The 55667-nt window shown below is 72.2% G+C and carries 56 protein-coding genes, 2 pseudogenes and 1 riboswitch (2 of these 59 running past the window's edge); of the genes and pseudogenes, 19 read left to right on the forward strand and 39 right to left on the reverse strand.

The window, feature by feature from the left end; all coding sequences use genetic code 11:
• Positions 1-254, reverse strand: the start of a protein-coding gene (locus AB0J10_RS26775; RefSeq protein ID WP_363065026.1) for a YigZ family protein. The gene continues 373 nt to the left of window position 1, outside the view; 254 of the gene's 627 nt are visible here — the first part of the coding sequence; its start codon is at positions 252-254; its stop codon lies off the left edge, out of view.
• A gap of 79 nt (positions 255-333) precedes the next feature.
• Here AB0J10_RS26775 and AB0J10_RS26780 point away from each other — a divergent pair, with 79 nt between their 5' ends.
• Positions 334-741 carry a CoA-binding protein gene (locus tag AB0J10_RS26780; RefSeq protein ID WP_363065027.1) on the forward strand — a complete coding sequence of 136 codons (408 nt, stop codon included), beginning with the start codon at positions 334-336 and terminating at the stop codon, positions 739-741.
• Positions 742-1036: 295 nt separating this feature from the next.
• Here AB0J10_RS26780 and AB0J10_RS26785 read toward each other — a convergent pair whose 3' ends face one another.
• Positions 1037-1609 (reverse strand): XRE family transcriptional regulator, encoded by a 573-nt coding sequence (locus AB0J10_RS26785; RefSeq protein ID WP_363065028.1) that lies wholly within the window; start codon positions 1607-1609, stop codon positions 1037-1039.
• A 92-nt stretch (positions 1610-1701) separates the two neighbouring features.
• On the opposite strand from AB0J10_RS26785, the gene AB0J10_RS26790 reads away from it, so the two are divergent.
• Entirely contained in the window at positions 1702-2568 is an 867-nt protein-coding gene (locus tag AB0J10_RS26790; RefSeq protein ID WP_363065029.1) for a DMT family transporter, read from the forward strand.
• A gap of 46 nt (positions 2569-2614) precedes the next feature.
• Here the strand turns inward: AB0J10_RS26790 and AB0J10_RS26795 are convergent, their stop codons facing one another.
• A complete protein-coding gene (locus AB0J10_RS26795; RefSeq protein ID WP_363065030.1) occupies positions 2615-3352 on the reverse strand; it encodes an acyltransferase in 738 nt (245 codons plus the stop codon).
• A 162-nt stretch (positions 3353-3514) separates the two neighbouring features.
• On the opposite strand from AB0J10_RS26795, the gene AB0J10_RS26800 reads away from it, so the two are divergent.
• Positions 3515-4732 carry an aromatic acid exporter family protein gene (locus tag AB0J10_RS26800; RefSeq protein WP_363065031.1) on the forward strand — a complete coding sequence of 406 codons (1218 nt, stop codon included), beginning with the start codon at positions 3515-3517 and terminating at the stop codon, positions 4730-4732.
• Positions 4733-4845: 113 nt separating this feature from the next.
• On the opposite strand, the gene AB0J10_RS26805 is transcribed toward AB0J10_RS26800, so the two are convergent.
• The 4 genes from AB0J10_RS26805 to AB0J10_RS26820 form a co-directional block, all read right to left on the reverse strand.
• Positions 4846-5019: a CsbD family protein gene (locus AB0J10_RS26805; protein ID WP_363065032.1), complete on the reverse strand. Its 174-nt coding sequence runs from the start codon at positions 5017-5019 to the stop codon at positions 4846-4848.
• Positions 5020-5566: 547 nt separating this feature from the next.
• Positions 5567-6103: a gamma carbonic anhydrase family protein gene (locus AB0J10_RS26810; RefSeq protein ID WP_363065033.1), complete on the reverse strand. Its 537-nt coding sequence runs from the start codon at positions 6101-6103 to the stop codon at positions 5567-5569.
• A 19-nt stretch (positions 6104-6122) separates the two neighbouring features.
• Positions 6123-6836 carry a DedA family protein gene (locus tag AB0J10_RS26815; RefSeq protein WP_363065034.1) on the reverse strand — a complete coding sequence of 238 codons (714 nt, stop codon included), beginning with the start codon at positions 6834-6836 and terminating at the stop codon, positions 6123-6125.
• Between the two features lie 252 nt (positions 6837-7088).
• The gene (locus AB0J10_RS26820; RefSeq protein WP_363065035.1) at positions 7089-7544 is read right to left on the reverse strand and encodes a DUF4442 domain-containing protein; all 456 of its coding nucleotides are present in this window, start codon (positions 7542-7544) and stop codon (positions 7089-7091) included.
• A gap of 94 nt (positions 7545-7638) precedes the next feature.
• Between AB0J10_RS26820 and AB0J10_RS26825 the strand changes: the two genes are divergently transcribed.
• Entirely contained in the window at positions 7639-8664 is a 1026-nt protein-coding gene (locus tag AB0J10_RS26825) for a hypothetical protein (RefSeq protein ID WP_363065036.1), read from the forward strand.
• A gap of 43 nt (positions 8665-8707) precedes the next feature.
• On the forward strand, positions 8708-10015 hold the full coding sequence (locus AB0J10_RS26830) for an MFS transporter (protein ID WP_363065037.1): 1308 nt from the start codon (positions 8708-8710) through the stop codon (positions 10013-10015).
• 91 nt (positions 10016-10106) lie between these two features.
• On the opposite strand, the gene AB0J10_RS26835 is transcribed toward AB0J10_RS26830, so the two are convergent.
• From AB0J10_RS26835 to AB0J10_RS26855, 5 genes are all read right to left on the reverse strand, one after another.
• Complete coding sequence (locus tag AB0J10_RS26835) at positions 10107-10952, reverse strand: fused MFS/spermidine synthase (protein ID WP_363065038.1); 846 nt, start codon at positions 10950-10952, stop codon at positions 10107-10109.
• Between the two features lie 88 nt (positions 10953-11040).
• Positions 11041-11946, reverse strand: coding sequence for a patatin-like phospholipase family protein (locus AB0J10_RS26840; protein WP_363065039.1), 906 nt, complete (start codon positions 11944-11946; stop codon positions 11041-11043).
• A gap of 66 nt (positions 11947-12012) precedes the next feature.
• Complete coding sequence (gene tuf / locus AB0J10_RS26845; RefSeq protein ID WP_363065040.1) at positions 12013-13182, reverse strand: elongation factor Tu; 1170 nt, start codon at positions 13180-13182, stop codon at positions 12013-12015.
• A 113-nt stretch (positions 13183-13295) separates the two neighbouring features.
• Positions 13296-13454 carry a hypothetical protein gene (locus AB0J10_RS26850; protein WP_363065041.1) on the reverse strand — a complete coding sequence of 53 codons (159 nt, stop codon included), beginning with the start codon at positions 13452-13454 and terminating at the stop codon, positions 13296-13298.
• Between the two features lie 85 nt (positions 13455-13539).
• Positions 13540-14238: a DNA alkylation repair protein gene (locus AB0J10_RS26855; protein WP_363065042.1), complete on the reverse strand. Its 699-nt coding sequence runs from the start codon at positions 14236-14238 to the stop codon at positions 13540-13542.
• A gap of 49 nt (positions 14239-14287) precedes the next feature.
• Here AB0J10_RS26855 and AB0J10_RS26860 point away from each other — a divergent pair, with 49 nt between their 5' ends.
• From AB0J10_RS26860 to lnt, 5 genes are all read left to right on the forward strand, one after another.
• Positions 14288-14995: a TVP38/TMEM64 family protein gene (locus AB0J10_RS26860; RefSeq protein ID WP_363065043.1), complete on the forward strand. Its 708-nt coding sequence runs from the start codon at positions 14288-14290 to the stop codon at positions 14993-14995.
• 600 nt (positions 14996-15595) lie between these two features.
• Positions 15596-16468: an undecaprenyl-diphosphate phosphatase gene (locus AB0J10_RS26865; protein ID WP_363065044.1), complete on the forward strand. Its 873-nt coding sequence runs from the start codon at positions 15596-15598 to the stop codon at positions 16466-16468.
• A gap of 164 nt (positions 16469-16632) precedes the next feature.
• Positions 16633-18645, forward strand: coding sequence for an APC family permease (locus AB0J10_RS26870; protein ID WP_363065045.1), 2013 nt, complete (start codon positions 16633-16635; stop codon positions 18643-18645).
• Positions 18646-18694: 49 nt separating this feature from the next.
• Positions 18695-19153 (forward strand): nuclear transport factor 2 family protein, encoded by a 459-nt coding sequence (locus tag AB0J10_RS26875; protein ID WP_363065046.1) that lies wholly within the window; start codon positions 18695-18697, stop codon positions 19151-19153.
• A 73-nt stretch (positions 19154-19226) separates the two neighbouring features.
• A complete protein-coding gene (gene lnt, locus AB0J10_RS26880; protein ID WP_363065047.1) occupies positions 19227-20834 on the forward strand; it encodes an apolipoprotein N-acyltransferase in 1608 nt (535 codons plus the stop codon).
• Here lnt and AB0J10_RS26885 read toward each other — a convergent pair.
• The 8 genes from AB0J10_RS26885 to AB0J10_RS26920 form a co-directional block, all read right to left on the reverse strand.
• On the reverse strand, positions 20758-21663 hold the full coding sequence (locus AB0J10_RS26885; protein ID WP_363065078.1) for a Gfo/Idh/MocA family oxidoreductase: 906 nt from the start codon (positions 21661-21663) through the stop codon (positions 20758-20760). The genes lnt and AB0J10_RS26885 overlap by 77 nt on opposite strands.
• A 308-nt stretch (positions 21664-21971) precedes the next feature.
• On the reverse strand, positions 21972-22448 hold the full coding sequence (locus tag AB0J10_RS26890) for a hypothetical protein (protein ID WP_363065048.1): 477 nt from the start codon (positions 22446-22448) through the stop codon (positions 21972-21974).
• A gap of 109 nt (positions 22449-22557) precedes the next feature.
• Entirely contained in the window at positions 22558-23241 is a 684-nt protein-coding gene (gene ung, locus AB0J10_RS26895; RefSeq protein WP_363065049.1) for a uracil-DNA glycosylase, read from the reverse strand.
• Between the two features lie 100 nt (positions 23242-23341).
• Positions 23342-24922, reverse strand: coding sequence for an ABC transporter substrate-binding protein (locus AB0J10_RS26900; RefSeq protein WP_363065050.1), 1581 nt, complete (start codon positions 24920-24922; stop codon positions 23342-23344).
• Between the two features lie 118 nt (positions 24923-25040).
• Positions 25041-25814, reverse strand: coding sequence for an SDR family oxidoreductase (locus tag AB0J10_RS26905; protein ID WP_363065051.1), 774 nt, complete (start codon positions 25812-25814; stop codon positions 25041-25043).
• Between the two features lie 16 nt (positions 25815-25830).
• Positions 25831-26592: a 3-oxoacyl-ACP reductase FabG gene (gene fabG / locus AB0J10_RS26910; protein WP_363065052.1), complete on the reverse strand. Its 762-nt coding sequence runs from the start codon at positions 26590-26592 to the stop codon at positions 25831-25833.
• Between the two features lie 181 nt (positions 26593-26773).
• Entirely contained in the window at positions 26774-27169 is a 396-nt protein-coding gene (locus tag AB0J10_RS26915) for a DUF3037 domain-containing protein (RefSeq protein ID WP_363065053.1), read from the reverse strand.
• The gene (locus AB0J10_RS26920; protein ID WP_363065054.1) at positions 27166-28020 is read right to left on the reverse strand and encodes a HipA family kinase; all 855 of its coding nucleotides are present in this window, start codon (positions 28018-28020) and stop codon (positions 27166-27168) included. Before AB0J10_RS26920 ends, AB0J10_RS26915 begins: the two co-directional genes overlap by 4 nt.
• Before the next feature lie 112 nt (positions 28021-28132).
• Here AB0J10_RS26920 and AB0J10_RS26925 point away from each other — a divergent pair, with 112 nt between their 5' ends.
• On the forward strand, positions 28133-28627 hold the full coding sequence (locus tag AB0J10_RS26925; protein WP_363065055.1) for a Rieske (2Fe-2S) protein: 495 nt from the start codon (positions 28133-28135) through the stop codon (positions 28625-28627).
• Between the two features lie 49 nt (positions 28628-28676).
• Here AB0J10_RS26925 and AB0J10_RS26930 read toward each other — a convergent pair whose 3' ends face one another.
• Positions 28677-29327 carry a cysteine hydrolase gene (locus tag AB0J10_RS26930; protein WP_363065056.1) on the reverse strand — a complete coding sequence of 217 codons (651 nt, stop codon included), beginning with the start codon at positions 29325-29327 and terminating at the stop codon, positions 28677-28679.
• Positions 29328-29535: 208 nt separating this feature from the next.
• On the opposite strand from AB0J10_RS26930, the gene AB0J10_RS26935 reads away from it, so the two are divergent.
• Complete coding sequence (locus AB0J10_RS26935; protein ID WP_363065057.1) at positions 29536-30003, forward strand: pyridoxamine 5'-phosphate oxidase family protein; 468 nt, start codon at positions 29536-29538, stop codon at positions 30001-30003.
• A 131-nt stretch (positions 30004-30134) separates the two neighbouring features.
• On the opposite strand, the gene AB0J10_RS26940 is transcribed toward AB0J10_RS26935, so the two are convergent.
• The gene (locus AB0J10_RS26940) at positions 30135-31034 is read right to left on the reverse strand and encodes a LysR family transcriptional regulator (protein WP_363065058.1); all 900 of its coding nucleotides are present in this window, start codon (positions 31032-31034) and stop codon (positions 30135-30137) included.
• Between the two features lie 74 nt (positions 31035-31108).
• Here AB0J10_RS26940 and AB0J10_RS26945 point away from each other — a divergent pair, with 74 nt between their 5' ends.
• On the forward strand, positions 31109-32146 hold the full coding sequence (locus AB0J10_RS26945) for a DMT family transporter (protein WP_363065059.1): 1038 nt from the start codon (positions 31109-31111) through the stop codon (positions 32144-32146).
• Positions 32147-32241: 95 nt separating this feature from the next.
• Here the strand turns inward: AB0J10_RS26945 and AB0J10_RS26950 are convergent, their stop codons facing one another.
• Positions 32242-33573, reverse strand: coding sequence for an aminotransferase class I/II-fold pyridoxal phosphate-dependent enzyme (locus tag AB0J10_RS26950; protein WP_363065060.1), 1332 nt, complete (start codon positions 33571-33573; stop codon positions 32242-32244).
• Between the two features lie 36 nt (positions 33574-33609).
• Between AB0J10_RS26950 and AB0J10_RS26955 the strand changes: the two genes are divergently transcribed.
• A complete protein-coding gene (locus tag AB0J10_RS26955; RefSeq protein ID WP_363065061.1) occupies positions 33610-34281 on the forward strand; it encodes a pyridoxamine 5'-phosphate oxidase family protein in 672 nt (223 codons plus the stop codon).
• 166 nt (positions 34282-34447) lie between these two features.
• On the opposite strand, the gene AB0J10_RS26960 is transcribed toward AB0J10_RS26955, so the two are convergent.
• The 3 genes from AB0J10_RS26960 to AB0J10_RS26970 form a co-directional block, all read right to left on the reverse strand.
• Positions 34448-35434: a DMT family transporter gene (locus tag AB0J10_RS26960; protein ID WP_363065062.1), complete on the reverse strand. Its 987-nt coding sequence runs from the start codon at positions 35432-35434 to the stop codon at positions 34448-34450.
• A 233-nt stretch (positions 35435-35667) separates the two neighbouring features.
• Positions 35668-36660, reverse strand: coding sequence for an EamA family transporter (locus AB0J10_RS26965; RefSeq protein WP_363065063.1), 993 nt, complete (start codon positions 36658-36660; stop codon positions 35668-35670).
• Between the two features lie 31 nt (positions 36661-36691).
• Positions 36692-37240 (reverse strand): Clp protease N-terminal domain-containing protein, encoded by a 549-nt coding sequence (locus AB0J10_RS26970; protein WP_363065064.1) that lies wholly within the window; start codon positions 37238-37240, stop codon positions 36692-36694.
• 308 nt (positions 37241-37548) lie between these two features.
• Here AB0J10_RS26970 and AB0J10_RS26975 point away from each other — a divergent pair, with 308 nt between their 5' ends.
• The gene (locus AB0J10_RS26975; protein WP_363065065.1) at positions 37549-37977 is read left to right on the forward strand and encodes an SRPBCC family protein; all 429 of its coding nucleotides are present in this window, start codon (positions 37549-37551) and stop codon (positions 37975-37977) included.
• A gap of 101 nt (positions 37978-38078) precedes the next feature.
• Here the strand turns inward: AB0J10_RS26975 and AB0J10_RS26980 are convergent, their stop codons facing one another.
• The gene (locus AB0J10_RS26980) at positions 38079-38684 is read right to left on the reverse strand and encodes a PadR family transcriptional regulator (RefSeq protein WP_363065066.1); all 606 of its coding nucleotides are present in this window, start codon (positions 38682-38684) and stop codon (positions 38079-38081) included.
• A gap of 139 nt (positions 38685-38823) precedes the next feature.
• Between AB0J10_RS26980 and AB0J10_RS26985 the strand changes: the two genes are divergently transcribed.
• Positions 38824-39645 carry a PhzF family phenazine biosynthesis isomerase gene (locus AB0J10_RS26985; RefSeq protein ID WP_363065067.1) on the forward strand — a complete coding sequence of 274 codons (822 nt, stop codon included), beginning with the start codon at positions 38824-38826 and terminating at the stop codon, positions 39643-39645.
• 122 nt (positions 39646-39767) lie between these two features.
• On the opposite strand, the gene AB0J10_RS26990 is transcribed toward AB0J10_RS26985, so the two are convergent.
• Both AB0J10_RS26990 and AB0J10_RS26995 read right to left on the reverse strand, forming a co-directional pair.
• A complete protein-coding gene (locus AB0J10_RS26990; protein ID WP_363065068.1) occupies positions 39768-40571 on the reverse strand; it encodes a type II CAAX endopeptidase family protein in 804 nt (267 codons plus the stop codon).
• An 85-nt stretch (positions 40572-40656) separates the two neighbouring features.
• Positions 40657-42159: a glutamate-cysteine ligase family protein gene (locus tag AB0J10_RS26995; protein WP_363065069.1), complete on the reverse strand. Its 1503-nt coding sequence runs from the start codon at positions 42157-42159 to the stop codon at positions 40657-40659.
• Positions 42160-42652: 493 nt separating this feature from the next.
• On the opposite strand from AB0J10_RS26995, the gene AB0J10_RS27000 reads away from it, so the two are divergent.
• Together AB0J10_RS27000 and AB0J10_RS27005 are read left to right on the forward strand one after the other, a co-directional pair.
• Entirely contained in the window at positions 42653-43243 is a 591-nt protein-coding gene (locus AB0J10_RS27000; protein ID WP_363065070.1) for a hypothetical protein, read from the forward strand.
• Positions 43244-43533: 290 nt separating this feature from the next.
• A complete protein-coding gene (locus AB0J10_RS27005; protein WP_093654310.1) occupies positions 43534-43731 on the forward strand; it encodes a DUF5999 family protein in 198 nt (65 codons plus the stop codon).
• Between the two features lie 140 nt (positions 43732-43871).
• On the opposite strand, the gene gcvP is transcribed toward AB0J10_RS27005, so the two are convergent.
• The gene (gene gcvP, locus AB0J10_RS27010; RefSeq protein WP_363065071.1) at positions 43872-46757 is read right to left on the reverse strand and encodes an aminomethyl-transferring glycine dehydrogenase; all 2886 of its coding nucleotides are present in this window, start codon (positions 46755-46757) and stop codon (positions 43872-43874) included.
• A gap of 177 nt (positions 46758-46934) precedes the next feature.
• A riboswitch (glycine riboswitch) is annotated at positions 46935-47030 on the reverse strand.
• Between the two features lie 114 nt (positions 47031-47144).
• Between gcvP and AB0J10_RS27015 the strand changes: the two are divergent.
• Positions 47145-47459 (forward strand): annotated as a pseudogene (locus tag AB0J10_RS27015) (PRC-barrel domain-containing protein); the annotation flags it as partial.
• On the opposite strand, the gene AB0J10_RS27020 reads toward AB0J10_RS27015, so the two are convergent.
• From AB0J10_RS27020 to AB0J10_RS27060, 9 genes and pseudogenes are all read right to left on the reverse strand, one after another.
• Positions 47438-48937, reverse strand: coding sequence for a DNA polymerase IV (locus tag AB0J10_RS27020; protein WP_363065072.1), 1500 nt, complete (start codon positions 48935-48937; stop codon positions 47438-47440). The pseudogene AB0J10_RS27015 and the gene AB0J10_RS27020 sit on opposite strands and share 22 nt — an antisense overlap.
• An 81-nt stretch (positions 48938-49018) precedes the next feature.
• Positions 49019-49558 (reverse strand): MerR family transcriptional regulator, encoded by a 540-nt coding sequence (locus tag AB0J10_RS27025; protein ID WP_363065079.1) that lies wholly within the window; start codon positions 49556-49558, stop codon positions 49019-49021.
• A 282-nt stretch (positions 49559-49840) separates the two neighbouring features.
• A complete protein-coding gene (locus tag AB0J10_RS27030) occupies positions 49841-50314 on the reverse strand; it encodes a bifunctional nuclease family protein (protein ID WP_026281837.1) in 474 nt (157 codons plus the stop codon).
• A 77-nt stretch (positions 50315-50391) separates the two neighbouring features.
• A complete protein-coding gene (locus tag AB0J10_RS27035) occupies positions 50392-51129 on the reverse strand; it encodes a MerR family transcriptional regulator (protein ID WP_363065073.1) in 738 nt (245 codons plus the stop codon).
• Positions 51130-51143: 14 nt separating this feature from the next.
• A pseudogene (locus AB0J10_RS27040) lies at positions 51144-52090 on the reverse strand (FHA domain-containing protein).
• Between the two features lie 70 nt (positions 52091-52160).
• Positions 52161-53102 (reverse strand): DUF881 domain-containing protein, encoded by a 942-nt coding sequence (locus tag AB0J10_RS27045; RefSeq protein ID WP_363065080.1) that lies wholly within the window; start codon positions 53100-53102, stop codon positions 52161-52163.
• Positions 53103-53236: 134 nt separating this feature from the next.
• Positions 53237-53569: a small basic family protein gene (locus AB0J10_RS27050; RefSeq protein WP_017948521.1), complete on the reverse strand. Its 333-nt coding sequence runs from the start codon at positions 53567-53569 to the stop codon at positions 53237-53239.
• Entirely contained in the window at positions 53566-54489 is a 924-nt protein-coding gene (locus AB0J10_RS27055) for a DUF881 domain-containing protein (protein ID WP_363065074.1), read from the reverse strand. Before AB0J10_RS27055 ends, AB0J10_RS27050 begins: the two co-directional genes overlap by 4 nt.
• Positions 54490-54598: 109 nt before the next feature.
• Positions 54599-55667, reverse strand: the 3' end of a protein-coding gene (locus AB0J10_RS27060; protein ID WP_363065075.1) for a mannose-1-phosphate guanyltransferase. 1439 nt of this gene lie beyond the right edge of the window; 1069 of the gene's 2508 nt are visible here — the last part of the coding sequence; its start codon lies off the right edge, out of view; its stop codon occupies positions 54599-54601.

Here is a 55667-nt window from a genome sequence, read left to right on the forward strand (position 1 = left end):
ATCTGCAGCATCGGGAGGCCGGCCGTCCCACCGGGCTCGCCGTCGTCGTTCGCCTTCTGGACGCCGGCGTCCGCGCCGATGACGTACGCGTAGCAGTTGTGGGTGGCGGTCGGGTGCTCCCGGCGGATGCGTGCGACGAAGTCCTGCGCCTCCCGCTCGGTCGCGGCCGGGGCGAGCGCGCAGATGAAGCGCGATCGGTTGATCTCGGTCTCGTGCGTGCCCTCACCGGCGACCGTCCGGTACTGCTCCTGCATCCCGCCACCCTATGCCGCTCTCCGACCCACCCGGCCGGCGGGCGGGAATGGCGGGCCCGGGGGGCCGGTTGTCCCCGGCATGTACGCAGACGCAGAGACGATCCGGAAGATCCTCACGCAGACGGGTGACACCTGGGCCGTGGTGGGGCTGTCGAACAACACGTCCCGGGCCGCGCACGGGGTGGCCGCGGTGCTCCAGCGCTACGGCAAGCGCGTCGTGCCCGTGCACCCGAAGGCCGAGACGGTGCACGGCGAGCAGGGGTACGCGTCGCTGGCCGACGTTCCGTTCGACGTCGACGTCGTGGACGTCTTCGTGAACAGCGGCCTCGCGGGCCAGGTGGCCGACGAGGCCGTGGCCAAGGGCGCGAGGGCCGTGTGGTTCCAGCTGGGCGTCATCGACGAGGCGGCGTACGAGCGGACCCGCGCCGCGGGCCTGGAGATGGTCATGGACCGCTGCCCGGCGATCGAGATCCCGCTGCTGGACTGAGGGTGGGGAGGCGTGTCGGCTTCGCCGCCGCGTCCGGCCGACGGACCGGCCGCCGTGGGCCGGGGCGCCGAGGAGGTCGGCGCGGTGGTGCTCGACGGACACCGCCACGGCTGTGCCGAGGTACGGCGGCCGATCGGCCGGGCCGCCCCCGCCGGCCCCGCACGGCGCAGGCGACCCGCGCGGTGAGGCGGTCGGGCGCGGGCCGGGCATGGTCGGCGTCTTCGACGGGGGACACACGCGGGGACACCGACAGCGGGCACGCCTACGGCGGACGGTGCTCCCGCCGCCGGGCGTCTCAGCGGACGGGCGGGATGGAGACCGCCATGGTCATTTCCACGGATTCGGTGCCCGCGTTGCGGTAGACGTGCGGCACGTTGGCCTCGTAGGTCGCCGAGGTTCCGGCGGGCACCGGGTACGGCTCTCCGTCGACCACCAGGGTGAGCTCCCCCGAGGTGACGTGCAGGAGTTCCACCGTGCCGTCGGGGTGGGGATCGGAGGCGCTCTCCTCGCCCGGCATCAGCGTCCAGGCCCACAGCTCCAGCGGGCCCCGCGCCTCGGTGCCGACGAGGAGCGTGGTCGAGCTGCCTCCGGGGGTCGACCACATCCGGACGGCCTGCTCGCGCGGTACGAGCTGGACCTGCGGGCCCCTCTCGTAGTCGAGGAGCGTGGTGATGCTGACCCCGAGGGCGTCGGCGAGCTTGACCGTCGTGCCCACGCTCGGGTTGGTGCGCGCCTGCTCGATCTGGATGATCATGCCGCGGCTGACCCCCGAGCGGGCGGCGAGGGCGTCGAGCGTGAAACCCCGCTCGCCGCGCCAGCGCTTGAGGTTGCGGGCGAGCGACTGCGTGAGCTGGTCGAGGTCCGACACGTTCCGTCCAATATATTAAATGGATAAGTTCAATGTGTTGCACTACGGTGTGGTGCACCCGATCGTTCACCGAACTGTACTGCGAGGCACCGATGACAGCACTGTTCGCCCTGGCCACCAGCCTCCTGTGGGGACTGGCCGACTTCGGCGGCGGACTGCTGACGCGGCGCACGCCCGCACTGACCGTCGTGGTGGTCTCGCAGACGATCGCCGTGGTCGTTCTCGGCGCGACCGTCGCGGCGACCGGCGGCTGGAGCGAGGCGGGACCCCAGCTCTGGTACGCGGTGGCGGCCGGCGTCGTCGGGCCGGTCGCGATGCTGAGCTTCTACAAGGCGCTGGCCCTCGGCCCCATGGGCGTGGTCTCCCCACTGGGGTCGCTCGGGGTGGTCGTGCCCGTCTCGGTGGGCCTGCTTCTCGGTGAGCGGCCGGGGCTGCTGCAGTTCGCCGGGATCGGCGTCGCCGTCGCGGGCGTCCTGCTCGCGGGGGGCCCGGAGCTGCGGGGCGCGCCCGTACAGCGCCAGGCGGTCCTGCTGACCCTGCTCGCCGCGTTCGGCTTCGGCTCCGTCATGGCGCTCATCGCCGAGGCGTCGACCACCATCACCGGCCTCTTCCTGGCGCTCTTCGTCCAGCGCGTCACGAACGTCCTGGTGGGTGGCGCGGCGCTGTACGCATCGGTGAGGCGAGGGGGCCGCGCACTGCCGGAGGACGGCGGGCGGGACCTGATCGTCCGCTCGCTGCCGGCCCTCGCCTTCGTCGGCCTGGCGGACGTCGCCGCGAACGGCACGTACTCGATCGCCGCGCAGCAGGGCCCCGTCGCGGTCGCGGCGGTACTCGCCTCGCTGTACCCCGTGGTCACGGCCCTGGCGGCGCGCGGCGTGCTCAAGGAGCGGCTGCGTGCGGTGCAGGCCGCCGGCGCCGGGCTCGCGCTCGTCGGCACGCTCCTCCTGGCGACGGGCTGAGCGCGGCGACGGGCTGAGCGCCCCCTCCCGCCGGACGGCGGACCGGTCAGCGCTCCTCGAGCTCGGCGAGGGCGACCAGCTGCTCCGGAGTGACGCCCTCCGGGATCGGCAGGGGCGCGGGGGTCCTCAACGGCGGCTGCCAGCCCTGCACCGGATCCCAGCTCCGGACCACCTTGGCCGGCGCCCCCGCGACCACCGCGTGGTCGGGCACCTCGCCGCGGACGACGGCCCCGGCCGCGACCACCACGTTACGGCCGAGCCGGGCCCCCGGAAGGATCACCGCGCCCGTACCGAGCCAGCAGCCGGGCCCGATCTCCACGGGCTCGGCGCGCGGCCACTGCTTGCCGACGGGCGTGTGGGGGTCGTCGTAGCTGTGATTGGTCGAGGTGATGTAGACGTACGGGCCGCAGTACGTGTCCGAGCCGATGGTCACCGTCGTGTCGGCGATGACGTGACTGCCGCGGCCGAGCACCACGCCGTTGCCGAGGGTGAGGATCGGGTCGGGCCCGAGATCGAGGCCGGGCATCATGCCCGCGGTCAGCGTCACCTGCTCCGCGATGATGCAGTGCTCGCCGAGCTCGATCCACGCCTCGCCGAACACCGTTCCCTGCGGGAACGCCAGTCGGGTGCCGGTGCCGATCATGCGGAAACGCAGTGGCCCGGGACGCTCCGCGGTCACCGCGCCCGCTTCCCGCGCCCAGGCCCAGCCGCCGTGCACGGCCCGCGACAGCAGCCGCCGCCACCAGGCCGTCAGCGAGGAGAACGTGTTTCGGTTTTTCGGCACCAGGACACGTTAGTGGGCGCGGGAGCGGGCGGCCCGGGACGCTCGCTGTGATCTTCGCCCCACGTCGCACGGCGCGCGGAATTGCGAGGGGCGGCCCAGACGGCAGTCTGGGGTGGGAGGACCTGCGTATCCGCGACGAGGCGACGAGGGGGAAGAAGCAGGGTGGCAGCAACCCGCGAACCGCTCCGTGATCTGGTGAGGCGTCATCGGGAGCCGGCGGTCGTCCAGACGGTGCGGTCCACCGCCGCCGCGGTCGTCTCCTACGTCATCGCCCTCCAACTGAGCGGCGAGGCACTGCCCCTGACCGCGCCGCTCACAGCACTCCTCGTCGTCCAGGTCACCCTCTACTCGACGCTCACGACCGGCATCCGGAGGGTGAACTCGGTCGTGGCGGGCGTGCTGATCGCGATCGGCTTCAGCGCTCTGGTGGGGCTGAGCTGGTGGAGTCTGGGGCTCGTCATCCTCGCCTCGCTGGTGATCGGGCGGTTCGTGAAGGTCGGCGAGTTCGTGCCCGAAGTGGCGATCAGCGCCATGCTCGTCCTCGGCGTGACGCAGGTGACCGAGACGGGCTGGGACCGGGTACTGGAGACCCTGATCGGCGCCGTGGTCGGGCTGCTCTTCAACGTGCTCTTCGTGCCGCCCGTCTGGGTGAGCGACGCCAGTGCCGCGATCAGCGACCTGTCGGAGCGGATGCGGGGACTGCTGGCTCACATCGCCGAGGAACTGGGCGAGCACACGCCGGTGGCGCAGGCGGCGGCCAGACTGCACGAGGCCCGCCGGCTGGACCACGACATCGTGCAGGTCGACGCCGCGCTGAGGCAGGCGGAGGACAGCCTGCGGTTCAACCCGCGGGTGAAGGAGCCGGTGCTCTCCAGGGTCGTCCTCAGGACCGGGCTGGACGCGCTGGAGATCTGCGCCGTGATCCTTCGGGTCTCCTGCCGGACGCTCACGGACCTGGCGAAGACCCAGCCCCAGGGGACGATCTTCCCGCCGGCCGCGACCAGGGGGCTGCAGGATCTGTTCGGGCATCTGTCCGACGCCATCGCGGCCTTCACGGCCCTGATCACCACCCAGATGTCGGTCACCGGGGCGGACGCCGAGACCCGGCTGTCGGCGGAACTCGCCGAGGGGCGCGCCTGCCGCGACCGCGTCGCCGCGATGCTGCTCGACGGCCTCCGCGAGGACCACACGAACTGGCAGCTGCACGGGGCCCTGCTCGCGGAGGCGGACCGGATCCTCGACGAGCTCGACGTGGAGAAGCGCTCCGAACGCCTCATCGAGGAACTGGACCGGCACGCCCGCGAGCGTCTGTCGAGCCGCAGGTGGCTGGACGACCTGAAGGTCCGGATCCGCCGAAGCGTGGGGCGGAACGGCGGATGAGGCCGGTGCCCGAGGCGCCCCGGTGCGTCGGCGGAACCGGGAACGCACCGGGGCGGCCGCACCGCCACGACATGCGGTGCGGCCGCCCCGGGCATGAGCGGCGCGGGCCCGGCTCAGCGGCCGGACTTCTTCATCCGCTCGCCGGCGTCGTGCGCGGCCTCATGGGCCTTGCCCGCCATCTGCTCGCCACGGCCCTCCGCCTGCATCTGGCGGTCGCCCATGGCCTTGCCGGCGGTTTCCTTCATCTTGCCCTTGGCCTGCTTCGCCTTGGCCTTTGCCTTGCCCATGTCGGTTGTCCCTTCAGCGTGGGGGGTGGACTGGCACGTCCACCCTGCGCCTGTCACCCAGGGTTCGCAATCGGTGACGAAGGGCACACGGGCCGTCGAGAGGCGGCCGTCAGTCCGGCGGCTCCGGCGTCGGACGGGTGCCCGGTTCGGGGTCGGCCGGCGGGGCCGGGTCCGGCGAGGGCTCGGGCGGCTGGGGATCACGAGGTACGGGACGGGGACCGCTCGGCACCGGTTCGGGCCCGTCCGGGGGCGGTTCCTGCGGGGTGGTCATGACTGCGCCTTCCGGGTGTTTCGGAGGTCGTTCGGACGCTGCGCGCGTGCGGGTACCCGCATGACGGCGGGGAATGCCCGAGCTGGTGCACCGTGAGGCGCGAGTCCGGCGCGGGGCCGACCGGCTCACCGGCCGAGGGATGAGCCCTTGCCGCTCGTCCCCCGGTTCCCTCGCCCCTTCCCCCGGTTGCGGCGGCCCGGGGACTCCTGCCCGGTCGGTCCGGAGGGATGCGCCGTCGGACGGGCCCGATGGCCGAGGTTCCGGCCGCCCTCGGCGTCAGCCGTCGGCCGCCTCGCGGTGCCCCTCCGCCAGCTCCAGGTACATCGCCGCGTTGAGCTTGATGCCCTCGCGTTCCTCGTCGGTGAGCTCGCGCTTGACCTTGGCTGGGACGCCGGCGACGAGGGAGCCCGGCGGCACGCGCATGCCCTGCGGCACCAGCGCCTGCGCCGCGACGAGGGACCCGGCGCCGATGTGGGCGCCGTTGAGGACGGTCGCGCCCATTCCCACGAGGACGTCGTCCTCGACGGTGCAGCCGTGGAGCACGGCGTTGTGGCCGACGGAGACGCGTGCGCCGACGGTCACCGGGAACCCGGGGTCGACGTGGACGGTGCAGTTGTCCTGGATGTTGCTGTCGGCCCCGAGGACGATCGGCCCGCAGTCCGCGCGCAGCACGGTGTGGTACCAGACGCTCGCGCCCGCAGCCATGGTGACGTCCCCGATCACCACGGACGTCGGCGCGGTGAACGCCTCCGGGGAGATCCTCGGTTCCTTGCCGCCGACCGCCGAGATCAGTGCCCGCTCGCGCTCAGCCATCGCCTTCTCCTCACCCCTGCTACTTCCGTGCCGCGCCCGCGTGCACCGTAGGCGATGCCGCGGCCGCGCCGTCCGCCGGGTCGGTCGCCGCTGCCGCTGGGTCGTCGGCCCGGGCCGCCCCGGCGCGTGCGGCCGCCTTCCTCGCCCGGCTCCTCAGCACCAGCATGGAGGTCAGGCCGAAGGCCACGGCCAGGACGAGTCCCAGCCAGGAGAAGCGCTTCAGCCACGCCTCGGCGACGATGCCGACCGAGTACACGACGGCGGTCGTGCCGCCCGCCCAGAGGATGCCGCCGAAGACGTTGGCGATGAGGAACTTCCAGTACGGCATGCGCAGCACGCCCGCGAGGGGGCCGGCGAAGATCCGCAGCAGGGCGACGAAACGACCGAAGAAGACGGCCCACATGCCCCATTTCTGGAAGGACCGCTCGGCCAGCGCGATGTTGGCCTCGCTGAAGTGCTTGGGGAACTTCCCACCGCACCAGGTCAGCAGGGGCCGTCCGCCTCTGCGGCCGATGGCGTAGCCGATCGAGTCGCCGACGATCGCGCCGGCGGTGGCGCAGGTGCCGAGGACCCAGGGGTTGATGTCGCCGTGCTGGGAGGCGAGGAGGGCCGAGCTGACGAGGACGATCTCGCCCGGCAGCGGGATCCCGAGGCTCTCGAGTCCGATGACCCCGCCCACCAGGACGTAGACGGCCACGGCCGGCACGGTCTCGAGCCACTCCTGGACGTGCAATGCAGGATCCTCCCGTCGTCCCGGGCGCCGGCCCGTGGTCGAGGAGCGGATGCCCGTGCCCGTGTGCGATCGGGCTCGGGCTGCCCGGAGCGCGCCCCCTGCGGCGCACGCCGGGCAGCCTACCCGGAGCGAAGGGCGCCCCCGAATCCGGCCACGGTCGCGGGACGCTCCGGAACCCGGCGTCCGAGGAGGGCGCGGCGACCCGCCGCCCTCGCCGTGGGCGGCTCGCCGACGACCGCACCCCGGGGCGTCTCAGCCGTTCGGGCGCAGCGTCCAGACGACCGTCATCTCACCGGTCACCGCGTCGTCCGAGTCACGGGTGATCGCGACGGTCACCGGGAACTCGGGGCGCCCCCCGGCGTCCAGTTCCGCGACGACCTCCGCCGCGGGGCGCCCGAGGGTCGCGGTGGCGGTGACGACGCCCTTGGCGAGCTTCCTGTAGGCGATCTCGGCCTTCACCGCGAGCGGCACGGCCCGGGTCAGCTGCTCCCCGAAGGCGGCGAGCACGATCGCACCGCTGGCGGACTCGGCGAGCGTGAACATCGCTCCGGCGTGCGGCCCGCCGACGTGGTTGTGGTAGTCGGCCTGGTCCGGCAACCGGACGACGGCACGCTGGGCGGAGGTCTCCAGGAACTCCAGGTTCAGGGTCCTGGCCATGGGAACCGTGGCGGCGAGCAGCTCACCGACGGACATCTGGTCTGCACTCATGCCCCGGATGTTACCCACGAGTAGCACAACTTCGCCATCCCCTCACGGGGGCGAACGTGCCACCGAACACACCGCACCTCTATGGTTACTCGCCATGTGGCCAGGACAGCAGCCGCCCGGGGGCGAGCAGAACCCGCAGGACCAGAACCCCTACACGCAGCCGGGGTACCAGCAGCCGAACCCGTACCAGCAACCGGGCTACCCGCAGCAGCCCGGGTACCCCCAGCAGGGTTACCAGCAGCCCGGTCCCTACCAGCAGCCGACCGCGCCGCAGTACACCGTCCCCGGACCGCCGCAGTCCGACGGCCCCTCCCCGGACAGGAAGAAGACGGTCGTCGTCGCGATCGCCGCCGCCACGGCCGTGGTCGCCGCTGCCGTGATCACCGGCACCCTGGTGCTGCGGGACGACGACGAGGGCCCCGAGGCCGCGGGCGGCGACAAACCCGCCGCGTCGTCGTCAGGGCCCACCGAGGCCGCCTCTCCCACCGGCAACCCGCGCGACGGCTCGGGCGGTGCCGAGCCGACGGTCCCGGGCTGGAAGGTCGTCACCAACCCCAAGCACGGCACGCAGTTCGACGTGCCCGAGGGCTGGGAGGTCGCCGGCACGGGCGTGGCCACCGGCTTCGAGGACGAGAAGAAGGGCGACGGTTCGCCCGTCGTCGTGATGACCGCGCCGGCCTACTTCAAGAGCAAGTGGTGCTCCGTCGACTCCGACCTCGACGGCAAGGCCGAGGACACCGGACTGGGGGCGACCGGCACCAAGGGCGGCCAGGGCGCGAAGGACACCGCCGAGGCCGCGTACAACGAGGCCGGGAACTGGGTCTGGGCCGCCTACGCCCAGACGGAGCCCAAGGGCACCGTCAAGGTCACCAAGGCCCAGCCGTACACGACCGAGTCGGGGCTCAGCGGCCATGTCGCGACGGCGACCGCGATCGGGGTGAAGAAGGAGAACAAGTGCGACAGCGACGGCAAGGCGATCGCCTTCTCCTTCAAGAACGCCAAGGGTGACTTCGCCTCCTGGGTCCTGTACGCCAACAAGGGCGTGACGGGCGAGATCCCGGACGCGACGATCCAGCGGATCCTGGGCACCGTGCGGCTCGCGGACATCCCGTCGTCCTGAAACCCGTTTGGCAAGCGGAGGCGGCGGCAGCGATAGTCCCCGGGTGACTTCTCGTACGCCGCCCCTCCGCCGCCGCCCCGAGTGGGCCGGCCGCAACTACTCACTGCTGACCGCCGCCGCCGTCGTCACCAACCTGGGCGCCCACGGCGCGCTGATCGCGGCGGCGTTCGCGGTGCTGGAGTCCGGCGGCGACGGCGGTGACGTGGGCCTGGTCGCCGCGGCCCGCACCCTCCCGCTCGTGCTGTTCCTGCTCATCGGCGGGGCGATCGCGGACCGGCTGCCGCGGCACCGGGTGATGGTGGCCGCCAACGCCCTCAACTGCGTGTCGCAGGCGGCGTTCGCCGCGCTGGTGCTGGCCGGTGATCCGCAGCTGTGGCAGATGATGCTGCTCACCGCGCTCTGCGGCACGGGACAGGCGTTCTTCAACCCCGCCGCCGAGGGCATGCTGATGTCGACGGTCGAGGGCGAGCACGCCGGCCGGGCGTTCGCGCTCTTCCGGATGGCGATGCACGGTGCGGGCATCGGCGGCGCGGCGCTCGGCGGAGCCATGATCGCCGCCGTCGGTCCTGGCTGGGTACTCGCCGTCGACGCGGCCGCCTTCGCGGTCGCCGGCGCGCTCCGCGCGTTCCTCGACGTCGGTCACATCCCGGAGCGGGCCCCCGGCGACGGACTGCTCGCCGACCTGCGGGACGGCTGGCGCGAGGTCATCGGCCGTCCCTGGCTGTGGTCGATCGTGGCGCAGTTCTCGGTCGTGGTCGCGGTCGTGGGTGCCGCCGACGCCGTGTACGGGCCGCTGGTCGCCGAGGAGTCGCTGGGCGGGGCTCGCCCGTGGGGCCTGGCGCTGGCGGCGTTCGGGGCGGGCACGCTGGGCGGGGCACTGCTGATGATGCGCTGGAAGCCCCGGCGGATGCTGCTCGTCGGCACGCTGTGCGTGTTCCCGCTGGCGCTGCCCTCGGCGGCCCTCGCCGTGCCGGTGCCGATCGGCGCTCTGATCGTGGTCATGTTCCTCAGCGGTGTCGCGATCGAGGTGTTCGGCGTCGCGTGGATGACGACGCTGCACCAGGAGATCCCGGAGGAGAAGCTGTCCCGGGTCTCCGCGTACGACTGGTTCGGGTCGACCGCGATGCTGCCGCTGTCGACGGCCCTGGCCGGTCCGGCGGAGAGCTTCTTCGGCCGGGAGACCGCCCTGTGGGGCTGCGCGGTGCTGATCGTCCTCGTGACGGCGCTGGTGCTACTGGTCCCGGACGTACGGAATCTGACGCGTCGTACGAAGCGCGTGGCCGGGCACGACTCCGCCCCGGTAGCGGCCGCCGGCACGGCCACCGAGCTCCACACGCGGGAAACCACCTGACCCGTCCCGCCCGCGCCGGGTGCGGAGGGTGCCTGAGCTGCACCGCCGCGCCCAGGGGCAGCGGTCCTGGCCCCGGGCCCGGACGCACAGGTCAGCCGATGCCGAACGATCCCGCCGGCGGCTCGGGCGACCCCGTCGCGTCCTCGTCGTCCACGGGACGGGCGGCTCCGATGAAGCGCCGCAGGCCGGCGCCGTACTCCACGCGGGCGGGAAAAGCGTCCGACGCCGTGCGGCGCGCCAGGGCGGCGACGTCGATCGGCGTGTGCGAGGCCAGCAGGACCGCGTTGCCGAAACGGCGTCCGCGCAGCACTCCCGGCTCGGCGACCAGGGCGAGCTCCGGGAACACGTCCGCGAAGGTGGCCAGTTGGGAACGGAGGAATCCGAACGGGGCGCTGTCGGCCAGGTTCGCCGCGTAGACGCCGCCGGGGCGGAGGGCGCGGCCGGCGGCCACGGCGTACTCCCGGGAGGTGAGGTGCGCCGGTACGCGCGAGCCGCCGAAGACATCGGCGATCAGGACGTCCGCCGAGTTCTCGGGCGCCCGCTCCAGCCACACGCGGGCGTCCGCGGCGTGCACGGATATCCCCGAGCCGGGCGGCAGCGGCAGTCGTTCGGCGACCAGTGCCAGCAGGCCGCGGTCCGCCTCCACCACGTCCTGCCGTGAGCCGGGGCGGGTGGCCGCGACGTACCGGGGCAGGGTGAGGGCACCGCCGCCCAGGTGCAGCACGTCCAGCGGCACGCCCTCCTCCCCCGTTCCGTCGAGGACGTGCGCGAGCCGCCGCGCGTACTCGAACTCCAGATGCGTCGGATCGTCCAGGTCGACGTAGGACTGCGGCGCTCCCTCCACGGTGAGCAGCCAGGCGCGGGGCCGGTCGACGTCGGGCAGGAGCTTGGCGGTGCCGTTGTCCACGGCCCGCTCGACGGGAATGGGGTCGTCCACCCTGCCCATTGTCCGCCCATGGGCGCCCTCGCGAACGCCGGAGGGGTCCGGGGCCGGAAAGGCCCGGTACTCGGTGGCCTGACCGGGTTCAGACCGGCAGGACCGCCCGTACGGCATCCGCGTGCGCGACCGCCTGGGCACGGCCGGCGCGGGCGGAGGGCGCCCGGCGCGCGGGGTCGAGGACGTTGCGCCCGAACGCCCTCCGGGCCGCGCGGTCCGGGGTGATCAGCACGACGCGCGCCCCGGCCGCGGCGAGCCGGGCCGCCTGGGTGCGTGCGGACGGCACGGGGCCGCCGCCGACCGAGATGGGCGCGACGATGACGACCGTGCCGTACCCGGTCGCGAGATCCGCGTTCGTGGACGAGCGCACCCCGCCGTCGATGAAGCGCCGCCCGTCGATGGTGACGGGCGGCCAGACTCCCGGCACGGCGCAACTGGCGCCGACGGCGTCGAGCAGCCCCACCCCGCTCTCCCGGTCGAACGCGCGGAACTCCCCGGTGACGGCGTCCACCGCGGTGACGACGAGTCGGCGCGCCGAGGGCCATTCGTGGGTGAGGAGCCGTGCCGCGAAGACGGCTCGGCGGGCCTCCTCCGGCTCGGTGCGGGCGGACAGCGCGAGCCGTCCCATGCGCGCGCCGTAAGCCTCGGCGTCGCGCGAGCGCAGCACCCCCCAGACGTAGCGGGCGAGCACGCTGGGCCCCATGCCGGCGGGGACCTCCCCCTCCGGATCGGCGAGCTGACGCTCATACAGCTCCGGAAGGGTGAGCAGCCCGGAGGAGAGCTGCACGCCGACCACGGATCCCGCCGACGTACCGACGACCAGCTCGGCCGCGGAGACGTCCGCCCCGGCCTCGGCGAGACCGTGCAGGACGCCGATCTCCCAGCCGATGCCGGCGAGCCCGCCCCCACCGAGCACGAGCGCGGTTTCCCGTCGCCCCGACGGTGCTCCCCCGTCGGTACCCGGCTTCGCATCCCTGTGATCCATGTCCGCCATGGATGCAGTGTGACGTGTACGGGGCGGATCCGCCGCCCGTGGAGGCGGGCGGCGGACCCCCGTGCGTCAGACCAGACCGGTGACGGTGCCCGCGCCCACCGTCCGGCCGCCCTCGCGGATCGCGAATCCCAGACCGGGCTCCAACGGCACGTCACGTCCCAGCTCGACCGTCATGTCGACCGTGTCGCCCGGCCGGGCGACGGCCGCCCCTCCCAGGTCCACGTCCCCGACGACATCCGCCGTCCGGAGGTAGAACTGCGGCCGGTAGCCGGTGGTGATGGGTGTCGTCCGGCCTCCCTCACGACCCGACAGCACATAGACCTGTGCGGTGAACCGACGGCTCGGCGTCACACTGCCGGGAGCGGCCACCACATGGCCGCGGCGGACCGCGTCACGCGGAACGCCCCGCAGCAGCAGGGCCACGTTGTCCCCGGCCTCCGCGGAGTCCATGGGCTTGCCGAAGGTCTCCAGACCGATGACGACCGTGGCCGAGTCGGCCCCGAGCACCTCGACCCGGTCACCGACGCGGACGGTGCCCCGCTCGACCGCCCCGGTGACGACCGTGCCCCGGCCGGTGATGGTGAGGACGTTCTCCACCGGAAGGAGGAACGGCGCGTCCGTGTAGCGGACCGGCATCGGCACATAGGTGTCGACGGCGTCGAGCAGCGCCTCCACGGCGGCCGTCCAGCGCGGGTCGCCCTCCAGGGCCCTGAGACCGGAGACCCGCACGACCGGCACCGAGTCCCCGCCGTATCCGTGCGCGGTCAGCAGCTCGCGCACCTCCAGCTCGACGAGGTCGGTCAGCTCGGGGTCGCCCGCGTCGGCCTTGTTCAGGGCCACGACGATGTGGTCGACGCCGACCTGACGGGCCAGCAGGACGTGCTCCGCCGTCTGCGGCATGATCCCGTCCAGCGCCGAGACGACGAGGACGGCGCCGTCCAGCTGGGCGGCACCGGTGACCATGTTCTTCACGTAGTCGGCGTGCCCGGGCATGTCGACGTGGGCGTAGTGCCGCGTGTCGGTCTCGTACTCGACGTGCGCGATGTTGATGGTGATGCCGCGGGCCGCCTCCTCCGGGGCGCGGTCGATCCTGTCGAACGGCACGAAGGTGCCGGTCCCGCGCTCGCTGAGGACCTTGGTGATGGCCGCGGTCAGGGTGGTCTTGCCGTGGTCGACGTGGCCCATGGTGCCGATGTTGAGGTGCGGCTTGGTGCGCTCGTATGCCGTCTTGGGCATGGCTGTCGCAGTTCCTTCCCGGAACTCGAAAGATGGACTCCGCGTCTCGGAGGGGGACCCCTGGGCCGTACCGACCCTCCCCCTGCGGGGTCCGCCGGACGATCCGGGGAGAGTCAGCTTCGGGCGCCGTCGGCGGCTGCCGCCGCGGCCGCCGTGACGAAGGCGGCCGCGGCCGCGAGGGCCGCGGAGAATGCCGTGGGGGCGAGGAAGCGGGCAGCCTTCGGCGCGTCCGCGACTGCGGACGGCGCTGCGGGGAAGGTCTGCCGGAACATGAGTCGATGATCTCCGACCGCACGGCGCGCGTCGAATGGTTTTCCCCGGGCGTGCCCGGCGGTCCTCGACGGGCCGAGCCGCACGTCAGAGGTTCTTCAGCGCTTCCCGCACGGAGAGCGGCGCGAGCCGTCCGCGGGCGGAGTCGACGAAGTCGCGTACGGCGTCCGGGGCGGTCTTGGCGTACTCGCGCAGGCTCCAGCCGATGGCCTTGCGGATGAAGAAGTCCGGGTGGCCGGACTGGCGGAGGCAGTACCGGAAGAGCCGTTCCTCGTCCGTGGCCTCCTTGTGGCGCAGCTGGTGGAGCAGGGCCGTACGGGCGACCCAGATGTCGTCGTCCCCGATCCAGCGGTCCATCACGCGGGCCCGCCCTGGATCCGCCGCGACGAGCGCGCCGACGACGTGCGCGGCGAGGGTGTCCACGGTGTCCCACCAGGAGACGGTGGTGATCAGCCGGTGCGCCACCGGGATGAGCTCCGAGGAGCAGCGTCCGACGTGTCGTCGCAGGTAGTCGGCGGCGAAGTAGTGGTACTCGCGCTCGGGCAGCTCCCAGCAGCGCAGGGCGACGGCCGTGCAGTCGGCCTCCGTGGGCGGGGGCGTGCCGTCGAGGACCGCCCGGGACAGCGCCCGGCGTTCGGGGGTGCGGATCCCGAGGAAGGGCACGACGCCCTTCATGTACGCGGCGGCCTCCCGGGCCCGGACCGGGTCGGCGGCCGCCGGGTAGGTCGCGGTGAGCCGTTCGAGCACCGTGTCGGCGAGGGCGCTGCGCGGCACCGGGAGCGTCATGTGCCACAGCTTACGGCGATCACACCGCGCGTTCGGTTAGTCTCCCCGGATGCTCGACCCCGTCCCCGGGCCGCGCGACGGCTTCGCTCTCCGCTTCGGCCGCGTCCTCCTCTCCCCCCGGTCCCGCCTGGCCCTGCTCGTCGCCGTACTGGCGGCCGCCGCGTCGGCGGTCGTGGCCTACGAGCCGCAGCATCTGCTGGTGGCGGGCTGGCCGCCCCGGGTCGGTGGCGCCACGGCGGTGGCGCTCTTCGCCGCGGCGTACGGGCTGTGCACCGCGGCGTTCGTCCCGCGCCCCCTGCTGAACCTGGCCGCGGGCGCCCTCTTCGGGTCACAGGCCGGTCTGGCGGCCGCGATCGCCGGCACCGTGCTGGGCGCGGGCATCGCCTTCACCCTGGGACGGTTCCTCGGCCAGGAGGCGCTGCGGCCGCTGCTGCGGGGCCGCTGGCTGAAGGCCGCCGACGGCCAGTTGAGCCGGCACGGGTTCCGCTCGATGCTCGCGCTGCGGCTGTTCCCCGGAATCCCTTTCGCCGCCGCCAACTACTGCGCCGCCGTGTCCCGCATGGGCTATCTCCCCTTCCTGCTGGCCACCGGCCTCGGCTCGGTCCCGAACACCGCGGCCTACGTGATCGCCGGCAGCACCGCGGCATCGCCGACTTCACCCGTCTTCCTGGCCGCGACGGGCTTCATCGCCGTCTCGGCCCTGGCCGGCGCCACCGTCGCCTGGCGCAAGCGCCACCGCCTGTCACGCGGCGCCTGAGAGGCGGGCACCGGGGCGCACCACCGGGCACCGTCGCGGCTACCCCGTCCCACCGCCCCGCGGGCGTCGTCGCCGGCGGGCTCCGGGGACCGCTCGCCGAGCACCCGCTCGCCGGGCCGCCTCCTGAGGAAGGCCGTGCCTGACGGCGCGCGGATCGCGCGACCGCCGTCGTGCGGTCCCCAGGACGGGATCCGCAGCGCCCCGGCGGAGGCCGGACGCGGCCTCCACCCCGTGCCGCTGACGCCGACGGCGTGGGGCGACCGGCGTCGTCCCGGGGGTTCGCCGAGCGTGCCGGGGCACGCGTGCGGAGCGGGGCTCGGGCCGTTGGCCGACCGCGCGGGGCGCGGCCGCCCCGGGCACGCCGACGCCGCATGCGCACGCTCCGGGCGGACGGCGTCGGAGCCGGTGGAGACCGAGCGGAGCCCGGCGGAGCCGGCCCCGGCCGGGCGTTCCGGCCTGTTCCGGTGCGCGTCGCCGCCGGCGGGGCAGCCCGCCCGACACCCCGAAAGCTGCGGACGCTACGCTGCCACGCGATGGGCGCATGATCGCGGCCCGTACCGTACGTTCCGACCTGACCAGTACTTGGACGGCTTAGCTTTCATGTCGTGGTTCGAATCACTCATCCTCGGGCTCGTCCAGGGGCTGACGGAGTTCCTCCCCATCTCCTCCAGCGCGCATCTGCGCCTGACCGCCGCCTTCGCGGGCTGGCACGACCCGGGTGCGGCGTTCACCGCGATCACCCAGATCGGCACCGAGACGGCGGTGCTCATCTACTTCCGCAAGGACATCGCCCGCATCGTCGGCGCCTGGTTCCGCTCGCTGACGGACAAGGCGATGCGCCGGGACCACGACGCCCAGATGGGCTGGCTGGTGATCGTCGGATCCATCCCGATCGGCGTGCTCGGCGTCACCCTCAAGGACCAGATCGAAGGGCCGTTCCGTGACCTGCGGCTGACCGCCACGATGCTCATCGTCATGGGGATCGTCCTCGGGGTGGCCGACCGCCTGGCGGCCCGGGACGAGACGGGCGGCAAGCACCGCGTCGTGCGGGAGCGGAAGTCGCTGCGGGACCTGTCCGTCAAGGACGGCCTGATCTTCGGCGTGTGCCAGGCCATGGCCCTGATCCCGGGCGTCTCCCGCTCCGGCGCCACGATCAGCGGTGGCCTGCTGATGGGCTACACCCGCGAGGCGGCTGCCCGTTACTCGTTCCTGCTGGCGATCCCGGCCGTGCTCGCCTCGGGCGTCTTCGAGCTGAAGGACGCGGGCGAGGGCCACGTGGCGTGGGGCCCGACCGTCTTCGCGACGGTCATCGCCTTCGCCGTCGGCTACGCGGTGATCGCCTGGTTCATGAAGTTCATCACGACCAAGAGCTTCATGCCGTTCGTCGTGTACCGCATCATCCTCGGCATCCTGATCTTCATCCTGGTCGGCACCGACGTACTGAGCCCCCACGCCGGCGAGTCCGCGGGCTGACGCCCGGCGGTCCCCGGTCTCCCAGGGGGACGGCGACGGCATCCGCCCGGCGCGGTATCTCGCGCGCCCCTGCCGCTCCCCCGGGCGGGCCCATGACGGCCCCGTCCCGCTGCGCCACGGCGCGGCGGGACGGGGCCGTGCGGTCCCGCGCATAGCCTCGCGCCGTGTTCAACGTGACGGCGTTCCTCAAGCGGCTGGTCCTGGGCCGCGCGCTGCGGAGCGAGGAACTCGGCGAGACGCTGCTGCCCAAACGGCTGGCGCTGCCGATCTTCGCCTCGGACCCGCTCTCCTCGGTGGCCTACGCGACGCAGGAGATCCTGCTGGTCCTGACTCTGGGCGGCCTGGCGTACCTGCACTTCACTCCCTGGATCGCGGCCGCGGTCGTGTTCCTGATGACCGTCGTCGTGCTGTCGTACCGCCAGGTGGTGCACGCCTACCCGAGCGGCGGCGGGTCCTACGAGGTCGCCTCGGCCAACCTGGGGTCCTCGGCCGGTCTCGTGGTCGCCGCGGCGCTGCTGGTCGACTACGTGATGACCGTTGCCGTGTCCGTGGCCTCCGGTGTCGACAACGTCATCTCGGCGGTACCGGCGCTGGCCGAGTACCGCGTGCAGATGGCACTGGTCTTCGTCGGGCTGCTGACCGCGGTCAACCTGCGCGGAGTGCGCGAGTCGGGCCGGGCGTTCGCCGCGCCGACGTACCTGTTCGTCGCCGGGGTGCTCCTGATGTGCGGGACGGGACTGCTGCGCTACCTCCTCGGCGATCCTCCGGTGGCGGCGACCGCGCGATACGGGATCGAGCCGGTCCCGGCGGAGGCGAACCTCGCCGGTCTCGCCCTGGTGATGCTGGTCCTGCGGGCCTTCTCCAGCGGCTGCACCGCGCTGACCGGGGTGGAGGCGATCTCGAACGGCGTACCCGCCTTCCGCAGGCCGAAGTCGCGCAACGCGGCCGCCACCATGGCCGCGATGGGACTCATCGCCGTGACGATGTTCGTCGGCGTCACCACCCTCGCGATCGTCGCCGACGTCCGCATCACCGACGACCCCTGCCGGCTGACGGGCCTGCCCGACTGCGAGGACTACACGCAGCGCACCGTCATCGCGCAACTGGCCGCCGCCGTGTTCGGCGGGGAGGGCAGCTTCGGCTTCTTCTACGTCCAGGCCGCCACCGCGCTCGTCCTGATCCTCGCCGCGAACACCGCCTTCAACGGCTTCCCGCTGCTCGCCTCGATCCTCGCGCAGCACCGCTATCTCCCCCGGCAGTTGCACAACCGGGGTGACCGGCTCGCGTTCTCCAACGGCATCCTGGCGCTCGCGGTCGTGGCGGGGGTGCTGCTGTGGGCCTACCGCGCGAACGTCACGAGTCTCATCCACCTCTACATCCTCGGTGTGTTCACCTCCTTCACGCTCTGCCAGACCGGGATGGTCCTGCACTGGGGCCGTGAACTGCGTACGGAGACGGACCCCGTGCTGCGCCGCCGGCACCGCACGTCCCGGGTGGTCAACGGGACCGGCGCGGTCATCACGGCGCTGGTGCTGGTGATCGTGCTGCTGACCAAGTTCACCGAGGGAGCCTGGCTGGCCGTCCTCGCGGCCGCGGTGCTGTGGGTGATGATGCGGAGCATCCGCAGGCACTACGACGCAACGTCGGCGGAGCTCGCGGTCACCGACCCGCGCAGGGAACTCGCTCCGCCCTCCCGGGTCCTGACGGTGGTCCTGGTCTCCCGACTGCACAAGGCCACGCTGCGGGCGCTGGCGTACGCCCGGGCCACCCGTCCGGACCGGCTGGAGGCACTGACCGTGGCAGTCGACCGGGAGGCCGCAGCGGAGTTGCAGCGGGAGTGGGAGGAGGCCGGGATCGATGTCCCGCTGAAGGTCCTGGACTCTCCCTACCGGGAGATCACCGGCCCGGTACTGGTGTACGTGCGGTCGATCCGGCGCGAGAGCCCGAGGGACGTCGTCGCGGTGTTCATCCCCGAGTACGTCGTGGGCCGGTGGTGGGAGAACGTGCTGCACAACCAGTCCGCACTGTGGCTGAAGAGCCGGCTGCTGTTCACGCCCGGGGTGATGGTGACGAGCGTCCCCTGGCAACTGGAGTCCGCCGCCCGCGCCGACCATCCCGCCGCCCGCGCGCCTGGCGCGGTGCGCCGGGGCGAACCGGTCCCGCCGCGCCGCTCCTGACCGTGCCGGGCCTCTTGGCGCGGCGCCCCCGCTGCCCGACACTTGGCCGATGACGCAGCGCGTGGATCTCGCGACCGTGATGGACCGGCTGGCCATCGACGAAGTCGTCACCCGGTACGCGGTGGCCGTGGACGACGCCGACTGGCCCGCCTACCGGGCACTGTTCACCGGCGACGGCCGTGCCGACTACCGCGGCGCCGGAGGCATCGAGGGACCCGCGGCCGAGGTGGCGGGCTGGCTCGCGGAGACGATGCGGCTGTTCCCCGTGCGCCAGCATCTGATCGTGAACCGCCGGGTGCGGCTGCGGGACGTGGACGGCTTCCCGGGAGACCGGGCGGACGTGCAGGCGGACTACGTCAATCCGATGCGGCTGGAGTCGGGCGACGACTTCGTGGCCGGCGGCCGCTACTCGTTCGGGCTGGCACGCGGGGACGACGGCTGGCGGCTGAGCTCGGTGACCGTGCACGAGAAGTGGCGGCGTGCCGCGTTCCTGCCCGCGGCCGAATGATCGACGTGGCCTGCCCCGGCCGCGGGCCGCTCCCTCACACTGGAGGCAGACAACGCTCTCGTGGAGGCGCCGCATGCGGATTCCGGTGGGTCGGCGGGAGCAGCTGACGCGGCTGCTGTCGTCTCCGTGGTGGCGCGGCGCGGCCGCGGTGACGGCGGGCGCGCTGCCCGCCCTCGCGTTCCCCGACCCCGGGTTGTGGTGGTTCGCCTACGTCGCGCTCGTACCGTGGCTGCTGCTCGTCCGTACCGCTCCCACGGCCCGCCGGGCCGCTCTGGACGGCTGGCTCGGCGGAACCGGCTTCATGATCGCCGTGCACCACTGGCTGATGCCGAACCTGCATGTCTTCATCGTGGTCCTGGCGGCGCTGCTCGGGCTGCTGTGGGCCCCGTGGGGACTGCTGGTCCGAACGGCGCTGGGCGGCCGTCCCTCGGCCGGGCGGGCGGCGGTGGCGGTCGTCGTCGTCCCCTCGGGATGGCTGGCGATCGAACTGGTCAGGTCCTGGGAGGGGCTGGGCGGGCCGTGGGGGCTGCTGGGCGCGAGCCAGTGGCAGGTCCCGCCGGCACTGCGGCTGGCGTCGTTCGGCGGGGTGTGGCTGGTGACACTGCTCGTGGTGGCGGTGAACAGCGCGGTGGCCGTGCTGGTGGCCGTTCCGCATGCGCGGATCCCTGCGGTCGCGGCCGTCTGCGCGTGCGCTACGGCGGTGGGCGCGGTGTGGCTGTGGGCACCGCGACCGGACCGGACCGGCGGGGTGGTCCGTGTGGCCGTCGTCCAGCCGGGCGTCGTCAACGGCCTGGGAGGGGCGGAGCGGCGTTTCGCCCGCAGCGAGGAGCTGACCCGGCAGCTGGCCGGGCAGCGGCTGGACCTCGTGGTGTGGGGCGAGAGCAGTGTCGGCGCGGATCTGGCGGCCCGGCGCGACCTGTCGGCGCGGCTCGCGGCGCTTTCGCGCGAGGTGGGCGCCGAGGTGCTGGTGAACGTGGACGCCCGGCGCTCGGACCGGCCGGGCATCTTCAAGAGCAGCGTGCTGGTGGGCCCCGGCGGCCCGACCGGCGACCGCTACGACAAGATGCGGCTCGTGCCCTTCGGCGAGTACGTGCCCTTCCGCAGCGTCCTCGGCTGGGTCACGTCGGTGGGCGAGGCGGCGGGCGAGGACCGGATGCGCGGCGGCGAGCAGGTGGTGATGGAGCTGCCGGGCGACGAGGCCCGGGCAGGGCTGCGGGTGGGGCCGCTGGTGTGCTTCGAGTCGGCGTTCCCCGACATGAGCAGAAGGCTCGTGCGCAGCGGTGCCGAACTCCTCGTGGCGCAGTCCGCGACCTCCACGTTCCAGGACAGCTGGGCGCCCGCTCAGCACGCCTCGCTGGCGGCGCTCAGGGCCGCGGAGACGGGGCGGCCGATGGTGCACGCCACCCTGACGGGCGTGAGCGCCGTGTACGGGCCCGAGGGGGAGCGGCTGGGCCCCCGGCTCGGTACGGACCGGAGCGCCGCGGCCGTCCACGAGATCCCGCTCGCCCGGGGGACGACGCCGTACGCACGGTTCGGGGACTGGGCGGTGTACGGCGCGCTGGCGGCGCTGGCGGCGTTCTGCGCCGCCGAGGGGCTGCGCGCCCTCAGGAGGCCTGCTCCAGCGCCTCCCGCACCACCCGCTCACACAGCTCATGGGTCGCGAGTGCGTCCTGGGCGCTGAGGAACCTCTCCGCGCGGACGGCGTCGAGGAAGGCGAGCACGGCCTGCTCGACACCGCGCTGGCGGGCGACCGGCACCCAGTCGCCGCGGCGCCGCACCGACGGCTGGCCCTTGTGGTCGACGACCTCCGCGAGGTTGACCACCTCGCGCTTGGCGTCCTGTCCGGAGACCTCCAGGATCTCCTCCGCGGAGCCGCTCATCCGGTTCATCATGCCGACGGCGGTGAACCCGTCCCCCGACAGCTGGAGCACCACGTGGTGCAGGTGCCCGTCGCGGACCCGGGCCCGTACGCCGGTGTGCTCGACGGGCCCGGGGAGCAGGAAGCGCAGGGTGTCGACGACATGGATGAAGTCGTCGAGCACGAGGGTGCGGGGGTCCTCGGGGAGGCCGACCCGGTTCTTGCGCATGAGGATGAGATCGCGCGGGTGCTCAAGGCACTGGGCGTACCCGGGGGCGAAGCGCCGGTTGAAGCCGACCGCCAGGCTGGTACGGGTCCGTTCGGAGAGCTCCACCAGCCGCTGGGAGTCGTCGAGTTCGTACGCGAGGGGCTTGTCGACGTACGTGGGGACCCCGGCCTCCAGCAGCCGGGTCGCGATCCCCGGGTGCACGGTGGTCGGGGCGTGGACGAAGGCGGCGTCGAGCCCGGCGGCGAGGAGGGAGTCCAGGGTGGTGTGGCACTGGGGGCCCGGGACGCGGTGGGCCGCCGCGACCCGGTCGAGGGTGGCCGCCGTCCGGGTGTGCAGATGCAGCTCGACGCCCGGCAGGGTCGTGAGGACCGGCAGATACGCCTTCTGCGCGATGTCCCCGAGCCCGATGCAGCCGACCTTCACCTTGACCTCCCCGGTCCGCCTGTCCTGCCTGCCGTCGGCGCGGCGCTGCCGTCCGCTCCGCCCCGGCAGCATACGTCCGCCGTGAAGGCCGGAGCGGGACCGGTCGAGCCGGAGCGGCACGCGCTGTCCCTGGTGGCCCGGTGCCGGAGCCTGGTGTTCCCCTGCGCCGCCGGTCGGTACCCTCCCTCCGTGCCCGGAGGGGCGAACCCAGGAAGGGCTTCGCCGAACTGATCGGCGGCAGGCCCCGGGGCGGCGTGATCCGGCCAGGAGTCGTCCCTGAGACAGCCGGCGGCTGCCCGGGGGTGACGTCAGAGGCCGGACAACCGCCGGTCCAGCCGGTCGATGGCCGCCCGTACCCCGTTGCCGTAGCCGTCGTCGCCGAGTGCGGCCGAGGCCGCCCTGGCACGGTCCAGATGGACCCGGGCGGCCTCGGGGCGATGCAGCTTCAGGTAGTCGGCGGCCAGATTGAGATGGAGCGAGGGATAGAGCCCCCGCGCGGCGACGGCGGCCTCGTGCCGTTCCGGGCGCTCCTCGGTGAGCGCCTCGGCGGCCGCGAGCGCCCTGAGGTCCCAGGCGAGTTCGTCCCCGGGATCGTCCTGGGTGTCCGCCAGATAGTGGGCGAGCGTGCAGCGGTGCAGAAGATCGCCTTCCTGACCGAGCTGCGCCCAGAGCGCGGAGAAGCGGTTGCGTGCCTCCTCGCGGTCCCCGCCGTGGAGCAGCATGATCGCCTGCCCGATCCTGGTGGTCATGACCGCGTCACCCGACGCCCCCTGTTGCTCCACCACTGCGGCCCTCCAGCGCCTCGACCCGTCCTCCCGACGCTAGCCGCCGCCGAGGGCAATGCGGCACAGGCTCGGGCGGTGACCCGAACCTGTCAGCCAGGTGCGCCAAACGTCAGCCCAGGTCGGGGATGCGCCAGTCGACGGCGTCATGGCCCTGGGCGGCGACCGCCTCGTTGATCCGGGTGAACGGACGGGACCCGAGGAAACGCTTCGCGGACAGCGGCGACGGGTGCGCGCCCTTCACCACGACATGGCGGGTCTCGTCGATCAGCGGCAGCTTCTTCTGGGCGTAGTTGCCCCACAGCACGAAGACCGCCGGCTCCGGCCGGGAGGCGACCGCACGGATCACCGCGTCGGTGAACTTCTCCCAGCCCTTGCCCTTGTGCGAGTTAGCCTCCCCGGCGCGTACGGTCAGCACGGCGTTGAGCAGCAGGACCCCCTGCTCGGCCCACGGCATCAAGCAGCCGTTGTCCGGCACCGGGAGACCGAGATCCTCCTGCATCTCCTTGTAGATGTTCCGCAGCGAGGGCGGGATCCTCACCCCGGGGCGCACGGAGAAGCAGAGGCCGTGCCCCTGCCCCTCACCGTGATACGGGTCCTGCCCCAGGACCAGCACCTTCACCCGGTCGTAGGGCGTGGCCTCCAGCGCCGCGAAGACCTCCTCGCGAGGCGGGTACACCGGCCCCCTGGCGCGCTCGTCCTCGACGAAGTCGACGAGCTCCTTGAAGTACGGCTTCTGGAGCTCCTCGCCGAGGACGCCGCGCCAGGACTCGGGCAGCATGTCGGTGTCGGTCACGTCAACAACCTCCGGTGTGCGATCAGTTACCGACGACACAACCTACCCGCGGCCACTGACAACCCTCCCTGCGGTGGGGCGTCCGGAGGTCGGATCCGCGCTACCAGCTGGTCTGCCGGTGCAGTTCCCACAACTGCATGACCGTCTGCGGGTCCAGGGCGCGCTCCGCGCCGGCGATCTCCTCGCTCGTCGCCACGTACGTCTTGCCCTGCCACAGCGGCAGGAGCCGGACGTCTTCCACGAGGATCGTCTGCGCCCGCTCGAACTGCTTGGACACCGCCCCTCGGTCGCTCTGCTGGCGGGTCTGCGGCAGCAGCTGCTGCGTGATCTCCGGACTGTCGTACGGCGTGCCGAGCACGTTGTCCTTGCCGACGAAGGGAGCGATGAAGTTGTCCGGGTCGGGGAAGTCGGGGAACCAGCCGCGTCCGAAGACGGGGTACTCGCCGTTCTTGTACCCCTGCTGGAACGTCTTCCAGGGCTTGCTCTGGAGCTTGACCCGGAACAGTCCGGACTGGTCGAGTTGGCGCTTGAGCTCGGCGAACTCGGCGGCCGTCGAGGACCCGTACCGGTCCGTGGTGAACCACAGGGTCAGCGGCACGGGCGTCTCGATACCCGCGTCCCCGAGGATACTCCTCGCCTTGACGACGTTGGGCTCGCCGTACTTGTCGAAGAAACTGGTGGTGTGGCCCGCGATGCCCTTCGGGACCATCGAGTACAGGGGCTCGGCGGTGCCCCGGTACACCTTGCCGACCAGCGCACCGCGGTCGATCACCTGGGCGATCGCCTGCCGGACCGGGAGCTTGCGGACGGACTTGTCGGAGGGGTTGAAGACCAGGTAGCGGATGTCGGAGCCGGTGGTCTCGACGAGTTGGAGGCCCTCGTTCGCCTTCTTCTTCTCCTGGAGGTCCACGACCTCCTCGGCGGTCAGACCGCGGTAGGTGGCGTCGATCTCCTTCCGCTTCAGCGCCGCGACCATGGCCTCGGACTGGGTGAAGTAGCGAATGGTGACGGCGTCGTTCTTGCGGTCGGCGAACCCGTTGTAGCGGGTGTTCTTCTTCAGCTCCGCCTTCGAGCCCTCCTGGTAGGACTCCAGGACGTACGGGCCGGAGCCGGTGAGCTTGCCGTCCTCCCGGAGCTTGTCCGCCGGGTACTCGGCCGGGTCCACCAGGGACATCGCGGGCGTGGCGAGGATGAACGGGAAGGTGGCGTCGGGCTTGGTCAGGTGGAAGGTGACGGTTCGCTCGTCGTCCTGCTTGACCTCGCGCAGCGAGCCGAGGAGGCCGTTGGGACCGCTGTCCACGTCGATCTTCTGGATGCGGTCGATGGAGTGCTTGACCGCGGCCGCGTCGAGCGGGTGTCCGTTGGAGAAGGTCAGGCCCTCACGGAGGGTGCACTGGAATGCGGTATGGGCCTGATTGGTGAACTTGCACTTCTCGGCCGCGTCAGGCTGCGGCGCGGTGCTTCCGGTCGGGAAGCTCAGAAGGGTCTGGAAGACATTGCGGTACAGCTCCCAGGAGCCGTCATACGCGGCGGCCGGGTCGAGTGTGCTGGGTGCACTCGTCGTACCGACCACTATGGGCCGCGCCCCATCGGCGTCGTCGTCCGAAAACAGACCGCATCCCGCCACCAGGGATATGGACGCAAGGGCTGCAGCCGCCTGCAGCATCGTCCGGTTGAACACGTGCACGCTCCTCGTTCAGCCATGGGTCGGCGAACCATACCGCAGTGCCCCGCCGGAACAACGTGGCGGTCCGGCGGGGCGCTCAAGGCCATCTCAAGCCATTCGGGTGGAAATCGACTCAGTGGACTCCGGCGTTGAGAAAAATACCGCCGTCCACCACGAGTGTCTGCCCCGTGATCCAGTCCGATTGGTCGGAAGTGAGGAACGCGGCCGCCCCCCCGATGTCCGACGGGACGCCGAGCCGGCCCATCGGGTACACCGCGGCGGCCTCGGCCTCCCGGCCCTCGTACAGCGCCTCGGCGAACTTCGTCTTGATCACGGCGGGGGCGATCGCGTTGACCCGGACCGCCGGCGCGAACTCGTGCGCCAGCTGGAGGGTCAGATTGACCATGGCCGCCTTGCTCATGCCGTACGCCCCGATGAAGGGGGACGCGGAGAGCCCCGCGACGGACGCGATGTTCACGATCGCGCCGCCGTTCTCCTTCTGCCAGGCCTTCCAGGTCTGCTGGGCGAAGCCGAGCGCCGAGATCACGTTCGTCTCGTACACCTTGCGGGCGACGTTGAGGTCGAGTTCCGCGATGGGGCCGAACACCGGGTTGGTGCCGGCGTTGTTCACGAGGAAGTCGACGCGGCCGAACGCCTCCATGGCACGTTCGACGGCGATGGCCTGGTGTGCCTCGTCGTGGGCCTTGCCCGCGACGGCGATCACCCGGTCCGCGCCGAGGCTCTCGACGGCCTCCTTCAGCGCGTCCTCGCCGCGGCCGGTGATGCACACCCGGTCGCCGCGGGCGACGAGCGCCTCGGCGACACCGTAGCCGATGCCGCGGCTGCCGCCCGTCACCAGGGCCGCCTTGCCGGACAGCGGGGGAAGCTCTCGCTCCTGTGCGGTCATGTCGGTCGCCTCCGGTTCAGTTGAGCGGGCCGCCGGCCACGTACATGACCTGACCCGAGACGAATCCGGCGTCGTCGCCCGTGAAGAAGGCGATCGCGTTCGCGACGTCCTCCGGCCGGCCGACCCGCTGAACCGGGATCTGGGTGGCGGCAGCGGCCTGGAACTCCTCGAAGCCCATGCCGACCCGGGAGGCGGTCTGGGCGGTCATCTCCGTGACGATGAAGCCGGGCGCGACGGCATTGGCGGTGACGCCGAACTTGCCGAGTTCCTTGGCGAGGGTCTTGGTGAAGCCCTGCAGACCGGCCTTGACCGCCGAGTAGTTCGCCTGGCCCCGGTTCCCCAGCGCGGAGCTGGAGGAGAGGGAGACGATCCGGCCGAAGCCCGCGTCGACCATGTGCTTCTGGCACGCCTTGGCCATCAGGAACGCGCCCTTGAGGTGCACGTTCATCACCGTGTCCCAGTCGGACTCGCTCATCTTGAACAGCAGGTTGTCGCGGAGCACGCCCGCGTTGTTCACGAGGACGGTCGGCGCGCCGAGCTCGGCGGCCACCCGCTCCACGGCGGCCTCCACCTGGGCGGAGTCCGAGACGTCGCAGCCGACGGCGATCGCCCTGCCGCCCGCGGAGGTGATCTTCTCGACGGTGTCCTTGCAGGCCGCCTCGTCGAGGTCGAGTACGGCCACGGCACGGCCCTCGGCCGCCAGACGCACGGCGGTGGCGGCGCCGATGCCGCGCGCCGCCCCCGTCACGATCGCGACGCGCTGCTCGTTGCTGGACATGGTTCGTTCTCCTCGCCCTCGGATCCCTTGGATACGGCTCGCCCGGTACGGCCCGTCGACTCGCCCCGGAGGGTGAGCGACCGCTTAGTACCTTCAGCAGACGTGACGCTAGAAGCCCTGGCACCCGGTGTCAACGGCACACGGGGTGCCCCCCGTCACGCGCCCCCTCCGACGGGCTCGTTCAGCGCACCAGCACGTCCAGCAGCCGCTCGACCTCGGCCTCCGGATCGGCGGTCAGTCCGGTGTGCACGGGCCCCGGCTGCACCACGGTGGATCGGGGTGCGATCAGCCAGCGGAAGCGCCGGCCGGCGTCGTCCCGGGCCGCCTGTCCGGCCTCCTCACCGCCGCGGCAGACGCCCTCCACGGCGTGCAGCGCCGCCCGTACACCGGTGACGTCGGCCCTCGGGTCGAGCGCCCTCAGCTTGGTCTCGTCCAGCAGCGTGCGGGCGGCCACGAAGGACCGCGCGCGGCAGTAGACCACCACGCCCGCGTTGAAGCACTCACCGCGCTCGACGCGCGGAACGACGCGCAGCAGCGCGTACTCGAAGACATCCCGCCGGGGATCGTTCCGGGTCACTGGCCGCCGTCCTCGGTGCTCTTCCTGGTGGGGTGCGGCCAGGAGCCGATGTGATCGGTGAGCCAGCCCGGCGCCTGGGACGGCCGGGGACCGGAGGGTGCCTCCAGCGTGATGCGCTCGTGGATCGTCGCAGCCCGCGGCAGCAGGGCCTCCACATACTCGCGGCGGACCGCGCCGGTGGTGTCGAACCCGGGCTCGTCCACGAGCCATTCGTCCGGGACGTCCGCGGCGACCTCGGTCAGCAGCTCGCGGGTGACCAGCGGGGCCAGCGCGGCGGCCGCCCCCGCGATGTCCGGCCGGAACGGTGCCAGGGCGTGGTCGGACGCGTCGTACGGCTTCGCCGCCGAGGCCGCCGCCCCGGGCCAGCTGTGGTGCCAGATCATGGTGGCACCGTGGTCGATCAGCCACAGGTCCCCGTGCCACACGAGCATGTTGGGGTTCCGCCACGACCGGTCCACGTTGTTGATCAGAGCGTCGAACCAGACGACGCGGCCCGCCTCCGCGGAGTCCACTGCGTACGCGAGCGGGTCGAAGCCGATCGAGCCGGGCAGGAAGTCCATCCCGAGGTTCAGCCCGCCGCTGGCCTTCAGCAGCTCCTGCACCTCCTGGTCGGGCTCGGACAGGCCGATGACCGGGTCGAGCTGCATCCGGACCAGTTCGGGCACGCGCAGCCCGAGCCTGCGTCCCAGCTGCCCGCAGATGACCTCGGCCACCAGGGTCTTGCGCCCCTGCCCGGCCCCCGTGAACTTCATGACGTAGGTACCGAGATCGTCGGCCTCGACGATGCCCGGGAGCGAGCCGCCCTCACGCAAAGGCGTGACATAGCGGGTCGCTGTGACTTCGGAGAGCATTGCGCCAGATTACTTTGCGGTTTTGCGGCGTGGCCGTTGAACGAGCGGTGGTCCGGTCCCGTAGAACAACACGAACGGCCCGGGACGGGGCCGACTGTGGAAAGGGAGCGGCATGACCGGAACGCAGGGACCGGCGCGCACCGTGGCGCGGCGCACCGTCTTCACGGCCGCCGGCGGCGCCGGGCTCGCCGCGGCGCTGACGGCGTGCGGCGGCTCGGAGAGTCCGGGCAGCGGGGCCGTGTCCCCGGCGGACGGTGGCACGACCGGTGGTTCCACGGGCGGTTCGACCGGCGGCAGCACGGGAGGCACGACGGGCGGAGGCGGCGGCGAGGTGATCGCGAGTGTCGCCGACATCCCCGAGGGCGGCGGCAAGGTCATCGGCGACATCGTGATCACACAGCCGACCGCGGGCGAGTTCAAGGCCTTCTCGTCGAAGTGCACCCATCAGGGCTGCGCGGTGAAGGGCGTCGCCGACGGACTGATCAACTGCCCTTGCCACAACAGCAATTTCGACGCCGGCGACGGCAGCGTCAAGAGCGGCCCGGCGACCTCGCCACTGCCCGCCGCGGCCATCGTCGTCGAAGGCGACTCGATCAAGCTCGCCTGACGGCCCAGCGGCATCCGGGAAGGCGGCGACCGTCCGGGCCCAACGCACCTCAGGTGCGTTGGGCCCGGCGCGGCGCCTTCCAGCACGCGAGCACGTCGTCCGTGGTGGTGACGGTGGCCACGAGAGCGAGCGTGTTCCTGATCATCGCGGGGGTGTACTCGGGGGGCACCCCCGCGATGGCGTCCGCGGGAACGACCGCGGTGTAGCCGAGGTTGACCGCGTCGAAGACGGCGTTCGGTATCGCCACATTGGCCGAGACGCCGGTGACGACGAGCGTGCGGCAGCCCAGATTGCGCAGCAGCGCGTCGACGTCCGTGCCGGCGATCGGTGACAGGCCGTGGAGCCGGCGCACCACGATGTCCTCGTCCGCGACCTCGATGGGCTCGGCGACGCGGACCGCCTTGCTGCCCGAGTACTGCTGCACCGGCAGCCGCTCGGCGGCCCGGAACAGCCGGGCGTTGCGGCCGGCGCCACGCCCGTCGGGACGCCGCTCCGCGACCGCGTGCATGACCTGCACACCCGCTTCGTGGGCGGCGTCCACGAGCCGGCCGATGTTCCCCAGGGCGCCCGACGCCCGTGCCTGTGCCGCGAGTTCCGGCAGGGCGCTGTCCCGGCCGACGACACCTTGCTGGCACTCGACGGTGAGCAGGACCGTGCGGGCCGGGTCGAGCTGCGCCCGCAGTTGTTCGTAGGAGGGCATGCGCCCCGCCTTTCTCGTCGTCCGGGCGGCGGACGGCTCGTGGTCGCCGGTGAGTCCGGTCCGGTCCGGGACGGCCCCACGGTCCCGGAGGACCCGGGCGCGCGACGGTAGCGGGCATTGCCTCGCGGCGGAAGAGCACCCATGATTTCCGACACCACGTCAGTCGGTCGGCCGGCGGAACGCCGGCCCGCGGGAGGAGGGGCCGCCTATGGCCGTCACACAGCGCCGGGGCCGACGGATCATGATGTCGCCCGCCGAGCTGGACGCGTTCCTCGCCGAGCAGCGCACGTGCCGGGTGGCGACGGTCTCGCCCGACGGCAGGCCGCACGTCAGCGCCCTGTGGTTCGCCTGGGACGGCACGTCGCTGTGGCTGTACTCGATCACCCGCAGCCGGCGGTGGTCCGAACTGCGCCGTGATCCGCGGATCGCGGTGGTTGTCGACGCCGGGGAGGAGTACGGCGAGCTGCGCGGCGTGGAACTCTCCGGGACGGCGGCCTTCGTGGGCGAGGCTCCGCGCACCGGCGAACCCTGCCCGGAACTCGAGACCCCCGAGCGGTTGTTCGCACGGAAGAACTTCGGCCTGGACTCGATGCCGCACGACGGCCGGCACGCCTGGCTCAGGCTGACGCCGGAGGCGATCGCGTCGTGGGACTTCCGCAAGCTGGACGGGCTCTGAGCCCGGGCGCTCCTCCGGTCGGCGAGCCGGCCCGGCAGGTGCCGCGCGGGCTGCGGACCGCGGGGCGTCAGCGGGCCCGCGCCCGGGAGAGGCCCGCCCCCGATTCCCGTCCGGCCCGCGTCCTGAGGGCGTCAGGCGGTCGCCGCGGCCGACCGGAGAGCCGCGAGCGCCGCACGGATCGACGGCCGGCGGTCGGCGTCCGTCCGCCAGACCGCGTAGATGTGCCGGCGTACCTTCTGCCGCACCGGGACGAGCCGGACGCCGTCCGGGACCGGCCCCCGGCCCAGCCGCGGGGTCACGCAGACACCGAGGCCCGCCGCGATCAGTGCCAGCTGGGTGTGGTGTTCGCCGGCGAGGTGGACGATGCGGGGTTCGATGCCCTTGGCGCGCAGCGTGAACACCAGCCACTCGTAGCAGAACTCGCCCTCGGGCCAGGAGACCCAGTCGTCGTCGGCGAAGTCCTCGAGGTCCACGTCCGCCCGGCCGGCGAGCGGGTGGTCGGCGGGCATCGCCACGTCGGCTGCGTCGTCCAGCAGCGGTTCGCGCGTGAGCCCGCCCGGGACGGGGAGCCGCTTGTTGCTCCAGTCCAGCGCCACCGCCAGGTCGAGATCGCCCCTGATCACCTGTCGCAGGGCGTATTCGGGTTCCAGTTCGCTCGTGCGTACCCGCAGGTCGGGGTGGTCGGCGCGGAGGGCCGCGAGCGCCGCGGGGAAGAGGCCGCGGGCGGCCGTCGGGAACGCCCCGAGCCGCACCTCGCCGACCACCTGTCCCCGCTGCGCCTCGATGTCGGCCTGAGCCAGCTCGACCTGCGACAGGATGCGGGCGGCGTGGTCGGCGAGCAGGCGTCCGGCGTCCGTCAGCCGCACCCCGCGCCCGTTCCTGGCCATCAGCTGCTGACCCACCTCGCGCTCGAGCTTGGCCATCTGCTGGGACACGGCCGAGGTCGTGACGTGCAGTCCTTCGGCCGCGGCACTGACGGAACCGTGCCGGGCCAGGGCGTCCAGGGTTCTTAGGCGCTCCAGGTTCAACATGTAAGCAATGCTAATCGGATAACTGAAAGAAGTCTCGCTTGTCCTAAGAAGACATTGGCTCCAGGCTGGTTCCCATGACCACCGCCACGCCGCCGTCACGCACCGGTCCCGCCACGGGATCCGCGTCCTCCGCACCCACCCCTCCCCCCGCGGCCCCGCCCTCCACCGGGCGCGACCGACCGGCCTTCGGCTGGCGCCTGAGGTTCGCCGTGCTCGCCCTGATCTGGGGCTTCAGCTTTCTGCTCATCAAGGTCGGCACGGAGGGCTTCGCGCCCTTCCAGGTGACCTTCGGCCGGCTGTTCTTCGGTACGGCCGTGCTGGCCGCCGTCATGGCCGTGCGGCGCGAGGGGCTGCCTCGCGGGGTACGCACCTGGGCGCACCTGACCGTCGCGGCGTTCTTCCTCAACGCGCTGCCGTTCTCGCTCTTCGCCTACGCGGAGCTGACCATCCCCTCGACACTGGCCGGGATCTGCAACGCCACGTCCCCGCTGTGGGGCATGGCGCTGTCGCTGGTGGCGCTCTCCGAGGACCGGCCCACCCGCCGCCGGGTCGCCGGCCTGGGCATCGGCTTCATCGGTGTGCTCACCGTGCTGGGCGCCTGGCAGGGCTTCTCCGGACTGGACGTCGGGGGCACGGCGATGGCCCTCCTGGCCGCCCTGAGCTACCCGGTCGGCTGGATCTACGTCCGGCGCACACTCGCGGGCTCGTCGCATTCCCATCTGTCCCTGACCGGGGCGCAGTTGATGCTGGCGACTCTCCAACTGGCCTTGGTGACACCTCTGTTCACCAGGGTGCCGGCCTCCTTCCCCCTGGTTCCGCTGCTCGCGGTGGTGGCCCTGGGCACACTGGGCACGGGGATCGCCATGCTGCTGCAGTACGGACTGGTCGCCGAGGTAGGACCCACGACCGCGACGATGGTCACGTACTTCATCCCGGTCATCGCGACCGCCGCGGGGGTCACGCTGCTCGACGAGAGGCTTGGCTGGAACACACCCCTCGGCGCCCTGATCGTGCTGGTGGGGGCCGCGCTCACCCAGAACGGGTCCGGGGCGAGGCCCGCTGGGAGGGGCGTCCGCCCGCCACGGGCACGGAGGCGTCGGATCCCGTCGTGACCGCGTGCTCGCCGGCCGGCATGGGCGGCGAGGTGCCCCGAGGGCGTCTCGCCGTCCCGGCGGTCGCCGTTCGGGCCGGATGCCCCGCACCCCGCTCATCCGTAGCTGCGCGGAGGGACCGGGCCGGCCGCCAGGGCCACCGCGTCGGCGAGCGCGCAGATGTCGCCGGCCGTCAGGCCGGACACCGTGAGCCGCACCCCCGGTGGTGAGGAGATGCGGAAGCGGGCGCCCGGCGCCACCGCCCAGCCGCAGTGCAGCAGCCGGGCCACCGCACCGGTCTCGTCGGCCACGGGTACCCACACGTTCATGCCGCTGCGCCCGCGGGCATCCACCCCCCGCTCCGCCAGGGCCCTCAGCAGCGCGTCGCGGCGGTCCGTGTAGGCGGCCGCGACGGCCGACGGGTCGACGGCCCCGGAGGTCCACAGCTCCACGACGGCGCGCTGGGTCAGCCGGCTGACCCAGCCGGGGCCCAGTCGCTGACGCCCCTGGACCCGGTCGAGGGTCACCCGGTCACCGGTGAGCACGGCGAGCCTGAGGTCGGGACCGTACGCCTTGGCGACCGACCTTACGAGCACCCAGTGGTCCGTGACACCGGCGAGGGGGTGCAGCGGCTCGTCGACGATCGCATGGCCGTGGTCGTCCTCGACGAGCAGTGTCCTCGGGTACCGGCCGAGCACGTCGCGGAGTTCGCCGGCGCGGGACGCGGAGACGACGGCACCCGTGGGGTTCTGGGCCCGGTCGGTCACGATCAGGGCCCTCGCCCCGCGGCCGAGGGCCCGCTCGACGTCCTCGGGACGCGGACCGTCGTCGTCGACGGCGACCGGAACCGGCCGCAGCCCGAGCGCCGGGACCAGGTCCAGCAGGCTCCCCCAGCCAGGATCCTCCACGGCCACGGCGTCGCCGGGCCGGAGATGGGCGTGAAGCACCCGCTCGATGGCGTCGAGCGACCCGGAGGTGACGGCGACCGGGCCTTCGGGCACCCCGTCCGCGTCCAGCCCGGCACGGGCGAGCCGCGCCAGTTGCGGGTCCACGGCGTCCTGCCCGTAGAGCACCGGCCGGACGTCATGACGGCGTGCAGCCGCCGCGAAGGCGCCGTGGAGCGGGGGAAGCAGGGCGGCGTCCGGATTGCCCTCGGAGATCTGGCGCACTCCGGGCGGGGCGTCGATCGTGAGCGAGCCGCGCGCCGTACTGGCCGGCCGTTCGCGCACACGACTGCCCTTGCGGCCGGCCGTCTCGATCACGCCGCGGTCGCGCAGCGTCCGGTAGGCGGCCGCGACGGTGTTCGGATTGACCCCCAAGGAGGCCGCCAACTCCCGCATGGGGGGCAGCGGTTGGCCGGGACGGAGATCCCCCGACCCGACACCTCGCTCGATGCTGGCCGCGATGTCCGATGCGCCGCGCCCTTCGATCCGATACTCTCCTAGCACAAACAAGATTATGCACTAGTGCAATAGGAGAACGCAATGGCACCGTCCCAGGAGTCGCCGACCTACCGGTCCACCGACCGGACCGTCCCCACCAGGGCGCGCGAGCGCGCGTCCCACGACCGGGCACTGGTGCACTCGATACTCGACGAGACCTCCGTCTGCCATCTCGGCTTCGTGCGCGACGGAGCGCCGGTGGTGCTGCCGACGCTGTACGGCCGGGTCGGCGACGTGCTCTACGTGCACGGCTCGACCGGATCCCGTCCGCTGCGCATGGCCGGCCAGGCCGATCCCGGCCTGGAGGTCTGCCTGACCGTCACACACGTCGACGGCTTGGTGCTCGCCCGCTCGGCGTTCCACCACTCGATCAACTACCGGTCGGTGGTGGTCCACGGCACCGCCCGCCAGGTGACCGATCCGACGGAGAAGCGCGCCGCTCTCGACGCCCTCGTCGACCACGTCGTCCCCGGCCGTTCCTCCGACTCGCGTCCGGCCAACGCCAAGGAGCTCGCCGCGACGGCCGTGCTCCGGCTGGATCTGGACGAGGTCTCCGCCAAGGTCCGGGCGGGCGGACCGAACGACGACCCCGAGGACCTGGCGCTTCCGCACTGGACCGGGGTCGTCCCGCTGGTCAGGGGCCACGGAGTGCCGGTCCCCGCGGACGACATGGACCCGTCGGTGGCCCTGCCCGCGTACCTGGCCTCGCTGTGACGGCCGGCCTCCGGCGAGGCCGGCCGGGCCGTGTGACGCCTGCGGGGTCACACGGCCCGTCGCCGCGAGGCGCACGATCGGGCCGCGGCACGGCGGGGTGGAAGGGGGCCCGTCGGGTACTGTTCGGCCCCCGTCGTGGGTCGTCGACGCCGACCGTACGGCAGGATCAGGCCGGCACGTCCACGGCGCCGCGCCGCCCGGACGGCCGGGTCTCCTGCCAGGCCAGCCCGACCACCGCCGCGAGCAGGACCACCGTCCCGGCCACCGTCGCCGAGGTCAGCCGTTCGTTCAGCGCGGTCACGGCCAGGACCGCCGCGCCGACCGGTTCCAGCAGCATGATCACCGACACCGTCGCGGCGCGGACGACCGCCGCTCCCGCGAAGTAGAGCGCGTAGGCGAGCGCCGTCGGGACGGCGGCGATGTAGACCAGCATCCCCAGCACCCGCAGCGGCTCCGCGGTGTGCGGCAGGAGCCCCTCGACGAGGGCCGCCGGCAGCAACCCGACGGCGCCGACCACGAAGGTCCACATCGTCGTCGACAGGGGATCGGGACCGTCGCCGTCCCGGCCGAGCCAACGGGTCAGCAGGGTGATGGCGGCGTAGCCCGCCGCGGAGACGACCGCCAGCACCACGCCCACCGGCCGCACGGTGCCGCTCCCACCGCCCAGAACCAGCACCACGAGTCCGGTCAGCGCTCCGGCGACGGCGGCGATCCCGCCGCCCCCGAGCCGCTCCCCCATGGTGATCCTGGCGCCGAGGGCGATCAGCACGGGTCCGGCGCCCAGGGTGACGACGGTGCCGACCGCCAGCCCTGTCTGTTCGACGGCGGCGAAGTAGGCGCTCTGAAAGACGGTCAGACCGACACCGGTGCCGAGGATGCGCAGCAGCCTGCGGCGGCGCGGTTCGGGCCTGACCACGCCTGCGCGGCCGCGCCGCGCCGCCCGGCGCCCGCGCAGCGCGAGCGCGCCCGCGAGCAGCAGCAGCCCGCCCAGGCAGCGCCAGAAGGACAGGGCGAGCGGGCCGAGGTCACTGGCCTCGAAGACCAGTGAGGCGGCCGCCCCCGCGGTCCCCCAGGCCGCACCGGCCACGACGAGGTAGAACAGGCTGCGCCCGACGGGCAGGCCGGTGACGGCAGCCGAAGAAGGATTCGACACGTGAGTACTCCGTGCTGGGTGTCCGGGGGAAGCCCCCGGAGGCCCGCCCCGAAGGGTGGGGAACGTCTCCCACGACGGGCCTGAAGACAGGACAGTTGGCCGCTGGACTCCACGCGCGGGCAGCGACGAACCGTCCGGGGGACTTCACACCCCGGACCCGGTCTTCGTCGGCGGAGAACCGCCCGCGCTAGGCGGCGGGCGGCGGGAGAACGGTCGAATGCATGATCGCCACCCTAGACCGCCGCCCGCTCGGCCGCCAAGTCGCCGTCGGCAGCCCCGGCCACGGTGCCGGAACCGCCAGCCACCGGTCCGGATGCGGCCTTCGGCGTGGAGGACTGGGCGATGAACGCGCCCACGAGCACCAGGGCACCGCCGGCGACCTGGGGCGCGGAGAGGTGCTCACCGAGCAGGACCCAGGCCAGCACCGTCGCGATCACCGCCTCCAGGCAGGCGACGACTCCCGCGACCTGCGGCGAGAGCCTGCGGACGGACACGACGCCGGTGACGTAGGCGACGACCGTGGCGATCAGGACGATCCAGCCGAGCAGCAGCGCCGCCGGGACGGTCGTGCCGGCCAGGGCGGCTCCGCCGCCGAGCACCTGCCAGTCCATCCCCCAAGGGCGGGCGACGACGGTCAGTACGAGCGCACCGACGAGCAGTCCGTACGCGATGACGCCCAGCGGGTCGGCGGCGTCGTCTCCGTCGGAGCCCTGGGCGGACAGGACGAAGTAGCCGACCTGGCAGCAGGCCGCCCCGAGGGCGAGCAGCAGACCGATCGCGTCGAAGCCCAGCCCGGACCAGACCTCGACGACGCAGGCGAGCCCGCCGACGGCGAGGACGACACCGACGGCGGCGGCGCGGGTGACCGGGCGGCGCTGGACGAAGCGGACCCAGGCGAGGACGAGGGCGGGGGCCAGGTACTCGATGAGCAGCGCCACGCCCACGGGGATGCGGGAGATCGCCGCGAAGTAGCAGGCCTGGACACCGGCGACGGCGAGCATCCCGAATCCGGCGAGCAGCGCCGGTTTGCGTATCAGCAGGTCCCGGTGGCGCCATGCGACGGGAAGCATGACGAGGGCGGCACCGGCCACTCGCAGCCACACCACATGCAGGGGGTCGATCCCCGCTTCGATGAGCGGCTTGGCCGCCACACCTGAACCACCGAAGGCGAACGCCGAGGCCAGGGCGAGTCCCAGCCCGGCGCTCCTTTCCCGAGACGCGTGCATCGGCACATCATGGCAGCCCGGGTCAGGAGCGTCACGTCCGTCGCACCTGTTGAGACAGCTCCCCGATCCGGCCGGTCAGCCGGTCGGGGTCGACCCCCGCACGCACGAGGACCTCGGCGGCCCTGGACTCGCGGTCGGCGGCGAGTCCGGCGAGCAGATCGAGTCCGCCGGGCCGGTGCTCCCCACGGTCCGCAGCCCGCTCCCGCGCGCGCAGCACGGCGGCTTCCGCCGACGGCGACCAAACCGTCTGCCCCGAGTCCCGGTCCGCCGGGACCACCGGGACCGCGCCGGAGTCCTCGACCGTCGCCTGCCAGCGCAGCCCGTACCCGATGCTGCGCTGCACGAGATAGCCGAGGACGCGGGCGACCTGGTCCGGGCCGCCGAAGGCCGCCCGGACGTCGGGTCCGGACTCGACCAGGGAGTGCAACAGATGGGCCGTGTCGATCTGGGGGTCACCGTCCCGCAGCGCACGCCGGCGCGCGCCGGCGACGACCGGCGCCAGTTCCTCGGAGAGTCCGGCGTCGGTCCCGGTGGGGGCTGGAGCGGGCTGCCGGGGCACACGCGGGACGGGGAAGTGCACGGTCCCACCCCATCAGCCGCGTACGGTCCGGGTCATCGCCGCACGGGAGCATTCGGGCATCCCGCGGAAGGTGGGCACCGCGTGCCGCGCCTCCTCCTTGCGGAGGAGACGCGACCCGCACGAGCGGTGCCGGGCGCTCCCCGCCGGCCGGAGACCGTCGGGCACCGGCCGCGGAGACCGTGGCCCAACGACGCGAGCCGACCGGATCTGACAGTTCATCAGTATTGAATGTTGCCGACCGCACGGCTACGTTCCGACGGCACCGGAACCCGAGGGGCCGCCGGGCCCGACGAGAAGGGGTGGTCGCCATGGCCGAGGTCAGCGCCGACGCACGCATCGGGGCGCCCGCCGGGCACGTGTGGGCCCAGCTGACGGACTTCGCCTCCTACGGCCGGTGGAACGCCACCCACACGAGCTTCCCGCAGGGCGGTCCCGAGACCCTCGAGACCGGCGCGACCTTCACGGAGAACATGAAGCTGATGGGCTTCCCCGCGGAAGTGCGCTGGACGGTGCAGGAACTGGAGCCCGAGCGGGTCCTCGCGATCAGGGGCACGGGCCCGATGGGCGTCCTCCTCGGCACCCGCTACACCCTCACCCCGGAAGGCGGTGCGACGACCGTTCGCATCGACGGGGAGTTCACCGGCGCCGCCGTCTCGCTGATGGCGGGCAAGCTCAGGGACTCGGCGACCGCCGCGCTCAACGAATCGCTCCGCAGGCTCGGCGGGCTCGTGAGCTGACCGTCCCGGAGACGCGCGGGAAGGGCCCCGCGCGGGGCCCTTCATCTCGCCCCGGCCGTCCGCGGGGGCCGGCCGGTGCCCCCGCGGACGGCCGGGCAGGCTCAGCCCTCGTCGGCCAGGATGAGGTACAGCTTCTTGCGGGCCTCGCCGATCACCGAGATCGCCTTCTGCCGCTGATCCGGGGTGCCGGTCTTCCAGACCTGGCCGAAGGCCTCCATGAGCCCGAACCCGGCCTGACGGATCTCGTTCATGGCGTCCCAGTCGATCCCGCGGCCGGCCTCCTCCCAGGGCGCGTCGGGAACCGACTCGGCCTCGGCGCGACCCGTCCCGGTGAGCGTGAAGAGCTTCTTGCCGCCGTCGCTCTCGCTGGTGATCAACCCCTCGTCCTCCAGCAGCTGGAGCGTGGGATAGACCGAGCCGGGGCTGGGCTTCCAGGCCCCGCCGCTGCGCTCGCCGATCTCCTGGATCATCTCGTACCCGTGCATCGGGCGGTCCTTCAGCAGGGCCAGGATCGAGGCGCGCACATCACCGCGGCGAGCCCTCCCCCGGCCGCGGCCGCGGCCGCCGCCCCACGGGGGACCGCCGAACCCCGGCCCGAACGGGCCGAAGGCGGCGCGGCGCCCCTCGTACTCACCCCGACCGTGATGGCCGGGCCCGCAACCGCCCTGTCCCGGGCCGGGTCCGAAGCCGTGTCCATGTGAACGCATCACTACGCTCCCTCCATCATCGACCTGTCGCGATGCTTCAACGATATATCGGAATACTGGGACTGACAATCGCCGACCGGTCCAGATCACCGGGATTGGCCTTGGCCTGCGACATCGCCCGGCCTCTACGGTCGGCGCCATGCGGATTCGAATCGTGGACGCCTTCACCGACCGGCCCTTCGCGGGCAACCCCGCCGCGGTCCTGCTGCTCGACGCCGACGCCTTCCCTGACGACGGCCGGCTCCAGGACGTGGCGACGGAGATGAACCTCTCCGAGACGGCCTTCGCCCATCCACTGCCCGCGGGCGGCGATGCGGACTGGGCGCTGCGCTGGTTCACACCGGCCGCCGAGGTGGACATGTGCGGGCACGCGACACTGGCGACGGCCCACGTCCTCCACCGGACCGGGGCCGCGAGCGGCACCGTGCGCTTCGCAGCGCGCTGCGGGATCCTGAGGGCGACCGTGCACGAGAACGGCTCGATCACCCTGGACTTCCCCGTGTCGTCCCTGACCCCGGTGGACGCTCCGGACGGCATCGCCGACGCCCTCGGCGCCGTTCCGCTCTCGGTCCTGGACACCTCGGACCACATCGGCGACCTGCTGGTCGAGCTCGGCGACGAGGCGGCCGTCCGCGGGCTGCGCCCGGACATCCGGGCCCTCGCCGCCCACTCGCAGCGCGGGATCATCGCCACGGCGGCGGCTGCGAACCCGGAGAAGGGGTACGACTACGTCTCGCGCTGCTTCTTCCCGAACATCGGCATCGACGAGGATCCCGTCACCGGCAGTGCCCACACCGCCCTCGCGCCGTTCTGGTCGGCGCGGCTGGGCCGCCCGGAGCTGACCGGGCTGCAGGCCTCCGCCCGCTCCGGCCTGGTACGGACGGAGCTGCGCGGCGACCGCGTCCTGCTCACCGGCAACGCCGTGACCGTCGTCGACGGCGAACTGCTCTTCGCCCTCTGACCGGGACTCGGCGGTCACCGCGGCCGCGGTCCGCCCCGGGAACGCGGGAGGGGCGTACGGCAGCTCCGCCGTACGCCCCTCCCGCGTTCCTTGCCCCGTGCCGCGACCGGCCGCGACACAACTCATGCCGTGGGCAGCCAGCCCACCTTCCCCGCGAGCAGTCCATAGCCCACGAAGGCGACGACGTCGAGAAGCGCGTGGGCGGCCACGAGCGGTCCCACCCGGCCCCAGCGGCGGTACAGCAGGACGAAGACCACGCCCATCACCATGTTGCCGACGAAGCCGCCGATCCCCTGGTAGAGGTGGTAGGAGCCGCGCAACACGGAACTGGCGACGAGGGCGCGGAACGGGCTCCAGCCCAGTTGGTCCAGCCGCCGCAGCAGGTACCCGACGACGATGACCTCCTCGACGACGGAGTTCTGCACCGCGGAGAGAATGAGGACGGGGTACTTCCACCACACGTCGGGAAGCGACTCCGGAACCACCGTGAGATTGGCCCCGGCTGCCCTGACCACCAGGTAGAACGCCAGACCCGCACTGCCGATGCAGGCCGCCACCAGCGCACCTCGCCCAAGGTCGGACCACGGCCTGGTGCGGTCGAAGCCGACGGCCCTCAGCCCGCCGGCGCCCTCCCTGACCAGCAGGTGGCCGACGAGAACGACGGGAACCAGCGCCGTCGCGATCCCGAACAGCTGCCATGCGAGGTCGAGCCACGGCCGGCCGGGCGCATAGGAACTGTTGAGGTTCGCGGCCTGGTCCGCGAGACCGCCGGGCTTCGTCAGCGACCCGATGAAACTGATGAGCGACGACACCGCGCTGGCGCCGAGCGAGAGCGCCAGGACGATCAGGGTCTCGGACCGCAGTGTCCCGCGCGGCAACCCCCCGTCGGGGACCGATCCGGACACCCGTCCCGCCTCCGCCTGCACACTGCCTCCCGTAGCCTCGGTCCCGCCGTCACAGCTTGCCCGACGGCTGGACCGAGGTCGAAGGCGGGACCCGAATGCGGAGCGGTCAGTCCCCCGGTCCGGCGGGCCAGGTGTGCACGGGTTCGTCCGTATGCATCAGCGCGGTGTAGCGGCGCGTGACCGCGGCGAGCGCGGCACGCCGGTCGAGCCCGGCGTCCAGCGCCCGGTGGAAGGCCTCCACCTGCCACGACGCACCGTTCACCCGGCGCCTGCACCGCCCCTCGATGACACCCAGGTAGAAGTCCCGGTCGGCGGGTTCCACGTTCCATGCGTCCAGCCCGGCCGCCGCGAGCGGCAGTAGTTCGTCCCGTACGAGCTTGACCGCGGGGACTCGGGTGAGCCCGCCGCCCCGGCCCGGGCGGGGCCACTCCAGCTCGGCCTCGATGCCGTGCCGGCAGGCTGTTTCGAAGTTCGCCGCGGCGGTCTCGAACGGCATCCGGGTCCACAGCGGTCGCGGCTCCTCGGCGAGTGCCCGCACGAGCCCGTAGTAGAAGGCCGCGTTGGCCACGACGTCGGTGACGGTGGGGCCGGCCGGGAGCACCCGGTTCTCGACACGCAGATGGGGCACGCCGTCCGCGAGACCGTAGACCGGCCGGTTCCAGCGGTAGACCGTGCCGTTGTGCAGGACGAGTTCCTGCAGCCGCGGCACACCGCCGTCGTCGAGCACCCGCAACGGCTCCTCGTCGTCGCAGATCGGCAGGAGGGCGGGGAAGTAGCGCAGGTTCTCCTCGAAGAGTTCGTAGGCGGAGCCCACCCAGCGCTCGCCGAACCAGGTCCTGGGCCGCACGCCCTGCGCCTGGAGCTCGGGCGGCCGGGTGTCCGTCGCCTGCTGGAAGAGCGGTGGCCGGGACTCGCGCCAGAGTTCCTTGCCGAACAGGAAGGGGGAGTTCGCGCCTACGGCGATCTGGACCGCCGCCACGGCCTGGGCGGCGTTCCACACCTGGGCGAACCGGCCCGGGGTCACCTGGAGGTGCAGCTGCACCGACGTGCAGGCCGCCTCCGGAGCGATCGAGGACGATGTGCAGCCGAGGTGCTCCACGCCTTCGATGTCCAGGGTGAAGTCCTCGCCGCGGGCGGCGACGATCTGGTCGTTGAGAAGGACATAGCGGTCGACGTCCGACAGGTTCGCGGAAACCAGATCCTTGCCGTCGAGGGTCGGAAGAATTCCGATCATGACGATTCCGGCATCGATCTCGGCAGCTTTGCGATGGGCATATCCCAAACCCGTGCGAAGTTCCTCCGCGAGCTGGTCGAGGACCCGGCCACCGAGCCGGTGCGGCGCTATGTTGACCTCCAGGTTGAACATTCCGAGCTCGGTCTGGAAATCACGGCTGGCAATCCTGTCGAGCACCTCGGCATTCATCATCCGGGGCAGGCCGTCGGAGCCCGCGAGATTGAGCTCGATCTCCAACCCCATCAGATTCTTGGGGCGATCGAACCTCTTCTCCGCCAGGAGTCTCCCCAGTCCCGCCAGGCACTGCTGGAGCTTTCTCCGGTAGCGTTGCCGATCGGACAGGTCGAACCCGCCTGCCACGATCTTCTCCCCCATCGAAGGGTCCCTCCTCGAGTGGGCAGTCCGCGGCCGGGCCGCTCGTGTCACGGACGATAATGCCCAGACGAAGGGATCCGTAACGTCTCGCGCACGACCGATGGGCCGCTAGTCTGAAGCGGCGACTGTGCGCCATCCGTCCGGCACATTCCGTCGGCATGGCGCAGTGAGCATTTACCACTTACCGCGGTGTGGTGAAAAACTCCGACGAGATTCGGCCGACCGCTCGTGGGGTAACACACCAGGTGACGCCGCTGCGTTCACGAATATCCCCCTCGAACTCCGCGCACTGAAGGCCTGATTCGGCCTTGACTGCAATACCGGGGACGGCTAGCAGAAACATTGAGTGAACACACGTCGTATAAACTCGCGCGAACGAGGCAGAAAGTCGGCGCCCGGCCACGGAATTCCGGCCCCCTCCGGCCCACGCCGACAGAGCCGTCCGCATCTGCCCTCGCATCACCCCTGTCTCTTGAGTGAGAGGCGACCCACCATGCCGCTGCATGTCCCCCCGGCTCCCGCGCCCGCCCTGCGCAGCGTCCTCACCGCACTCGGATCCCCCTCCGCAGTCCGCGAGGCGCGCACTCCTGCCCTCCGTTCCGTCCAGGGAGCGGTGACCGCCGAACTCCCGCTTCCCGTCCACGTCCTGGACCAGGTGGTGCCGCAGGGCGACCGCAGGCCCCGCACCCGGCTGGCGGGCTGGCGGTTCCTGATCCGCGGCGGCGACCGCGCCATCGCCGCCGCTGACACCATGCTGACCCCGGACGGCTGGGCCTTCTCGCACTTCTTCGAAGGCCCGTACATCGCGTCGACCGAGCGGGCGCTGCAACAGGCCGAGACACTCCCGGGCACCCACCAGCCGCGGTTGCTGTCCGTGCCCGAGCTGTACATGCTCACGCTCTGGCTGCACGGCGACCGCGAGGCGGACCCGGCGAAGGGCAAGCCGGCCCCCGCCGACCTGCTGGTGCCGCTCGCTCCCGCACCCCCGGGCATCGCCGCCCACCGGCCGCACCGGGTGGCCGATCTGCTGCCGGTGATGACCTCGAGGGTCACACCCGCACGCCTGCTGGGATTCCCGGCCTGACCGGAGTCACCGAACACCACTGCCCCGTGACATGGAGTCACGGGGCATGTTCATGCCCCTTCCGGACTAGCCCACTACGGCCAGTGCGAACCCCCCGAAGGGACGGTGCACTTGAGCTGAACCGCCCGCCGGGGTGACACGTCATTGACTGGTAGGACGAGCTGCCGTGAAATCCCTGCGGATTGACGCCCGTGGGGCAACACTGGGATCGACGACAGATACGGGGGACGGCCATGAGCACCGCATCGAGCCGCAGGACACTCACCACATCGCAGCGAAAGAACCCATCCATGTGCCAGCACCAGCCACCGTGCCCGACCGCAGACTCCGCCGACCGGGAAGCCGCCCGCCTGGTGGCACACCATCCGGAGCAGGGCTGGAGCCTGCTGTGCAACGGAGTGCTGCTCTTCGAGGACACGGGCGAACTGCTCCCGGACGGCCAGATCATCGCCCCGCACCGGCCGCTGCGGATCGTGACGGCGGCCTGAGGCCCGCCGTCCAGCCGGGCCCCGGCCCGCGCTCCGTGCCGACGGACCGAGGGGCGCGACCGGCCCACGAGTGAGGAGGGCCGGCTCGGAGAGACTCCGAGCCGGCCCTGACGCTTGCCGGGCAGTACCCGGGACAGCCCTCAGCTGTCGTACTCGTCCAGCGGCGGGCAGGAGCACACCAGGTTCCGGTCACCGAACGCGCCGTCGATCCGGCGCACCGGCGGCCAGTACTTGTCCGTCGCCTCGACACCGGCCGGGAACACTGCCTCCTCGCGGCTGTACGCGTGCTCCCACTCCCCGCCGAGCACGGCCGCGGTGTGCGGGGCGTTGCGCAGCGGGTTGTCCTCGGCGGGCCACTCGCCGGAGGCGACCTTCTCGATCTCCGCACGAATAGCGATCATCGCGTCGCAGAACCGGTCGATCTCGGTGAGGTCCTCGCTCTCGGTGGGCTCGATCATCAGCGTGCCGGCCACCGGGAACGACATCGTCGGCGCGTGGAAGCCGTAGTCGATGAGGCGCTTGGCGATGTCGTCGACGCTCACGCCGGTCGCCTTGGACAGCGGCCGCAGGTCGACGATGCACTCGTGCGCGACCAGGCCCGCCGGTCCGGTGTACAGCACCGGGTAGTGCGGCTCGAGGCGCTTGGCGATGTAGTTCGCCGCGAGCACCGCGACCTGGGTGGCGCGCTTGAGGCCCTCGCCGCCCATCAGCCGCACGTACGCCCACGAGATGGGCAGGATGCCCGCGGAGCCCCAGGGGGCGGCCGAGATCGGGCCGACGCCGGTCTCCGGCCCGGCCGAGGGCTGGAGCGGGTGGTTCGGCAGGTACGGGGCGAGATGCTCACGGACTGCCACCGGGCCGACACCGGGACCGCCGCCGCCGTGCGGGATGCAGAACGTCTTGTGCAGGTTGAGGTGCGAGACGTCGCCGCCGAACTTGCCGGGCCTGGCGAGGCCGACCAGCGCGTTCAGGTTGGCGCCGTCGACGTACACCTGTCCGCCGGCCTCGTGCACCTGGGCGCAGATGTCGGCGACGTGCTCCTCGAACACGCCGTGCGTCGACGGGTAGGTGATCATGAGGACCGACAGCTCGTCGCGGTACTGCTCGATCTTGGCGCGCAGGTCGTGCACGTCGATCTCGCCGTCGTCGGCGGTCCGGACGACCACGACCTTCATCCCGGCCATCACCGCACTGGCGGCGTTCGTGCCGTGCGCGGAGGACGGGATCAGGCAGACGGTGCGCTGCTCGTCGCCGTTGGCGCGGTGGTACGCACGCACCGCGAGGAGACCGGCCAGCTCGCCCTGGGAGCCGGCATTCGGCTGGATCGAGACCTTGTCGTAGCCGGTGACCTCGGCGAGGCGCTCCTCCAGCTCGTGGATCAGGGTCAGATAGCCCTCGGCCTGCTCGACGGGGGCGAAGGGGTGGATCTGGCCGAACTCCGGCCAGGTGACCGGCTCCATCTCGGTGGTCGCGTTCAGCTTCATCGTGCAGGAGCCGAGCGGGATCATGCCGCGGTCCAGCGCGTAGTCGCGGTCCGCGAGCCGGCGCAGGTAGCGGAGCATCGCGGTCTCGGACCGGTGCGCGTGGAAGACCGGGTGGGTGAGGTAGTCGTCCCTGCGGAGCAGCGCGGCCGGCAGCGTGTCCTCGACGGTCGCGTCCAGCTCGTCGATGTCACCGTCGACGCCGAACGCGGCCCAGACGGCGGAGACCTGGGCGCGCAGCGTGGTCTCGTCGCAGGAGAGCGACACGTGGTCGGCGTCCACGAGGTGCAGATTGACACCACCCTCGCGGGCCGCGGCCACGATGCCGGCGGCCTTGCCCGGAACGCGGGCGGTCAGCGTGTCGAAGAACGCGCCGTGGACGATCTCGACACCGCCCGAGCGCAGCCCCTCGGCGAGGATCGCGGCGTAGCGGTGGGTCCGGCGCGCGATCGTCCGCAGGCCCTCGGGACCGTGGTAGACGGCGTACATCCCGGCCATGACGGCGAGGAGCACCTGCGCGGTGCAGATGTTGCTGGTGGCCTTCTCGCGGCGGATGTGCTGCTCGCGGGTCTGCAGGGCGAGCCGGTACGCCTTGTTGCCGTCGGCGTCGACGGAGACGCCGACGAGTCGGCCGGGCAGGCTGCGGGCGTGCTTCTGCTGCACGGCCATGTAGCCGGCGTGCGGGCCGCCGAAGCCCATGGGGACGCCGAAGCGCTGCGTCGTGCCGACGGCGATGTCCGCGCCGAGCTCACCGGGCGAGGTGAGCAGCGTCAGGGCCAGCAGGTCGGCGGCGACGGTGACGATCGCGCCGAGCTCGTGGGCCTGGTCGATGACCGGCCTGATGTCCCGGACGGCACCGGAGGCACCCGGGTACTGGACCAGCACGCCGAAGACACCGCGCTCGGCGATCTCCGCGGGGATCCCGTCGCCGAGGTCGGCCACGACGACCTCGACACCGGTCGGCTCGGCCCGGGTCTCTATCACGGCGATGGTCTGCGGCAACGCGTCGGCGTCGATGAGGAAGACGCCGTTCTTGACCTTGCCGACACGCCGGGACAGCGCCATGGCCTCCGCGGCGGCGGTGCCCTCGTCGAGCAGCGAGGCGCCGGACGTGGGCAGCCCTGTCAGGTCGGCGACCATGGTCTGGAAGTTGAGCAGCGCCTCCAGACGGCCCTGCGAGATCTCCGGCTGGTACGGCGTGTACGCCGTGTACCAGGCCGGGTTCTCCATCACGTTCCGCAGGACGACCGGCGGGGTGAAGGTCCCGTGGTAGCCGAGGCCGATCATCGGGGCGAGCACCTGGTTGCGGTCGGCGAGCCCCCGGAGCTCGGCGAGCACCTCGGCCTCGGTGCGGGCACCGGGCAGCCCCAGGGCCTCGGCGCTCTTGATGACGTCCGGCACGGCGGCGGCGGTCAGCTCGTCCAGCGAGCCGTAGCCGACCTGCGCCAGCATCTTCGCCTGGGCCTCGGTGTCGGGACCGATGTGGCGCTGCTCGAAGGGGGTGCCTCGCTCCAGCTGGGAGAGCGGAATGCGGTTGGCGGTCATTGCGGAGGCCTCCTGGTCGTAACGACCTGCGAGGGGCACCACGGCGCGGGTGCCCGGACGGCCTCCCCCTCTGTCATCTCAACCTGAGAGCTTCACCGGAACGCCGCGGGGCGCGCCGGCTTTCACCGTCGGTGAGAGCGGATGCCGTCCGACGCCCGCCCTGCTTTCCAGAGTGACCTCGTCCGTGCGGTACAGGGGCCTGAGAGATTCCGGGGAGGATTTGCTCCTTCGGCGGCTCCGGCTTTCACCGGGGCACTCTCCCGCACGGGGTCAGCAGCCGCTGCCAGCGTACCAGCGCGGCCTCACCTGGGACCTTCGAGTGGACGACGCCCCGGATGTGCACTTTCGTAGTGTCCAGCGAACCCGTGCGACCTGTTTGGAGGGACCGTGCAGACCGACATCGATCCGCGCAGCCTGATCGGCCGCAAGGCGTTCGACCGCGACGGCCACAAGATCGGGACCGTGGACGAGGTGTACCTCGACGACGCCACCGGCGTCCCCGAATGGGCGGCCGTACGGACCGGCCTGTTCAGCCGGGACGCGTTCGTACCGCTGGAACCCAGCCGGCTCGAAGGCGACGGCCTCCACATACCTTTCGAGCGCGCCCTGATCAAGGACGCGCCCGACTTCGGTGTCGGCCGTCATCTCTCCCCCGAGCAGGAGCTGCAGCTGTACCACCACTACGGTCTCGACCTGCCCCCACCTCCGGCGAGGCCGACCACCTCTCCGGCCCCCGGCGACGAGGCCGGCGGCCCCGGCACCGGATCCGCCGGGGACCGCGACTTCGGGCGGCTGGCCGGCCAGGACGACTGATCCGGCGGACGCACCAGCGGCAGCGGCTCCGAGGGCTCCAGCCCCGGGTCGTCCACCGCGAACGTCCGCACCCGTCCGGGCGCGGCCGACCACGGCTCCTCGAAGCGGACCGTGACCCTCCCCAACCCGCTGCCCTGGACCCACCCCGGGCCGTACTCGGCGTGGCGCACGTCCTGCCCGGCGGTCCAGCGTCGGTCCGCCGCGGGCCGCACGTCCCCGCCCGGGAGCTGCTCCACTCCCGGCGACGACTCCCGGGGCGGCGCGAACTCCTCGTCCTCGTCGTGTCGCTCCCCCGCGGCGGCCTGTGCGAACAGGTCCTCCTGCGTGTAGTCGGCGAGGCCGCTCACGCCCACACCGAGCAGCCGGACACCGCCCGTGGTGTCCACCGCCTCCAGCAGCCGCGCCGCGGCCTCCCGCACCACCGCGGGATCGTCGGTGGGCCCGCGCAGCGTCTCCGACCGGGTCAGCGTCGAGAAGTCGAACCGGCGTACCTTCAGCACGATCGTCCGTCCCGAGTGCCCGGAGGCCCGCAGCCGGCGCACACAGCGGTCGGCCAGCCGCTCGACCTCCGTCCGGATGCGGACCCGGTCGTGCAGGTCCACGTCGAAGGTGTCCTCGACCGACACGGACTTGGCGTCCCGCTCGGCGACCACCGGCCGGTCGTCGTGGCCCATGGCCATCCGGAAGATCGCTCCCCCGTGCGCCCTCCCCAGCAGCCGTACGAGCTCGTCCTCCCCCGCCTCGGCCAGCTCGGCGACCGTGGTCATGCCGGCCCGCCGGAGATGCTCGCCCGTCGCCGGACCCACGCCCGGCAGGGTCCGTACCGGCATCGGGCCCAGCAGCTCCCGCTCGGTGCCGGGCTCTATGAGCACCAGCCCGTCGGGCTTGGCCTGCTCCGAGGCGATCTTCGCCAACATCTTGGAGCCCGCAAGGCCCACCGACCCCGTCAGCCCGGTGGCCGTCAGGATGTCCCTGCGCAGCCGCTCACCGGCCTCCCGGGCCGAGCGGGAGTCGTCCGCCGTGCCGCCCGCCTCGAGGTCCACGAAGGCCTCGTCCAGGCTCAGCGGTTCCACCAGGGGCGAGAGCCCGCCCAGCAGCTCCATCACCTGGTCGCTGACCGTCCGGTAGAGCGAGAAGCGCGGCACCAGGTAGGCGGCGTTGGGGCACAGCCTCCGTGCCTGTGCCATGGGCATCGCCGAGTGGACACCGAACCGCCTGGCCTCGTACGAAGCGGTGGCGACCACTCCGCGCGGCCCCAGCCCACCGACGACCACCGGCTTCCCGCGCAGACTGGGCTTCGCCGCCTGTTCCGCGGCGGCGAAGAACGCATCCATGTCCAGATGCAGGATGGTGGGCGCGGGTCTCACGGCTTCGATGCTGCCCTACGGCACTGACATTCGCCCGTACGCGCGTACACGGGCGACCGGGAAGTCCGGCCGGTCGGTAGTTCAGCCGGCGCGCTCGCGGCGGCGCCGGGCAAGCTCGTCACCGGGGTCGTGGCCGATCAGCGTCTCACCGGTGTCGATTCGCTCGCCGTGCAGCTGCGAGAGCGCCGCCTCGACGTCCCGCCACACGACTCCGACCGCGATCCCGAACACGCCCTGCCCACCCTGGAGCAGATCGACGACCTCGTCCGGCGAGGAGCACTCGTAGACCGTCGCGCCGTCACTCATGAGGGTCATCCGCTCCAGGTCCGCGAAGCCGCGGGCCCGCAGGTGCTGTACCGCAGCGCGGATGTTCTGCAGCGCCACGCCCGTGTCCAGGAAGCGCTTGACGATCTTGAGGACGACCACGTCCCGGAAGCTGTAGAGCCGCTGTGTGCCGGATCCGTGGGCCGACCGGACACTCGGTTCGACCAGACCGGTGCGCGCCCAGTAGTCGAGCTGCCGGTAGGTGATGCCCGCCGCCGCGCAGGCGGTCGGCCCCCGGTAGCCCACGGTCTCGGGCGTCACATCGGCTTGCGCACTGTCGTGAAGCGGATACGGCAAGTCCTCCGCGGGACCGTGCCCGTGAGCGCCCGCTGCCGTACCGTCGCCGCTGCTTCTCACGCCGACCTCCGTCCTTGACCTGCCTCCTCGACGGTAGGGAGTCACCCCGGGTGCGTCAACGATCGCCACACTCGGCACGCCGAGTGATAATCACCCTGAGAGTGGTTTTGCGTGCCCCGTTTCGGGGAATACGTGGTCGGATCCGCGGCGGAACGTCCGACATACGGGCCCCGACCGGGCGACACGCTCCTCCGAAACGGATCGTGGCACCGGGCCGGCGGATCACTGACTGCTGGAGCCGAAGTCCTCGGGCGAGATCTGGTCGAGGAACTCGCGGAACTTCTCGACCTCGTCCTCCTGCTCGTCCGGGATCGCGATGCCCGCGTCGTCCAGAACGCCGTCGCTGCCGTAGATCGGCGTGCCGGTGCGCAGCGCCAGAGCTATGGCGTCGGACGGCCGGGCACTGACCTCGACGCCGCTGGCGAAGACCAGCTCCGCGTAGAAGACGCCCTCCCGCAGGTCCGTGATCCGCACCTCGGTGAGTTCCTGTCCCACGGCCTCGAGCACGTCCTTGAACAGGTCGTGGGTCAACGGCCTGGCCGGCGCCATCCCCTGCTGCGCGAAGGCGATCGCGGTCGCCTCACCCGGTCCGATCCAGATGGGGAGGTACCGATCGCCTCCCACTTCACGCAGGAGCACGATCGGCTGGTTGGAGGGCATTTCCACCCGGACACCCACAACGTCGAGCTCGTTCACACAGCAACCCTAGGACGTGCCCGGCAGGTTTGGGTAGTCGGGTTCCTCCAAGATCGGTGCAAGCCCGCCCCGGGAGTTCAGGGCAGACGCACCCCCAGCGCCGTCTGGAGCAGCGCGGAGTGCAGCCTGACCGAGAGCGCCGCCAGCTCCTTCGCGGTCGCCTCGGCATGCGCCCTGGTCTGCGGATTGCGGTGCCGGCGGAGCGGTGCGACCACTTGTTCGACCAGGCCGGCCTCGCGGTCGGCAGCCGCCTTCATCGACCGCAGGTGTCTCGGCTCCAGACCGAATCTGCCCAGGTCGGCGATCAGTTTGGCCACCGTCACGGACTCGGCGTCATAGGCGGACTCCGCCGAAGGAGTGATCAGGCCGTAGGACTCCCACTCGTCGAGCTCCGCCTCGGTCACTTCGGCCGCCGCGAGCAGCTCCGCCCGTCCGACGCGGGGCGCCGTGGCCGTCTCGGAGGGGAACCCGCCTGCCGCACCGGAGTCCACCGGCCCGCTCGGGGGCGGCAGCGGAGGCCGCTCTCCCCGGGCCGACGCGTCGAGGTGCTCGCGGATGACCTTCAGGGGCAGGTAGTGGTCCCGCTGCATGCGGAGCACCTGCGCGAGCCGCTGGACGTCCTCGGCGCTGAACTTGCGATATCCGGACGGTGTGCGCTGCGGCTCGACGAGCCCCTCGGCCTCCAGGAACCGGATCTTGGAGATCGTGACCTCGGGGAACTCTTCGCGCAGCAGGCTCAGCACGGAGCCGATGCTGACCAGCCGGTCGCCACCGGCGGTGCCGTGACCGGCACCGCCCGTCGGAGTTCGCCGCATGGAGGTCCCTGAGGTCACATGCCCCGCTGGTTCGCGTAGAAGACCAGCCGGTACTTTCCGATCTGAACTTCGTCACCGTTGGCCAGGACGACCGAGTCGATCGGTTCACGGTTGACGTAGGTGCCGTTGAGGCTGCCGACATCGGTCACGGTGAAGGTGCCGTCGGCCGCCCTGCGGAACTCCACATGCCGCCGGGAGACGGTGAAGTCGTCGAGGAAGATGTCGCTCTGGGGGTGGCGGCCCGCCGTGGTCAGTTCGCTGTCCAGAAGGAAGCGGCTGCCCGCGTTCGGCCCGCGGCGCACCACGAGCAACGCGGATCCGAGCGGCAGGGCGTCGACGGCCGCCTGTGCCTCGGGCGAGAGCGACGGAATAGGCGTCTGGCCGGTGGCCTCCGCCTCATAGGCCTCGATCCCCGAGATGGAGATCGTCGAGGTCGTCTCCGAGGCACGCTCCGCCGGAGCTCCGGACCGGAGCGGCGCGCCGCAGTTGGAGCAGAAGCGGCTGGTCTCGGCGTTGCGATTGCCGCATCGCGTACACACCGGCATGGACGGGTCCTCCTGCCGCGGCTGCCCCGCGGGGGCATGGGATGCATACGGGTCGGGCGTAAACCCTCCACCCGCACTTGAGGTTGACGGTTCCCCGAAACCTATGCGGCCGGGACCGGCAGGGTCAACAGCAGACGCGCCCGGACCGCCGGGAATGTCACCACCGGCGATCTCGTCCCGGAAGAGCGGACGCTCGCCGCTCTGCTCCGCCTCCTGGCCATGGCGCGGAGCGCGATGACGGGCGGTGCCGCCGTCCTCGCGTGCGCTCTTGCCGAACAACTTCCCAAACAACTTCACGGGCGATTCCCCTTGACCGAAAAACAGACCCGCCCGTGGGGCAGGAACCCTGAATGAACACACCTGCCGACCCGGACATCCTCACAACGTCCGTACCCTCCGGACAGTTTCCACCACACAGCACTCCTACGATGCGCCGACCCCCCGCAACCCCTCGTCCATCTCCGGCCTCCCTCGCACGCCCTCGTCTCACCGGGAGGACGACCGAGCGTAGTCAGGCCGTTCCACGGGTCGCAAGGCGTCCACGACGATCTTCTCGGAGCGGGCCACCGTGGCGGTGGCCTGCTCCTTCTCCAGGGTCTGCACCACGCCGCCGGGAATGTTCAGCGCCGGCTCGAGGTCCTGAGGCTTGCCGATGACCTTGAAGCGGTACGGAGCGCTGATCTTTTTGCCGTCCACCTCGATGGAACCACCGTCGTCGGAGAAGTAGGAGTCCGCGACCACCCTCACCCCGTTGACCTGGATCGCCTCGGCCCCCGCGGCGCGGAGCTCCTGGATCGCGTCGAGCAGCATGTCCGACTCGACCGCTCCGGCACCGTCGCCGATGGTCAGCGTGATGCCCGGACCCTGTGCCGCCACGGTACCGGCGAGGATGCCCAGCTGCCGCTCCTTTTCCTGCGTCTGCCTGCGCGCCTCTTCTGCCTGGTCCGAGCTGGTCTCCAGTTCGGTCCGCTGGTCCTCGAGGCGCCGCTTCTCATCTTCCAGACGCTTCGTGCGGTCATCCAGTTCATCGAGGATGCGCACGAGATCTTCCTGGCGGGCGCCGCGCAGGGCGCTGTTGTCGCTCGTCGACCGGACCTGGATGGCCAGACCGAGGCCGAGGACGAACAGCAGGAGGGCCACGATGAGTTGGGCGCGGGAGAAGCGGGGCGGCCACAGCCCGGCCGCAAGTCGCTGCCGCCCGGTCAGCTGCGGCCCGTCGCCGGACGGCGTCGTCGGCTCCGGGCCCTGCTGCGCGGGGGCGTCCGTGCCGTGGACGCCGGTGCGGTCCGTCCGCTCCGCCCCGTCGGTCCGGGAGCCTCCCGTCCCGGCGGCGGACCGTGCTCCGTCCTTCCCGGCTTCCGCGGGCGTCGCGGGCGCCGGGACGGGAAGCGGCCCCGGCGCGGCGGGCACGGATCCGGGTGCGGGCAGGGGCGGATTCGGCCGGGTCCCTTCGGGCTTCCGCGGCGGCGTCGCCTCGGGCGCGCGCTCGCCCGTCGTCCTCGGCGTCCCGTCCTGGGAGTCCGGCTTCTCACGCAGGGTCTTGTCGTCGTCACTCATCGGCCTCACGCCCGGAACACATGGCGGCGGATCGCGGCCGCGTTGGAGAAGATCCGGATGCCGAGGACGACCACCACACCCGTGGACAGCTGCGCACCGACGCCCAGCTTGTCGCCGAGGAAGACGATCAGTGCGGCCACGACGACGTTCGACAGGAACGAGACCACGAAGACCTTGTCGACGAAGATCCCGTCGAGCATGGCCCGCAGGCCGCCGAACACCGCGTCGAGAGCCGCGACCACGGCGATCGGGAGGTAGGGCTCGACCACCGCCGGCACCTCGGGGCGGAGCAACAGTCCCGCCACGACTCCCAAGACCAGGCCCAGTACGGCGATCACGATGTGCCCTTCCCTGTCTCTGCCGTGCCCTGACCGGCGGGCGTGCCACCGGCGGTCCTCGGCTCTGCGGTACGTACGATCAGACTCGGTGCCGCCGGCAGACGCACCCGTTCCTGGGCGGAGACGCTGCTCCGGATTCCGAAGTTCTCCTCCAGCGCGTGGAGGTACCGGCCGTCCGCGCTGTCCTGGAAGGCGGTGCTCAGCCTCTTCCCGTCCCCGACGGCGAGCACCGTGTAGGGCGGCACCAGCGGCCTGTTGTCGACGAGTACGGCGTCACCGGCGGCCCTGATCGCGGACAGGGCCGTCAGCCGCTGTCCGTTGATCGCGACGGCCTCCGCGCCGGACTGCCAGAGTCCGTTGACGACGCGCTGCATGTCGCGGTCGCGGACCCGGCCGGTGTCGGAGAAGCCATTGCCCTCCCGCGGCCCCCCGCCGCCCGTCTTACTGTCCTTGGCATCGTCGACCACCAGCTTGACCCCCTGGCCGGTCACCTCGGTCGCGCCGGAGAGCAGCGCCACGAGGTCCCCCTGGTGCCCGCCCCGCTGCTGGAGCGCCTTGCGCTGCCGCTCGCCGACCTCCTCGCGGAGGCTGTCGACGTCCTGCTCCAGTTCGTCCGCCGCCGTGGTCTCGGCCTCGATGCGGTCGATGAGTTCTTCGCGTTCCTTCGCCACGACGGGTGCCGATATCCGCGCCTGCGCAGCGCCGAGGGTGACCACCAGCGCCGCCAGCACCAGCCCGGCCGCCAGCCACAGCTTGGCCCGAAGCGTCTGGGGCAGCTGTCCGCCCTGCGCGTCCCTGCGGGCCGCCGCCTCCGCGTATCCGTCGTCGAGGCTGTGGTCCATGACGTTGTTCAGCAGCGACATCGACGCATCGGGACGCGGCGGTGAGGCTGTCCTCGGTACGGGGGGCTGCTGCGGCATGCCGCACATCGTCGCACGTCGCAGCCGCTACCGCCGAATGGCCCCACGGTTGTGCCGGGATGCGGACGGCACCGCACCCCGGCACTCCGGCCCCAGACCTCGGGCAGGCTCACTGCTTCGTGTCGTCACCTGCGCTTTCCACGACCGCGGACCACTCGCCGAGGAGTGCCTGGGCGGACGCGTCGTCAGGGCCCTCGGCCCACAGATGGGTGACTGCCTCGGACGGGTCGGGGAGCACGAGGACCCAGCGGCCGTCGGCCTCCACGACGCGGACACCGTCCGTCGTGTCCACGAACCGGTCGCCGGCGGCCTCGACGACCCGGCGCATCACCAGACCCTTGACGGCCCACGGCGTCGCGATGTCCTTGCGGAGCACATGTGCCCTCGGGATACGGGCGTCGATCTGGCTGAGTGTGAGCTGGGTACGGGCCACCAGGCCGAGGAGCCGTACGAACGCGGCCGGGCCGTCGAAGACGCTGCTGAACTCCGGAACGATGAAGCCACCGCGGCCGTCGCCGCCGAAGATGGTGGACTCCTCCCGGCAGACCCGGGTCAGGTCGTCGGGGGAGGTGGTCGTCCACTCCACCTGAGTACCGTGGTATGCGGCGACCTGCTCGGCGATGCGCGTCGTCGTGACGGGCAAGGCCACCTTGCCGCTGCGGCGTTCCGCGGCCACGAGGTCCAGCATGACGAGCAGCGCCCTGTCGTCCTCCACGATCCGGCCACGCTCGTCCACGAACGACAACCGCTCGCCGACGGGGTCGAAGCGCACGCCGAAGGCCGCGTGTGCGGACGCCACGATCTCGCCCAGCCGCACCAGGCCCTGCCGGCGCTGCTCGATCGTCTCGGTCGGCCGCGACTCGTCCAGCCCGGGGTTGATCGTCAGCGCGTCCACGCCGAGCCTGCCGAGGAGGCTCGGCAGTACGAGACCGGCGCTGCCGTTGGACGCGTCGATGACGACCTTGAGGCCCGCCTCCGCGATCCCGCTGGTGTCGACGTTGCGCAACAGGGAGCCCGTGTAGGAGTCGTAGATACTCGCCGGGAAGGAGAGGTCTCCGATCTCCCCGGGGAACGCGCGCCGGTACTCCTGGCGCGCGTACACGCGGTCGAGCTTCCGCTGGCCTCCCTGGGACAGGTCCGCGCCTCGTTCGTCGAAGAACATGATGTCGACCGAGTCG

This window comes from Streptomyces sp. NPDC049887 (assembly GCF_040656535.1).
GTDB lineage: Bacteria > Actinomycetota > Actinomycetes > Streptomycetales > Streptomycetaceae > Streptomyces.

What these genes read in the sequence shown, in the direction of transcription:
- AB0J10_RS26905 (WP_363065051.1), bottom strand. Translation starts at nt 25,814, where the DNA reads ATGACCGCACAGGAGCGAGAGCTTCCCCCGCTGTCCGGCAAGGCGGCC.
- AB0J10_RS26965 (WP_363065063.1), bottom strand. Translation starts at nt 36,660, where the DNA reads ATGCACGCGTCTCGGGAAAGGAGCGCCGGGCTGGGACTCGCCCTGGCC.
- AB0J10_RS26790 (WP_363065029.1), top strand. Translation starts at nt 1,702, where the DNA reads ATGACAGCACTGTTCGCCCTGGCCACCAGCCTCCTGTGGGGACTGGCC.
- AB0J10_RS27035 (WP_363065073.1), bottom strand. Translation starts at nt 51,129, where the DNA reads ATGCGGCGAACTCCGACGGGCGGTGCCGGTCACGGCACCGCCGGTGGC.
- AB0J10_RS26940 (WP_363065058.1), bottom strand. Translation starts at nt 31,034, where the DNA reads ATGTTGAACCTGGAGCGCCTAAGAACCCTGGACGCCCTGGCCCGGCAC.
- AB0J10_RS26975 (WP_363065065.1), top strand. Translation starts at nt 37,549, where the DNA reads ATGGCCGAGGTCAGCGCCGACGCACGCATCGGGGCGCCCGCCGGGCAC.
- AB0J10_RS26920 (WP_363065054.1), bottom strand. Translation starts at nt 28,020, where the DNA reads ATGCTCTCCGAAGTCACAGCGACCCGCTATGTCACGCCTTTGCGTGAG.
- tuf (WP_363065040.1), bottom strand. Translation starts at nt 13,182, where the DNA reads ATGCCCAAGACGGCATACGAGCGCACCAAGCCGCACCTCAACATCGGC.
- AB0J10_RS26850 (WP_363065041.1), bottom strand. Translation starts at nt 13,454, where the DNA reads ATGTTCCGGCAGACCTTCCCCGCAGCGCCGTCCGCAGTCGCGGACGCG.
- AB0J10_RS26810 (WP_363065033.1), bottom strand. Translation starts at nt 6,103, where the DNA reads ATGGCTGAGCGCGAGCGGGCACTGATCTCGGCGGTCGGCGGCAAGGAA.
- AB0J10_RS26925 (WP_363065055.1), top strand. Translation starts at nt 28,133, where the DNA reads ATGACCGGAACGCAGGGACCGGCGCGCACCGTGGCGCGGCGCACCGTC.
- gcvP (WP_363065071.1), bottom strand. Translation starts at nt 46,757, where the DNA reads ATGACCGCCAACCGCATTCCGCTCTCCCAGCTGGAGCGAGGCACCCCC.
- AB0J10_RS27000 (WP_363065070.1), top strand. Translation starts at nt 42,653, where the DNA reads ATGCCGCTGCATGTCCCCCCGGCTCCCGCGCCCGCCCTGCGCAGCGTC.
- AB0J10_RS26955 (WP_363065061.1), top strand. Translation starts at nt 33,610, where the DNA reads ATGGCACCGTCCCAGGAGTCGCCGACCTACCGGTCCACCGACCGGACC.
- AB0J10_RS26820 (WP_363065035.1), bottom strand. Translation starts at nt 7,544, where the DNA reads ATGAGTGCAGACCAGATGTCCGTCGGTGAGCTGCTCGCCGCCACGGTT.
- AB0J10_RS26945 (WP_363065059.1), top strand. Translation starts at nt 31,109, where the DNA reads ATGACCACCGCCACGCCGCCGTCACGCACCGGTCCCGCCACGGGATCC.
- AB0J10_RS26865 (WP_363065044.1), top strand. Translation starts at nt 15,596, where the DNA reads ATGTCGTGGTTCGAATCACTCATCCTCGGGCTCGTCCAGGGGCTGACG.
- AB0J10_RS26825 (WP_363065036.1), top strand. Translation starts at nt 7,639, where the DNA reads ATGTGGCCAGGACAGCAGCCGCCCGGGGGCGAGCAGAACCCGCAGGAC.
- AB0J10_RS26855 (WP_363065042.1), bottom strand. Translation starts at nt 14,238, where the DNA reads ATGACGCTCCCGGTGCCGCGCAGCGCCCTCGCCGACACGGTGCTCGAA.
- AB0J10_RS26930 (WP_363065056.1), bottom strand. Translation starts at nt 29,327, where the DNA reads ATGCCCTCCTACGAACAACTGCGGGCGCAGCTCGACCCGGCCCGCACG.
- AB0J10_RS26840 (WP_363065039.1), bottom strand. Translation starts at nt 11,946, where the DNA reads ATGGCGGACATGGATCACAGGGATGCGAAGCCGGGTACCGACGGGGGA.
- fabG (WP_363065052.1), bottom strand. Translation starts at nt 26,592, where the DNA reads ATGTCCAGCAACGAGCAGCGCGTCGCGATCGTGACGGGGGCGGCGCGC.
- AB0J10_RS26780 (WP_363065027.1), top strand. Translation starts at nt 334, where the DNA reads ATGTACGCAGACGCAGAGACGATCCGGAAGATCCTCACGCAGACGGGT.
- AB0J10_RS26935 (WP_363065057.1), top strand. Translation starts at nt 29,536, where the DNA reads ATGGCCGTCACACAGCGCCGGGGCCGACGGATCATGATGTCGCCCGCC.
- AB0J10_RS27005 (WP_093654310.1), top strand. Translation starts at nt 43,534, where the DNA reads ATGTGCCAGCACCAGCCACCGTGCCCGACCGCAGACTCCGCCGACCGG.
- AB0J10_RS26805 (WP_363065032.1), bottom strand. Translation starts at nt 5,019, where the DNA reads ATGGGCAAGGCAAAGGCCAAGGCGAAGCAGGCCAAGGGCAAGATGAAG.
- AB0J10_RS26985 (WP_363065067.1), top strand. Translation starts at nt 38,824, where the DNA reads ATGCGGATTCGAATCGTGGACGCCTTCACCGACCGGCCCTTCGCGGGC.
- AB0J10_RS26995 (WP_363065069.1), bottom strand. Translation starts at nt 42,159, where the DNA reads ATGGGGGAGAAGATCGTGGCAGGCGGGTTCGACCTGTCCGATCGGCAA.
- AB0J10_RS26980 (WP_363065066.1), bottom strand. Translation starts at nt 38,684, where the DNA reads ATGCGTTCACATGGACACGGCTTCGGACCCGGCCCGGGACAGGGCGGT.
- AB0J10_RS27055 (WP_363065074.1), bottom strand. Translation starts at nt 54,489, where the DNA reads ATGCCGCAGCAGCCCCCCGTACCGAGGACAGCCTCACCGCCGCGTCCC.
- AB0J10_RS26875 (WP_363065046.1), top strand. Translation starts at nt 18,695, where the DNA reads ATGACGCAGCGCGTGGATCTCGCGACCGTGATGGACCGGCTGGCCATC.
- lnt (WP_363065047.1), top strand. Translation starts at nt 19,227, where the DNA reads ATGCGGATTCCGGTGGGTCGGCGGGAGCAGCTGACGCGGCTGCTGTCG.
- AB0J10_RS26860 (WP_363065043.1), top strand. Translation starts at nt 14,288, where the DNA reads ATGCTCGACCCCGTCCCCGGGCCGCGCGACGGCTTCGCTCTCCGCTTC.